At 63.0% G+C, this 57671-nt stretch carries 46 protein-coding genes and 1 tRNA gene (1 of these 47 running past the window's edge); 13 read left to right on the top strand and 34 right to left on the bottom strand.

The features are described 5' to 3' along the window. The 11 genes from G3N95_RS22065 to G3N95_RS22015 form a co-directional block, all read right to left on the bottom strand. Window positions 1–185, bottom strand: the beginning of a protein-coding gene (locus G3N95_RS22065) for a YCF48-related protein (protein WP_205972192.1). Its footprint begins 955 nt before the window's first position; 185 of the gene's 1140 nt are visible here — the first part of the coding sequence; its start codon is at window positions 183–185; the stop codon falls past the left edge of the window. A 101-nt stretch (window positions 186–286) separates the two neighbouring features. Continuing rightward, a complete protein-coding gene (locus G3N95_RS22060; RefSeq protein WP_205972191.1) occupies window positions 287–1657 on the bottom strand; it encodes a DUF1329 domain-containing protein in 1371 nt (456 codons plus the stop codon). Between the two features lie 29 nt (window positions 1658–1686). Further along, window positions 1687–3372 carry a DUF1302 family protein gene (locus tag G3N95_RS22055; protein ID WP_205972190.1) on the bottom strand — a complete coding sequence of 562 codons (1686 nt, stop codon included), beginning with the start codon at window positions 3370–3372 and terminating at the stop codon, window positions 1687–1689. A gap of 666 nt (window positions 3373–4038) precedes the next feature. Next, window positions 4039–5304 (bottom strand): MFS transporter, encoded by a 1266-nt coding sequence (locus tag G3N95_RS22050; protein WP_205972189.1) that lies wholly within the window; start codon window positions 5302–5304, stop codon window positions 4039–4041. Between the two features lie 49 nt (window positions 5305–5353). Beyond that, window positions 5354–6922, bottom strand: a complete 1569-nt coding sequence (locus G3N95_RS22045; RefSeq protein WP_205972188.1) for an AMP-binding protein — start codon at window positions 6920–6922, stop codon at window positions 5354–5356. A gap of 207 nt (window positions 6923–7129) precedes the next feature. After that, window positions 7130–8041, bottom strand: coding sequence for an SDR family NAD(P)-dependent oxidoreductase (locus G3N95_RS22040; RefSeq protein ID WP_205972187.1), 912 nt, complete (start codon window positions 8039–8041; stop codon window positions 7130–7132). A 210-nt stretch (window positions 8042–8251) separates the two neighbouring features. Continuing rightward, the gene (locus G3N95_RS22035; RefSeq protein WP_205972186.1) at window positions 8252–9049 is read right to left on the bottom strand and encodes an enoyl-CoA hydratase/isomerase family protein; all 798 of its coding nucleotides are present in this window, start codon (window positions 9047–9049) and stop codon (window positions 8252–8254) included. Between the two features lie 11 nt (window positions 9050–9060). Beyond that, the gene (locus G3N95_RS22030) at window positions 9061–10212 is read right to left on the bottom strand and encodes a CaiB/BaiF CoA-transferase family protein (protein ID WP_205972185.1); all 1152 of its coding nucleotides are present in this window, start codon (window positions 10210–10212) and stop codon (window positions 9061–9063) included. Between the two features lie 31 nt (window positions 10213–10243). Continuing rightward, window positions 10244–11440: an acyl-CoA dehydrogenase family protein gene (locus G3N95_RS22025; protein ID WP_205972184.1), complete on the bottom strand. Its 1197-nt coding sequence runs from the start codon at window positions 11438–11440 to the stop codon at window positions 10244–10246. Between the two features lie 11 nt (window positions 11441–11451). Further along, window positions 11452–12633, bottom strand: coding sequence for a lipid-transfer protein (locus G3N95_RS22020; RefSeq protein WP_205972183.1), 1182 nt, complete (start codon window positions 12631–12633; stop codon window positions 11452–11454). A gap of 57 nt (window positions 12634–12690) precedes the next feature. Continuing rightward, window positions 12691–13488 carry an enoyl-CoA hydratase/isomerase family protein gene (locus G3N95_RS22015; protein WP_205972182.1) on the bottom strand — a complete coding sequence of 266 codons (798 nt, stop codon included), beginning with the start codon at window positions 13486–13488 and terminating at the stop codon, window positions 12691–12693. A 226-nt stretch (window positions 13489–13714) separates the two neighbouring features. Between G3N95_RS22015 and G3N95_RS22010 the strand changes: the two genes are divergently transcribed. Next, on the top strand, window positions 13715–14509 hold the full coding sequence (locus G3N95_RS22010) for an enoyl-CoA hydratase-related protein (protein ID WP_205972181.1): 795 nt from the start codon (window positions 13715–13717) through the stop codon (window positions 14507–14509). Window positions 14510–14531: 22 nt separating this feature from the next. Next, window positions 14532–15314, top strand: a complete 783-nt coding sequence (locus tag G3N95_RS22005) for an SDR family oxidoreductase (RefSeq protein ID WP_205972180.1) — start codon at window positions 14532–14534, stop codon at window positions 15312–15314. A gap of 87 nt (window positions 15315–15401) precedes the next feature. On the opposite strand, the gene G3N95_RS22000 is transcribed toward G3N95_RS22005, so the two are convergent. From G3N95_RS22000 to G3N95_RS21990, 3 genes are all read right to left on the bottom strand, one after another. Then, window positions 15402–16157 (bottom strand): glucose 1-dehydrogenase, encoded by a 756-nt coding sequence (locus G3N95_RS22000; protein ID WP_205972179.1) that lies wholly within the window; start codon window positions 16155–16157, stop codon window positions 15402–15404. A gap of 69 nt (window positions 16158–16226) precedes the next feature. Further along, entirely contained in the window at window positions 16227–17582 is a 1356-nt protein-coding gene (locus G3N95_RS21995) for an MFS transporter (RefSeq protein ID WP_205972178.1), read from the bottom strand. Between the two features lie 88 nt (window positions 17583–17670). Beyond that, entirely contained in the window at window positions 17671–18342 is a 672-nt protein-coding gene (locus G3N95_RS21990; RefSeq protein WP_205972177.1) for a TetR/AcrR family transcriptional regulator, read from the bottom strand. A gap of 321 nt (window positions 18343–18663) precedes the next feature. Here G3N95_RS21990 and G3N95_RS21985 point away from each other — a divergent pair, with 321 nt between their 5' ends. From G3N95_RS21985 to G3N95_RS21975, 3 genes are all read left to right on the top strand, one after another. After that, window positions 18664–20100 (top strand): hypothetical protein, encoded by a 1437-nt coding sequence (locus G3N95_RS21985; RefSeq protein WP_241018809.1) that lies wholly within the window; start codon window positions 18664–18666, stop codon window positions 20098–20100. A 42-nt stretch (window positions 20101–20142) separates the two neighbouring features. Beyond that, window positions 20143–21606 (top strand): acyl-CoA reductase, encoded by a 1464-nt coding sequence (locus G3N95_RS21980; RefSeq protein ID WP_205972176.1) that lies wholly within the window; start codon window positions 20143–20145, stop codon window positions 21604–21606. A 70-nt stretch (window positions 21607–21676) separates the two neighbouring features. Beyond that, window positions 21677–22738 carry an NAD(P)-dependent alcohol dehydrogenase gene (locus G3N95_RS21975; RefSeq protein WP_205972175.1) on the top strand — a complete coding sequence of 354 codons (1062 nt, stop codon included), beginning with the start codon at window positions 21677–21679 and terminating at the stop codon, window positions 22736–22738. Window positions 22739–22832: 94 nt separating this feature from the next. Here G3N95_RS21975 and G3N95_RS21970 read toward each other — a convergent pair whose 3' ends face one another. Next, window positions 22833–24077 carry a thiolase family protein gene (locus G3N95_RS21970; protein ID WP_205972174.1) on the bottom strand — a complete coding sequence of 415 codons (1245 nt, stop codon included), beginning with the start codon at window positions 24075–24077 and terminating at the stop codon, window positions 22833–22835. Between the two features lie 62 nt (window positions 24078–24139). Next, on the bottom strand, window positions 24140–24916 hold the full coding sequence (locus tag G3N95_RS21965; protein ID WP_205972173.1) for an enoyl-CoA hydratase/isomerase family protein: 777 nt from the start codon (window positions 24914–24916) through the stop codon (window positions 24140–24142). A 273-nt stretch (window positions 24917–25189) separates the two neighbouring features. Here G3N95_RS21965 and G3N95_RS40890 point away from each other — a divergent pair, with 273 nt between their 5' ends. After that, window positions 25190–27919, top strand: coding sequence for a LuxR C-terminal-related transcriptional regulator (locus G3N95_RS40890; protein ID WP_205972172.1), 2730 nt, complete (start codon window positions 25190–25192; stop codon window positions 27917–27919). A gap of 59 nt (window positions 27920–27978) precedes the next feature. Here the strand turns inward: G3N95_RS40890 and G3N95_RS21955 are convergent, their stop codons facing one another. From G3N95_RS21955 to G3N95_RS21945, 3 genes are all read right to left on the bottom strand, one after another. Continuing rightward, window positions 27979–29133 (bottom strand): acyl-CoA dehydrogenase family protein, encoded by a 1155-nt coding sequence (locus tag G3N95_RS21955; RefSeq protein ID WP_241018807.1) that lies wholly within the window; start codon window positions 29131–29133, stop codon window positions 27979–27981. A 21-nt stretch (window positions 29134–29154) separates the two neighbouring features. Continuing rightward, window positions 29155–29610 carry a MaoC family dehydratase gene (locus G3N95_RS21950; protein ID WP_205972171.1) on the bottom strand — a complete coding sequence of 152 codons (456 nt, stop codon included), beginning with the start codon at window positions 29608–29610 and terminating at the stop codon, window positions 29155–29157. 70 nt (window positions 29611–29680) lie between these two features. Then, the gene (locus G3N95_RS21945; protein ID WP_205972170.1) at window positions 29681–30841 is read right to left on the bottom strand and encodes an acyl-CoA dehydrogenase family protein; all 1161 of its coding nucleotides are present in this window, start codon (window positions 30839–30841) and stop codon (window positions 29681–29683) included. 309 nt (window positions 30842–31150) lie between these two features. Here G3N95_RS21945 and G3N95_RS21940 point away from each other — a divergent pair, with 309 nt between their 5' ends. Then, a complete protein-coding gene (locus G3N95_RS21940; protein ID WP_205972169.1) occupies window positions 31151–31735 on the top strand; it encodes a DUF2889 domain-containing protein in 585 nt (194 codons plus the stop codon). A gap of 41 nt (window positions 31736–31776) precedes the next feature. Beyond that, complete coding sequence (phaC, locus tag G3N95_RS21935; protein ID WP_346778392.1) at window positions 31777–33438, top strand: class I poly(R)-hydroxyalkanoic acid synthase; 1662 nt, start codon at window positions 31777–31779, stop codon at window positions 33436–33438. A 42-nt stretch (window positions 33439–33480) separates the two neighbouring features. On the opposite strand, the gene G3N95_RS21930 is transcribed toward phaC, so the two are convergent. The 5 genes from G3N95_RS21930 to G3N95_RS21910 form a co-directional block, all read right to left on the bottom strand. After that, window positions 33481–33930, bottom strand: coding sequence for a thioesterase family protein (locus G3N95_RS21930; RefSeq protein ID WP_205972168.1), 450 nt, complete (start codon window positions 33928–33930; stop codon window positions 33481–33483). Between the two features lie 44 nt (window positions 33931–33974). Then, window positions 33975–35132, bottom strand: a complete 1158-nt coding sequence (locus G3N95_RS21925; protein WP_205972167.1) for an iron-containing alcohol dehydrogenase — start codon at window positions 35130–35132, stop codon at window positions 33975–33977. 324 nt (window positions 35133–35456) lie between these two features. After that, window positions 35457–37259, bottom strand: a complete 1803-nt coding sequence (locus tag G3N95_RS21920) for an acyl-CoA dehydrogenase (RefSeq protein WP_205972166.1) — start codon at window positions 37257–37259, stop codon at window positions 35457–35459. 246 nt (window positions 37260–37505) lie between these two features. Further along, the gene (locus G3N95_RS21915) at window positions 37506–38621 is read right to left on the bottom strand and encodes a porin (RefSeq protein WP_205972165.1); all 1116 of its coding nucleotides are present in this window, start codon (window positions 38619–38621) and stop codon (window positions 37506–37508) included. A gap of 186 nt (window positions 38622–38807) precedes the next feature. Then, complete coding sequence (locus G3N95_RS21910) at window positions 38808–40742, bottom strand: alkyl sulfatase dimerization domain-containing protein (protein WP_205972164.1); 1935 nt, start codon at window positions 40740–40742, stop codon at window positions 38808–38810. A 182-nt stretch (window positions 40743–40924) separates the two neighbouring features. On the opposite strand from G3N95_RS21910, the gene G3N95_RS21905 reads away from it, so the two are divergent. Beyond that, the gene (locus G3N95_RS21905; RefSeq protein ID WP_205972163.1) at window positions 40925–41839 is read left to right on the top strand and encodes a LysR family transcriptional regulator; all 915 of its coding nucleotides are present in this window, start codon (window positions 40925–40927) and stop codon (window positions 41837–41839) included. Window positions 41840–41889: 50 nt separating this feature from the next. On the opposite strand, the gene G3N95_RS21900 is transcribed toward G3N95_RS21905, so the two are convergent. Both G3N95_RS21900 and rpoD read right to left on the bottom strand, forming a co-directional pair. Beyond that, window positions 41890–41977, bottom strand: a tRNA-Ile gene (locus tag G3N95_RS21900). A gap of 191 nt (window positions 41978–42168) precedes the next feature. Continuing rightward, entirely contained in the window at window positions 42169–44214 is a 2046-nt protein-coding gene (gene rpoD / locus G3N95_RS21895; protein WP_346778391.1) for an RNA polymerase sigma factor RpoD, read from the bottom strand. Between the two features lie 61 nt (window positions 44215–44275). On the opposite strand from rpoD, the gene G3N95_RS41025 reads away from it, so the two are divergent. Then, window positions 44276–44620 (top strand): hypothetical protein, encoded by a 345-nt coding sequence (locus tag G3N95_RS41025; protein WP_346778390.1) that lies wholly within the window; start codon window positions 44276–44278, stop codon window positions 44618–44620. A gap of 31 nt (window positions 44621–44651) precedes the next feature. Here G3N95_RS41025 and dnaG read toward each other — a convergent pair whose 3' ends face one another. From dnaG to G3N95_RS21875, 4 genes are all read right to left on the bottom strand, one after another. Beyond that, on the bottom strand, window positions 44652–46544 hold the full coding sequence (dnaG, locus tag G3N95_RS21890) for a DNA primase (protein WP_205972161.1): 1893 nt from the start codon (window positions 46542–46544) through the stop codon (window positions 44652–44654). Between the two features lie 104 nt (window positions 46545–46648). Then, entirely contained in the window at window positions 46649–47095 is a 447-nt protein-coding gene (locus G3N95_RS21885; protein WP_205972160.1) for a GatB/YqeY domain-containing protein, read from the bottom strand. A gap of 296 nt (window positions 47096–47391) precedes the next feature. Continuing rightward, window positions 47392–47604: a 30S ribosomal protein S21 gene (gene rpsU / locus G3N95_RS21880; protein WP_012403240.1), complete on the bottom strand. Its 213-nt coding sequence runs from the start codon at window positions 47602–47604 to the stop codon at window positions 47392–47394. Between the two features lie 109 nt (window positions 47605–47713). After that, window positions 47714–48931: an NAD(P)/FAD-dependent oxidoreductase gene (locus tag G3N95_RS21875; RefSeq protein WP_205972159.1), complete on the bottom strand. Its 1218-nt coding sequence runs from the start codon at window positions 48929–48931 to the stop codon at window positions 47714–47716. 114 nt (window positions 48932–49045) lie between these two features. On the opposite strand from G3N95_RS21875, the gene tsaD reads away from it, so the two are divergent. Next, window positions 49046–50071, top strand: coding sequence for a tRNA (adenosine(37)-N6)-threonylcarbamoyltransferase complex transferase subunit TsaD (tsaD, locus tag G3N95_RS21870; protein ID WP_205972158.1), 1026 nt, complete (start codon window positions 49046–49048; stop codon window positions 50069–50071). 188 nt (window positions 50072–50259) lie between these two features. Further along, window positions 50260–51213, top strand: a complete 954-nt coding sequence (locus tag G3N95_RS21865) for an IS5 family transposase (RefSeq protein WP_205972157.1) — start codon at window positions 50260–50262, stop codon at window positions 51211–51213. Between the two features lie 729 nt (window positions 51214–51942). Here the strand turns inward: G3N95_RS21865 and folE2 are convergent. The 4 genes from folE2 to G3N95_RS21845 all read right to left on the bottom strand — a co-directional run bounded on the left by folE2 (window position 51943) and on the right by G3N95_RS21845 (window position 56099). Next, a complete protein-coding gene (gene folE2, locus G3N95_RS21860) occupies window positions 51943–52749 on the bottom strand; it encodes a GTP cyclohydrolase FolE2 (RefSeq protein ID WP_205972156.1) in 807 nt (268 codons plus the stop codon). A 147-nt stretch (window positions 52750–52896) separates the two neighbouring features. Further along, complete coding sequence (dxs, locus tag G3N95_RS21855) at window positions 52897–54795, bottom strand: 1-deoxy-D-xylulose-5-phosphate synthase (RefSeq protein ID WP_205972155.1); 1899 nt, start codon at window positions 54793–54795, stop codon at window positions 52897–52899. 96 nt (window positions 54796–54891) lie between these two features. Then, window positions 54892–55785: a polyprenyl synthetase family protein gene (locus G3N95_RS21850; protein WP_205972154.1), complete on the bottom strand. Its 894-nt coding sequence runs from the start codon at window positions 55783–55785 to the stop codon at window positions 54892–54894. Beyond that, a complete protein-coding gene (locus G3N95_RS21845) occupies window positions 55782–56099 on the bottom strand; it encodes an exodeoxyribonuclease VII small subunit (protein WP_205972153.1) in 318 nt (105 codons plus the stop codon). The genes G3N95_RS21850 and G3N95_RS21845 overlap by 4 nt, the downstream gene beginning before the upstream one ends. Before the next feature lie 286 nt (window positions 56100–56385). On the opposite strand from G3N95_RS21845, the gene G3N95_RS21840 reads away from it, so the two are divergent. Beyond that, the gene (locus G3N95_RS21840) at window positions 56386–57492 is read left to right on the top strand and encodes an aromatic ring-hydroxylating dioxygenase subunit alpha (RefSeq protein ID WP_205972152.1); all 1107 of its coding nucleotides are present in this window, start codon (window positions 56386–56388) and stop codon (window positions 57490–57492) included. Window positions 57493–57671: the final 179 nt, after the last annotated feature.

The following is a 57671-nucleotide window of genomic DNA, read 5'->3' as shown; positions in this document are numbered from 1 at the left end:
TGCATGACGGCGGGCGAGTCGAGCGGATCGACGAAAGGATCCGTCGATGCGCGGCTCGCGGCGCTTGCACTTGGTTCCGTCTGACTGCCCTGTGCCTGCGCGTGCGCGGCCAGTCCCGCCGCGATGAACGCGAGCGATGCCAGACCGGCGCGCACGTGTCTCCGATAGTTTTTGTTTCGATGCATGTTCAAACCTCGATCCAGCAGTGCAAACGGGGCGCTCCGCCGCGCGCGGGCGAGGTACCGCGACGACAGACGCCCCGATCGTGGTGTGAAGGACTGCGTGCCTAGCGCAAGCCGGTTCCGGACATGCCCGCAGGCGTGAACAGATTGGGCTTCGTCAGGTGATCCGACACGCGCAGCAGCGGCGAGCCGTTTTCACCCGTGGTGTACGTCAGGAAGTAGTTGCCCTTCTCGAGGTCGTAGAAGCCATACGTGAAGGAGAACACGCCGCCTCCGTCGTAAAGCGGGAACAGATAGTTGAGGCCGACGCGCCAGAGCTTGCCGTCGTGCCCATAGCCGTCCGCCTCGACGATGTTCCAGCTGTCCTCGTCGATGTACAGCGTGCGCTTCGAGTACGCATGGCGCGCATCGGCCTTCAACGTGGCCTCGACCACCCAGACGCGATGGCGTTCGAAACGCACTGCGTCAGGTTTGATGTGCTTCGGACCGAACACGTCGTCCACCGGAAGCTGCGACAGACGATAGTTGTCGTACGGAACGATCATCTCCTTCTTGCCGATCAGCTTGAAGTCGAAGCGATCCATGCGTCCCTGGAACATGTTGCCTTCGTCCCAGAACAGCACGCCGCCATAACTCGCCGCCGGCGTGTCGTACTTGTAGTCCGGCGCCATGCGGGTGCGTCGCTGCGACGGGAAATACGCCCAGCTCACCTGATCGGTATCGGTGTAGTTGATCGAGTAATCCACCAGCGCGGTCTGGCCGGCGAGCGTCGGCGGCGTCTGGATCTGGATCCAGGCGCGGTCATAGGCGCCCTTCAGGTTGTCCTTGTACTTCGGGTCGTAGTACGGCCGATATTCGATGGCGTTCAGAATGGGAAGCGCCGTACGCCCACCCGAGGAATCGACGAGATGGCCGGCCATGTTCGTGACCGAGAATTCCGCCCGCCGATAGTTCAGGAGCGCATTCCACACCACTTCATAGCCGTTCTTCGGCACGGGGAACGGCAGCCCGCCGAACGCGCCCGCCACGCCGTCGCCCTCGATCTTGCCGACGAGCTTCGCGCTGGTCGCGTTTTTCAGCGTGTTGTCGAGCACCCATTGCGGATAGAACACCGACCGGTGCGTCGGATAGACGTCGAGACGATATTCGGGGAAACGCTTCAGCAACGCCTGCGTGCCCGGCGTCAGCTGCTCCGCGTATTGGCCCATGTTCGCAGCCGTCACCTTGAACAGCGGCTTCTCAGCTTTGTACGGGTCCGGCCACTTGCCGCTGTTCGCGACATAGTCCGACGGCGGGGTCGACATGCCGCCCGAGTAAGCGGGGATGGCGCCGTCTGCACTGGCGGCCTTTTCCGCGCCGAATTCGGTCAGGCTCGTACCGAGCTGCTTCGTTTCGTCAGCCGAGACGGCTGCCATTGCACCAGCGCCGAAGAGCGCCAATGTCCCGGCTACGGCGACGTGAATCAAGGTCTTCATGTATATCTCCATATTGCTTCTAACGCACGTCAAAACGACGATTGCACAGTCAGCGAAACCCAGGGACGGTCGTTGAGGCCGTACACGCCGGATCCGGCGTTGTAGTACTGCAAGCCGCCCGGAAGCACCCCCGTCCCATTGGGCTTCGCGTGATACCCGTTGTAGGCGAGCGTCACAGTCGCCCGCTGGCGGATCAAGGCCTGAAGGCCGATCGAGAAGTTGAAGACGCCCTGCGCGCCGCCGGCGGAACCCGGATTGATCGGGTTGACGCCATAGATGCCGCCCGTGATCGAACTCGGCATGGAGATGTCCACGCCCGGGAACACCTGCAGCCATTGCGGCGAGAAGAGGAAGCCGAAGCCGACGTAGTCGCGCGTCGAACATCCGTTCCACTTGTTGCCGTTGGCTCCGCACGCGTAACCCGAACCGATGCCGTTGAAGATCGACGGGTTCTGCGTGACGGAAAGCAGGTGCGTATAGCCGATTTCGGCGGTGACCGAACCCGTATCCCAGAACGGCGTACGCGAAAGCGGCACGATCGCGTTCGTCACGATGTTCATGATGTTGCCGGTGGCGCCTTCCTTCGACGGCGCCAGCACTGTGGTGTTGAGCGCGGTGTTATGACGATACGACGCTTCGAAGCCGACGCTCACGTTGCCCAGCGTGGTATCGAGGCTGTAGCCCACGAGGTCCGTGCCGCGGTTGTATCCCAGGAAGTACTGACCTTGTTTGGGATTCGAGAGGACCCAGGGCTGGGTCTCGTCGAGACGGCGGAAATAGAATCCCATGCTGCCTTCCATGAAGTGCGGCGTCCAGCCGACCTTCACCCCGAAGTTGTTGTCGATGTTCGGCGGCGTTCCGGCTGGGCCTTGACGCAGCCCGCCCGGACCGATGGACGGCCCTTGCGCGATAAAGTCCGCCGACTCGAGATACGTGCCGCCCGTCGGCAAGCGGTTGTATGTCCAGCCGAGGTAGTAGATGCCTGACACCGACACATCCGGCAGCACCTGAGCCGTCAGGCTTACCTGCGGCCGCGGCAGCAGCAATTCCTTCGTGGTCGTACCCGGCGAGTTGAAGGCCTTGATGACGTCGCTCGCACCTTGGGCGAACGAAATGCCCTGGCTCGGCGAGAGCAGCGAGTTACCCCAATACTCGGTGAACTGACCCAGCTTGAAATAGACGGCGTGGCCCGCGACCTGCGTGTTGTAGAACCCGAAGGCGTCGAGCAGCTGGGCGCCCTGTATATAGTAGCGGTTCGTGAAAGGAGTGTAGACGCCGTTCGGATACGACGGGGTATAGATCTTCGGGTTGGCGGGATTCGTCACGTCACCGCTGCCGTATGCAAAGTCCTTCCACGCGGAGCCTGACACGCGCACACCCACAAAGCCCTGATACGCGGCCGTGAATTCGGAAAGGATGGAGACGCGGTTGGTGACGATGTCGCCCGCGTGACGGAACTTGTAGTCGCCCTCGTCGAGCACCGGGCTATTCCCGATCAGCGGATTGATACCCTGGGTCCGCATGCCCAGGTTATAGCTAAGGGTGTTATCCCAATTGACGTCCCAATCGGGCCCCGTCGTGAACTTGAACGCATAGGCATGAAGCGGTACTACGCCAGCGAGCAGGCTCGCCAGTAACGTCAGGCGTGGCAGGCGGGAAGCGCCTCGGCCTTTCGGGTTGTTACGGAACATCTCCTTGTCTCCTGTTTTTTTCATCGCCGCACTCTGTTGAGCCAGAGCGTCAAGCAGGCTGCCGGTGTGCGATCTTGGCCTGAGACAAACCTCACCGCGTCCGAAGACGGGTTGGGTGCGCAGACCGTCGCCTCCCCTGGATTCAGCCACCGCGCTTCTACTGAATCGACCACGTGCGCCAACCGGATAACAAGCCGCTTATTGACCACCGAGCTGCCAGTCCCGAAGACATCGCGAAGCCGAGTCCAAGGTACACGCCGCGATTTGTTTCCTCCCCTGCATAAAGGGGAGGGGGAGGGGGAACGGACTGTAGTGCGGTCATGAGCGGAGAACGGCCTCGCGATCATGCAAGGCAGCGCCGCAGTGCACGTATCGATTCGACGCGCGTACGCGCCCGTGGGCGACAGGCTGGATGTGGAAGCAGGGCGTGAGTCAATCCCGCGCAGCGATACACGGGGATTGGCCATGAACGTAACGGAAGAAGCGAGTTGTTCCGAAGCAGGCCAGACGGGGGGGCGTACCTGCTGTTATCGAGAGCTTATCTGGACGAGCGGGTGATCGCTCTTGCGAACGGATTCGCCGAATCATAAGGTGTCCAAAGGTCAACGCCAACGAACGTTGATGACAGAGGAAGCACTCATCAGAAGCACAGCGGCCGCGGCGATGCCGCAAGCCGCTTTCCAGCAGACGTCAGTCCAATGCAGCAGTCACAGCCGCCTGGCGACGTATCGAACGCTCAGGATTCACAAAGGTCGCGCCGATCACGCTACCGACGATCAGCATCGCCCCTCCCATGAAGAAACCCAGTTCGTAACCATGCGCGCCGACGTTGGCCTGAATGAGCCGTCCCGTCAGGAACGGCGAAACGATGCCCGCGATCGAAGCGATCGAGGTGCTCAGTGCGAGCACCGCACTACGTTGCGAGGGCGGCGCGATCTCGCCGAGAATCGCCGGACAGATTGCATAGCTGATCGCACCCAGCGCCGAACCGATGGTTATCATGATTTCGCGCGTAACGAGCGAGAGATCCGGAATCATGAGGCAGATGAACATCACACCCGCCAGCACCTGACATCCGGCGGTAAACCAGCCGCGTGCGATCCGTGACGACGTCCCGCGTGCAAGCAGCTTTTGCACGAGAAACGCAGTGGCGAGTGCCAGCGGTATCTGCGCCGCGATCGTCACCGCATAGAGACGGCCCGACGTCACGGCATCGCAGCCAAGTCCTTTCTGGAAGTAGGCTGGCAGCCAGGTAAAGGCCATAGCAATCCCCCAGTACGAGACGAATTGCATCGAAATCGCGGCGAACACGGAAGGGTCGCCTAGCAGACGGCCGTATGGAATCGGACGACGCGCCATTGCCTGCGACGGCGTATCGTCGAGCTTTCCTTCCCTGCCGAACGCGAGCCACGCCACAGCCCACAGCAGCGTGAACGCACACAGGACGACGAAGTTCGTGCGCCAGCCCCAGCGCTGCGTCACGAGCGGGACGAGCATGCCCGCGACCAGCAAGCCCAGACCAGCGCCCGTGCCGAACAGCGCGACGGGCAAGATGCGTTTGTTGGGCGGAAACCATTTGTACACGGCATGAACCGCGGTCGGATACGCCGGCCCTTCCGTCAGTCCCAGCGCCACGCGCGCCACGACGAACATCGCCAGGGATGACGACAGGATCAGCGGAATCTGACAGAGCGACCAAGCGACGGCCATTACCAATAACAGCCATCGCGTGGCGACCCGATTCGCGATGAAGCCCCCGGCAATACCGCCGACGGCGAACAGCCAGAAAAAGCTGCTGCCGATCACGCCGAACTGCGCGGGCGTAAGCTTGAGTTCGTTCATGATGGGCACGGCCAGCAGTCCGACGACGATCTTGTCGAAGAAGTTGGCCATCATGAACACGAGCAGCAGTGCCGCGGTACGCCATGCGCCACGGGAATCGTATCGGTCTGTCATTTCATTTCCTCATCCAGGGTACGCAGACGTCCCTGCTGCCAGGCAGCGCTCACGAAATGTGGCGATCTTTGTCTTGCCAGTACTTGTCGCGCACCTGACGGCGCAACACCTTGCCGACGGCGCTGATCGGCAACGCGTCGACGAACGTCACGGTCTTCGGCCCTTTGAAGCGTCCGAGCTTTCCCTTGACGAACTCGATCAGCGCTTCCTCGCTGACGTACTCGCCTTCCTTGAGCTTCACTTCGGCGTGCACGGCCTCGCCCCACTCCTCGCTCGGAACGCCGACCGCCGCCGACATCGATACGGCCGGATGCGCGTTGAGCGCCGCTTCCACTTCGACCGCATAGACGTTGAAGCCGCCCGTGATGATCATGTCCTTTCTGCGATCGACCAGATAGATGAAACCCTCGTCATCGATGTAGCCCAGATCGCCCGATTTCCAGAAGCCGTTTTCGAACTCGGCCGCCGTCGCCTCGGGATTCAAGTAGTAACCCGAAATGACGCCGCGGCTGCGCGCCCAGATTTCGCCGACCTCGCCAGGCACCACTTCTTTCCCTTCGCGATCGACGATCATGATCTCGACACCGGACTGAATGCGCCCCGCAGAGCCGAGCTGCTTTTCGGTCGCCGTCAGATGATCGGCCTTGCCGAGGATGCCGACCGATTGCAGGCTTTCCGTTGCGCCATAAAACTGCACGAAGATATTGCCGAAACGCTCCTGCGCCAGTCGCAGCTTCGCGGGGCTCATCGGTGCGCCGCCGTAGGCGATCGTGCGCAGCGTCGACAGATCGTGATGGGAGGCTTCCGGCATTTCGAGCAGACGATAGATCAGCGTCGGCAGGAGCAAGGTCATCGTGATCCGCTCGGCTTCGATGTTTTTGCACATCAGCGCCAGGTCGGGCAGATTCTGCGTGACGGTGCAGCCGCCGCGGAACAATGTGGCCAGCACCCCGAAGCCGGAGCCGTGGCTGATCGGCGCCATGTGCAGCATGCGCGTGTCGGGAAGCTGGAACTGGTCCGGCTCCATGAACATCGTGTCGCGGCAGGCCAGCCAGTTATCCATCGAATACTGGGCGCACTTGCCTGCGCCGGTGGTGCCGCCCGTGAAGCGATAGACGAGGATGTCCTTTTGCGTATCGCTTTCGATGCCCGGATCATGGTCCGGCACGCCTTCGAGCAACTCCCAGAAATTGAGCAAGCCGTCGCGCTTCACTGGCGCGTCGTCCATGCAAACGACTGTCGCACCCAGCGCATGCAGCATGTCGTAGTAGCGATCGACGAGTGCGGTTTCGATGAACACGACTTTCGGCCGGATATATTCGGCCTGTCGGCAATGTTCGTCGAAAGAGTCGCGGAAATTCGTATACGCCGCCGCGGCCTCGCCCTTGAGCGCGGTCCAGAAATGGAGCAACGACATGTTGTCGTTCTCGAGCAGGCAAAGATAGATATCGCCGCGTCGAAGCTGCAGCCGCTCGCGCATCATGTTCACGATGCGATTGGTCAACGCATGGAATTCGCGGTATGTGTACCGGCGATTGCGCTCGATATTGACCAGGCTCTCCTTGTCCCCGAATCGCCTCACGAGATTCGCAAACAGGCGAGCGAAGTTGGTCTTCATCTTTGTCTCCTGGAGTCATGCCTGCCGGTCGGCCCGCTTGCGGGCATCACGGTATATCGCCGACTGGCAGACTCTTTTAAGTCTCGCACCGGGGACGAGGCGGCTGGTCGCGGCGACTCCTCCGACGCATGCCCCGGTGTTCGATGCTTCAATGCCGCCTCAATGCCATGCTCCCGTCGCGTCCTCAGCGGCGACCGGGCGCCGCGCTTATGCGTGGGCGCCTTGCATGGTGGTCACGAAGGCATGAACCTGCTGGTTGGCGTCGTCGCGATGAACGGACGTGCTCCAGTCGGTGATGCGTTCGAACTGCTTCTGCACCGCGTCCGCCGACAGATCCTTGCTCGAAATGTACACCGGTGCCGTTTCGACGAGACGAATGGCCGAGAATACGCCGCCGCTTGCACCGAGGACCACCTTGTTCGGCGCATTTTCGCTCACGAGGAAGAGCGCGCCCGGCGTCACCTGCTCCGGGCCCGTCGCCTTGAGAATGGCTTCCGGCAGGATGTCTTCCGTCATGCGAGTTGCCGCCATCGGCGCCAGCGTGTTGATGCGGATGTCGTTCTTTTTGCCTTCGATGCCCAGCATGTTCATCAGACCGACCACGGCCATCTTGGCCGCGCCGTAGTTCGCCTGACCGAAGTTGCCGAACAGCCCGGCCGCCGACGTCGTCATCAGGATACGACCATAGTTCTGTTCGCGCATGGTTTCCCATACCGCTTTCGTGCAATAGGCCGAGCCCATCAGATGCACGTCGACGACGGCGCGGAAATCCGCCATTTCCATCTTGGCGAAAGTCTTGTCGCGCAGGATGCCGGCGTTGTTGATCAGGATGTCGATGCGGCCGAACTCGGCCTTGGTCTGCTCGACCATCGCCGTGACCTGCTCGAAATCCGCGACGTTGGCGCCATTGGCAATGGCCTGGCCACCGGCCTTGCGAATCTCTTCGACCACGGCCAACGCCGCGTCCGACGACGCACCGCCCTTGCCGTCACGCGCACCGCCGAAGTCGTTGATCACCACTTTCGCACCGAGCTTCGCCAGCTCGAGCGCGTGTACGCGGCCCAGGCCGTTGCCAGCGCCCGTCACAATGGCCACCCGGCCGTCAAATCGAATCGTCATGATATTGCCCTGAAGTACTGGATGATGAAAGACGTGCGTGGTCGTGAGCCACGCACGACGGTTGTTGAATTCCCTGAAGAGACGGACTCTTGTGCGCTCACTGATTCGAGCGCGCCCGTCAGGCTGACGCCACGTTACGCCGGCCGCTCCCCCTCCTCACCTCCCCTTGTGGACGGCCGGAGCGTCGGCATGCGGACCGTGCGATGCCCTTCAGAACAGGCGTTCCACGCCCGCATACATCGGCGGCTCTTTTGCGAAAAAGCGCCGCACTGCCTCAGCGTTGTAGCTGCTGGCCGCGCAGATTCCCTGCACTGCCGTTTCCAGTTGCGTCATCGCGTGCCGGTCGGTCTCGAACGCGCGATTCATGATGCCCTTGGCCATGCCGAGCACGTGCGTCGGCGCATCGTCGAAACGGCGGGCATAGTCGATCGCGGTCTGCCGCAAGCGCTCGGCTGGCGCCACGGCCTGCACGAGACCGATCGACAGCGCCTCATCCGCCAGAACGTCGCGCGCGGAGAAGACGATCTCCTTGGCGCGTACGAGCCCGACGAGGCGCGGCAGGATATACATCAGCCCGAGGTCGGGGGCAAAACCGATGCGCGGAAAGTTGGACACCAGCCGCGCCCGGTCGCTGGCGATGATGAAGTCCGCCGCCAGCGCGAGCGACAGCCCCGCGCCGACCGCGAAGCCATCGATCGCCGAGATCACCGGCTTCTCCAGATCCATCAGCTCGGCATGCCAGCGATGGGCACCGAGCAGCGCGTCGCGCACGAGGAACGGCATCTCGCCTTCTTTCCCGTCACCGCCGAGGTCCGCGCCCGAGCAGAAGTGACCGCCCGCGCCCGTCAACACCACGGAGGCGATCGAAGCGTCTTCCCGCGCCGTTCTGATCGCGGCGGCGAGCAGTTGCTTGGATTCGTCATCGAGTGCATTTCTTCTGTGCGGACGGTTCAGCGTGATGACGGCTGTCTTGCCATCCTTCTCGAACAGCACTTTGCTGTCATTCATGTCTTGTCTCCTTAGCTGACGGTCGCCGGCTTGCTGGCGGCCGCGTTCGATCCCGCGTTGCACCAGCCGCTCAGCACGGACTCCGTGTCCTGGCCGCGCGCCGGTACCGCGCCGGGCCGTCCGAGCGGCGTACCCGAGAAGCGCGGCGCGGGATTGGCCTGCAGCACGCCGTCGATCATGCTGTACACACCGCGCGCCACCATGTGCGGATGCGCCGCGGCCTCGTCCGGATTCAGCACGGGCGCGAAGCACGCATCCGTACCTTCGAGCAGCGCGCACCATTCGTCGCGCGTCTTCGTGGCGAACACTTCGACGAAACGCTCGTGCAGTTGCGGCCACTGCCTGACGTCGTAGGCGCCCGCGTATGCGGGGTCGCCGGCGAGTCCGATTTTTTCCATCAGCAACTTGTTGAAGCGCGGCTCCGCCGACGCGATCGACACGAAATTGCCGTCGGCGCAGCGATAGGTGCGATACCAATGCGGCCCATCGAGCAGGCTGTGCCCGCGCTCGTTGACGAACTGACCGGCCGATTTGAGGCCCAGCAGCAGATTCATCATGTGAGCGCTGCCGTCGACGATCGCGGCATCGATCACCTGGCCTTTGCCCGTCGCACGCGCATTCATGATGCCGGCGAGCAGGCCCACCAGCAGATACATCGCGCCGCCGCCAATGTCACCGACGAGGCTCGGCGGCGGCATCGGGGCTTCGCCAGGCTGACCGGACCACCACAGCGCGCCCGACAGCGCGACATAGTTCAGATCGTGACCGGCAGCGTGCGCGAGCGGACCGTCCTGCCCCCAGCCCGTCATGCGGCCATAAACGAGCTTAGGATTGCGTGCGAGACACACGTCGGGACCAAGGCCGAGACGCTCCATCACACCCGGGCGCATGCCTTCGATCAACGCGTCGCAATGCGCGACGAGTTCGAGCACGGTATCGACACCTTCTTTCGTCTTCAGATCGACTGCGATCGAACGCTTGCCGCGATTCTGAATGGCGTGCTTGCCGATATCGAGATCTTCCGCGCCGGGCGCCATGCGGTCGACGAGCACCACGTCGGCGCCGAGGTCCGCCAGCGTCATGCCTGCGATCGGCGCCGGACCGAGGCCGGCGATTTCCAGAATGCGCAGCCCTTGCAGCGGGCCGCTTCCGTTTGAAGCCATGTTTTGTCTCTCTCCTGATAGGCGTGCCGAACTAGAGCCGGAACAGCAGCTTCGCGATGATCCCGCGCTGGACTTCGCTGGTTCCGCCATAGATCGTCGAAGCGCGGCGCAGAAACATATCGTTCGTGATGCCGCGCGCAAGGTCCTGCAGCGGATATGGCTGCGCCGGTGCCGGATCGTGCGGATGCGCGTACGCCACCGCGCCGTAGTCGCCCAGCGCCTCGACCTGAGCCTCGGTGATGCGTTGCTGCAACTCCGTGGCACGGAGCTTGAGTATCGAACCCAGCACATGCGACGCGGGGTCGTGCCGTATATCCAGTTCGGCGACGCGCTGCACCAGCATGCCAATCGCTTCATGCTCGGCGTCGAGGCGCGCCAGCTTCAGCGCGAACTCGGGGCAATCGATCAGACGTCCGGCACCCACCGGCAACGTCGTTGCGATGCGCATCAGCTCGCGCATGTAACGCCTGATGTCGGGCAGGTCAGCCGTCGTCGCATGTTCGTTGTTCAGCAAGAACTTCGTGACGCTCCATCCCGCTCCCTCTTCGCCGATCAGGTTCTTGACCGGCACGCGCACGTTGTCGAAGAACGTCTCGTTCAGATGGTGAGCGTCGTCGATACTGCGGATCGGCCGTACGGTGATGCCCGGCGTGCGCATGTCGACAAGCAGGAAGCTGATGCCCGCCTGCTTCTTGCCGCTGGCGTCCGTGCGCACCAGCAGAAAGATCCAGTCCGCGTGATGCGCATAGCTCGTCCAGATCTTCTGCCCGTTCACCACGTAGTGATCGCCGTCGCGCACGGCACGAGTGCGCAACGATGCCAGATCGGAACCGGACCCCGGCTCGGAGAACCCCTGGCACCACAGGCGCTCGCCTTCGAGCGCGGCAGGCAGGTGCTCGGCCTTCTGCTCGGGCGTGGCGAACGCGTTCAACACCGGCCCGAGCATCTTCTGCACGAAGCCGTCCTGGGTCGGGGTGCCCGCCACCGTGCATTCCTCGTCGAACACCAGCATCTGCGCGACCGACCAGCCGGTGCCGCCGTGCTCCGTAGGCCAGTAGGGCGCGCCCCAGCCGTGCGCGTTGAGAAGCTTCTGCCACTTGAGGATCTGGTCGCGCGGCGAGCGCGTGCAGCGCGCCAAACCCTTCAGTTCCGCCGGAACCTTGTCCCGCAGGAACTGACGGACCTCCTGGCGGAACACTTCCAACCCGGGATCAGCTTGAAAGTCCATGCCTGCCCCCGTCAGTCCTTGCGGTACATCGTGACGACAGCCGCGCCGCCAATGCCGACATTGTGTTGCAGCGCGATGCGCGCGCCCTCGACCTGGCGCTGTTCCGCGCGGCCGCGCAGTTGCTGGACCAGTTCCGTGCACTGCGCGAGACCCGTCGCGCCGATCGGATGCCCCTTCGACAGCAGGCCGCCCGACGGATTGACCACGTACCTGCCGCCGTAAGTGTTGTTGCCGTCGTCGACGAATTTCTCGGCGCCGCCTTCCGGACACAGCCCGAGCGCCTCATACGTCAACAGCTCGTTCTGTGCGAAGCAGTCGTGCAGTTCGATCACGTCGACGTCGTCGGCGCCGATGCCCGCCATTTCGTACACCTTGTTGGCCGCCGAGCGCGACATGCCGAAGCCGGCCAGATGGCGCATGTCGCCGGAATTGAAGGTCTCGGCACCGTCGGTGGTCAGAGCCTGGCCGGCGATCCACACGCTCGTATCGAGCCCGTGCTTCTTCGCATAGGCCTCGCTGCACAACACGGCCGCCGCCGCGCCGCAAGTCGGCGGACACGCCATCATCCGGGTCATCACGCCGGGCCACATCACCGGGTCGGCCAGCACCTCGTCAGCGGTGACGACCTTGCGGAAAACCGCCATCGGGTTGTTGAATGCGTGGCGGCTAGCTTTCGCGCGAATCTTCGCGAACGTCGAGAGCGGCGTGCCGAAGCGCTTCATGTGCTCCTGACCGGCGGCGCCGAACAGGCGCAGCGCGGGCGGCACGCCATCGGGCACCACATCGGCGCACTGCTGTTCGAAGAGTTCGAGAGGCGCGGGCCGGTCGGTGAAGATCGTGCCCAGCGCGCCAGCGTTCATCTGTTCGAAGCCAAAAGCGAGCACGATGTCTACTGTGCCGCTGGCAACAGCCTGATTCGCGAGAAACAGTGCAGTCGAACCGCTCGCGCAATTGTTGTGGACGTTGATCACAGGAATACCCGTCATGCCCACGTCGTACAGCACGCGCTGGCCGCCCGTCGAATCGCCGAATACATAACTCGCGTAGGCCTGCTGGATCGACTCATAGCCGACGCCTGCGTCCGCAAGTGCGAGCCGCACGGCCTGCGCGCCCATCACGGTATAAGGCTCGTTCTGGCCTGGCTTGCGGAACGGAATCATGCCGACACCGGCAACGACGACTTTCTGCGTCATGTGTTTCTCCTTGAATGGTTGATGCGGTAGATACGAACAGGTCTTCGCGCGGCCTCGTCAGAATGGACGCTGCGCTCCCGGGTAAAGCGCCGGCTCCTTGGCGAAGAAGCGCCGCATTGCCTCGGCGTTGTAGCGGCTGGCCGCGCACAGACCCTGCAAGGTGGCCTCGAGTTGCACGAGCGAATGCCGGTCGGTTTCGAAGGTACGGTTCATGATGCGTTTGGCCATGCCGAGCACGTGCGTGGGCGCGTCGTCGAAGCGCTGCGCGAATTCGAGCGCCGCGTCACGAAGGCTTGCGGCAGGCACGACGACTTCGGCAAGTCCAAGCGCGACTGCTTCGTCGGCGGGAATCTCGCGCGCGGAAAACGCGATCTCTTTGGCGCGCACGAGGCCGACGCGCCGCGGCAGGACATACAGCAGCGACAGATCGGGAATGAACCCGACGCGTGCGAAGCTGGATACGAAGCGCGCCCGGTCGCTGGCAATGACGAAGTCCGCAGCGAGCGCAACCGACAGACCGGCTCCCGTCGCAAAGCCGTCGACGGCGGAAATGACCGGCTTCTCGAGATCGCTCAACGCGGTGAACCAGCGGTCGTGGTCGAGCAGCAGGTCACGCACGAAGAAGCCCCGCTCACTTTGCCCCTCGCCGTCGCCCAGGTCCGCACCCGCGCAGAAATTCCCTCCCGCGCCGGTCAACACCACCGAACGCACGGACGAATCTTGCGCAATGGCATCGATGACGGCGGTCATGCCCGTCCTGATCGTCGAGTCGAGCGCATTCCTTCGCTGCGGCCGGTTCAGCGTGACGACAGCCGTCTTGCCGACTTTCTCCAGTAGTACCGTGTTTTCAGACATACAGATTTCCTCTCCGGCTAAGCTTCCTGGTTCGTACTTGTTAATCGATAGTAGAAAAGCGCGCGGGACGTCCGCCCCTCCCTTTTTTGCTGTCGGCGGATCGCGCGCGCATGCCCTTCCATAGGGAGAGGGGACGCATCGAAGACCGGATCGTTATCGTCGGCGGGAACAGGTATGGCCTTCCAATGGCTCGATCACAACGCCTCGATCACAACTCGGAGACACCATGAATTTCAACGACTATCAGCACATCAAATTCGCGCGACGCGGCCGCGTGCTGGAAATCATCCTCAACCGCCCCGAACAGCTGAATGCGTTCAACGCCGGCCTGCATGCGGAAATGGCCCAGGTTTTCATCGATGCGGACAACGACCCGGAATCGGAAGTCCTCGTTCTGACGGGCGCAGGCCGCGCGTTTTCCGCAGGCGGCGATCTGGAGGCAGTGAAGGCGTCGTTCGACGATCCCGCCGTGTTCCGCGTCACGGCGCGCGAAGCCAAGCAGATCGTCTTTTCGCAACTCGATTGCGAGAAGCCGATCATCGCCAAGGTGAACGGCCCGGCCGTCGGACTCGGGGCGAGCATCGCGCTGTTCTGCGACGTGATCTTCGCCGCCGATACCGCGAAGATCGTCGATCCGCATGTGAACGTGGGCCTCGTGGCCGGGGACGGCGGCGCCGTGATCTGGCCGCAGCTGATCGGCTACGCGCGCGCGAAGGAATTTCTGCTGACGGGCGATCCGCTGACGGCCACGGAAGCCGCCCGTCTAGGCCTCATCAACCACGCCGTGCCCGCCGCCGAACTCGACGCGCGCGTCGATCAGTTCGCGGACCGGCTGGCCGCGGGTGCCACGAACGCAATCCGCTGGACCAAGATCTCCGTGAATATCGGCCTCAAGCAGCTCGCCCATTCGATCATGGATACCTGCATCTCGTACGAATGGCTCGCGAGCAAGACGGACGATCACCGCGAAGCAGTCAATGCGCTGCTCGAGAAGCGTAAGCCGGTCTTCACGGGCAAGTGACCTGCCATTGCGGGAGACAAACATGGTGAGCAACCCTGACGGCAATCGCCGCATCGACTTCAACGGCAAGCGGGTTCTCGTCACCGGCGGCGCCAGCGGAATCGGTGCTGCCGTGGTGCAGTTCTTCGTTCAGGCCGGTGCGGTGGTGTGCGCATCGGACCTGAACGTCGTCGCCGATTTTCCTGGGTTGAAGATGCTGCAGGGCGATGTGTCGTCCGAAACCGATGTCGAGCGCATCGCGGAAGAGGCCGTCGCCTGCATGGGTGGAATCGATATCCTCGTCAACAACGCCGGCGTGCTCGAACCTGCCGAACGTACGGTGCAGCAAGCGCTCGCGACCTGGCAACGTACGCTCGACATCAATCTGACTGGCACGTGGCTGATGTCGAAGGCGGTGGGCAGGCAGATGCTCGCGCAGGGTAGCGGAGCCATCGTCAATATCGCGTCGATCTATGGACTCGGCGGCGGCCCCGGCATCAATGCCTATACGGCATCCAAGGCCGGCGTCGTGATGTTGACGCGCTCGATGGCGTGCGAATGGGCGCAAAAGGGCATTCGCGTCAACGGCGTCGCGCCCGCGATCATCCGCACGCCGCCGCTCGATGCAATGACAGCAAGCGGCCGGCTCGACGCCACGACGCTCGAACGCCGGACGCCCATGGGCCGGCTCGGCTATCCCGCAGAAGTCGCTCAGGCAGTCGCATTTCTCGCGTCGGACTGGGCGTCATACGTGACGGGCGTGACGTTGCCCGTCGACGGCGGATGGACCGCTTTTGGCGCCGCCGGCAATGCGTCGAAAGGCTGAGCAACTGGCGTCCGTATCGTCCGCATTCTCACGGCGCCGCACTCTGCACTCGGCGCCAGACGGGTCGATCCCGTCTGGCGCCGCCCGCTACGCGATCAAGCCCCCATCGACGAGGTAGTGTGCGCCCGTCACGAACGACGCCTTGTCCGAACTCAGCCACAAAACGAGTTCGGCGACCTCGCCTGGTTCAGCCGCACGGCGCAGCGCGGACGCGGCAAGCAGTGCATCCGAACTGCCGGGCGCCGAACTGGCGGCGATTTCGTCGGCCATCGCGGTCTGGATGTAGCCTGGGCATACGGCATTGATGCGGATGCCGTACTTGCCGTACTCCCTCGCCGCGGAACGCGTCAAACCGATCACGCCGTGCTTGGAGGCGGAGTACGCGGCACTGTACGGCGCCCCTTTCACACCCGCCACCGACGCCGTATTGATGATCGCGCCGCCGTGCGCCTTCATGGCGCGCAACTCGTGAACCATGCACTGAAACACGCCCGTCAGATTGACCCCGATGACCTTGTGCCAGTTGTCGAGACCCTGATCGTCGGTCCGGGCGATGCGACCCGACACGCCGGCGTTGTTGAACGCGATGTCGAGTCGTCCGAAATGGCGCAGCGTGGCGTCGACCATGGCCGAACAGTCTTCGTCGCGGCTCACGTCGACGCGCTGCCATAGCGCTTCGCCGCCCTCGCGCTCGATTGCTTCGACGACCTCACGGCCTGCCGCTTCGCTCCAGTCCGCGACGACGACCTGCGCGCCGGCTCTTGCGAACAGTAGCGCGGTGGCGCGACCGATTCCGGCCGCGCCGCCCGTGACGATGGCGACCTTGCCCTGCATGTCTTTCATGACGATATCCTCAACGACATCCGATGCTCAAAAGGTGGAACGTGCCCGCCTCCACGCGCACGACGGCGGCTACGCCGACTCCGTTTGCAGTTCGCCGGCCGTGGCCCGCCTGGCTGCCGCGCGTTTGATCATCAGCGCGGCAGCCGACAACAGCACGAACGCCATCACCACGGTAAAGACCGTTCGAAAGCTATAGTCCGCCCGAAGCATCGCGGCGCCTGCCATCGGGCCCATGAAGCCGCCCAGGCGACCGACACCGTGCATCCAGGCGATTCCTGTCGAACGGCCGCCGGCCGGATAGAACGCTGCTGCGAGAAAACTCATCGACAGCAGAGCGCCGCTCAAACCGATGCCCGCGATGAAGACCCACGACGCAATCCATCCGAGATTGCCCGCCTGCCGTCCGATCAGCCACACGCCCGCGCCGCCGAACGCATAGGCTGCTGCGATCACTGCGTTTTTTTCGAAGCGATCCATGAACCGGCCGAGCAGAAGCGTGCCGATGATGCCTCCCAGCGTCAGCAAGACCGTGATCAGCGATGAATCCCGCAAGGTGGCGCCCGTGCCCTGGATAAGCGTCGGCAACCAGCCCAGCAAAAGGTAGTAGGCAAAGGTGCTGAAGAAGTACGCGCTCCACAGCATCACGGTGCCCATTCTGAACGGACGGGACAACACCATGCGTACGCCCGCCTGACGTTGCGGTATTGCTTCCTGCAATACGAATCTGACGACATCGAGCTGGACGTCGGGCGCAATGCGCCTCAGCACCGCGGCGATACGGGGTTGAGGGAAGCCGCGCTGGATCATGAAGTGCAACGGCTGCGGCGTAACGATCACCATGACCATCGCCAGCGCGAGCGGCAGCACGCCGCCGATCAGGAAGAGACTCTGCCAGCCGTACGCCGGGACCGCCACTGCCGCGATCAATCCGCACATCGACGCGCCGATCAAAGCGCCGCAACCGATCGCGTTCACGAGAAACGCGCTCATGCGGGCGGGCGCATACTCGTACATCAGCGTCGCCGCACCCGGCGCGGCCGCGCCTACACCCACTCCAGTGAAGAAACGCCATGCACCGAGCGATGCGACCGAATCGGCCGACATGGTGCCAATACTGCACATCCCGTAGACGACCATCGCGCCGACGATCACCGTCTTAGGACTCGTACGGTCGAACAGCGGCCCGGCGATCAACGCTCCCGTCGCCAGCCCCAGAATCCCGGCGCTCATCACCGTACCGAAGGCCGCCTTGCTCGAGCTCCACGCATGCGCGAGCACGGGGACGACGAATCCGATCGTCACGCTGTCATAAGTATCGATGGCGACGAGCAGGAAGCAGACAACCAGAATGCCCCATTGATACCGCGAAAATGGCCGTTCATCGATGAACTGCCGCACGTCGAGTATTGGCGACGGACTCTTCATGGCATCTCCGTGGTGAGGGTCGTTCAGAACGATACGCATCGCTTCCGCGCTGTTCTCCCCCATTTTTGGGAGGGAGCGCAGCGATCGCTCAGTCGCGGGTGGTGAGCAGCGCGTGCAGCATGCGGGCCAACAGCACCTGCGTATCCGCCTCGGCGAGATACTCCGGGTGCATCAGCGCCATCGCGCGCGGCAGTGCGAGGATCGTATGAAAGGCGACGAAGCGCGCCTTGGCGCGATCGCGCACGACCACCTCGTCGGGAAACCGCTCCATCAACGCATCCGTCGCGATCGAGGTCCAGTATTGCGTCGGTTTCACAAGATCGAGACGAACCAGTTCGTCGTAGTGTGATGACTTCACGAACACGTCGCGGTCGAGTTGCACCCACTTGTGCAGCATCGGAATGCCAATGCGCAGCAGCAACGTGATGCCTTCGAACAACGTGGTGTTCGAAGGCAACACGCGAAGCTCTTCGACAAGCCGGGAACGTGCCTGTGCGCGGAAATCGTCGAAGATCGCGACGACGAGTGATTCGATCGTCGGGAAATACTCGTAGATCGAACTGACGGCCACGCCGGAACGCATCGACAGACGTTCCAGCGAAAGCGCGTCGCGCCCTTCCTTTTCGAGAATCTCCCAGCCGGTCTTCTTGAGCGCGTCGACCAGCATGACCGAGCGTTCTTGCCGTGGACGCTTGCGCGGCCTCGGTGGAAGCTCGATCTGCAAGATCTCGGAATTGCCGGCAGGCGTGCGTGTTGACATGGCGGGTTATCCCTGGCGAAACGCGGAGTCGAACGGGATGCGCCGATCCGTCACCGGCCACCGTCGACGGAGACAGCGTGCACGAACATCGGCAGCTTTGTCCCTCCCTTGTCGGACGGCGAGCAAATCCGCCCAGCGCTCGCCACGACGCTCGCGCAAACACAGAGCCAGCTGCGCCGCTCATCGATATTTCTCTTTCGAATCAGAAACGTAACGGCCAAATGCCATCTTAGGAATCCGGAGAAAAAAACGCTTTTCCCGCTCCTATACTGATTAGTCGACAACCACCAGCGCCGCGAGATCGCAACGCGGTGTTCATCCATGCTCCTCACAGAAATGTCCCTGAAAAAAAAGACCGAACTGCTGCTGAACGACCCCGCCGCTTTAGCGAATCATGATGCTCATGCCTGGCAATATCTGTCGCGCGCAGACATCGATGCAATCCAGTTCGAAGCATTGCAGCAGCGTTTTGCGCAGTTGCGCGACCGCGTGCCCGTACTCAAGAAGCTCGCCGACGCGGAAGGCGTGACTCGCATCGATGCACTCGACGACGCGGTGCCGCTGCTGTTCGAGCACACCGTCTTCAAGTCTTACCCGCCGTCCCTGCTCGAAAAGAAACAGTTTTCGCAGATCAACCGATGGCTCGGCAAGCTCGTCACGACGGAGATGGCCGAGCGCATCGCAGCCGCCGACGTCAGCGGCTGCCGCAGCCTCGACGAATGGTTCGCGAAGATGGATGAAGCCGTGCCGGAATTGCGCGTGAGCCACACTTCCGGCACGTCCGGCACGATCTCGTTTTTGCCCACCAGCGTGCGCGAGTGGGAAAAGGCCTGCGACGTCCGCAAGCTGTACATCTGGAACCAGGCGGGACCCGACATGCCGGACCCGAACCTGCACACGGTCTTCCCCTACTTCCGCAAGGGCTACCTGAGCCATGTGCGCGCCAACGAATTTTTCATTCGCGCACTGCTGCCCAGTGAGGAAAACTTCCACGCCGCCTATCCCGCGACGCTCTCGACCGACGTGCTGCACCTGGGCGCCAGGCTGCGCGCGGCTCATGCCAAAGGCACGCTGGACCGCCTGGAGATCAGCCCCGAACTGATCGAGAAAAAGAAGGCATTCGACACATTGCAGGCCGAGATGCCCGCGCACCTCTCGGCCTTTTTCGAAGCCATGGCAACGAAGCTGCGCGGCAAACGCGTGTATATCGGCGCGACGTGGAACCTGCTGCACGGGATGGCGAAGGCGGGTCTCGAACGCGGTCTCGAAGGTGTGTTCCATCCCGACTCCTTTGTCTCGACCACGGGCGGCGCCAAGGGTGTGGTGCAGCCGGAAGGCTGGCGCGACGACGTGCTCCGCTTCACCGGCGCGACGCGGCTGAACGAGACCTACGCGATGTCGGAACTCCTCAGCGGCTCGGCTCCGCGTTGCGAGCACGGCAATTTTCACTTCGCGCATACCGTGATTCCGTTCCTGCTCGATCCCGAAACCAGCAAGCCGTTGCCGCGCACGGGCCGCGTCACGGGCCGCGCCGCGTTCTATGACCTCGGCGCCGACGTCCACTGGGGCGGCTTCATCAGCGGCGACGAAGTCACTGTCGAGTGGGACAAGCCGTGCACGTGCGGCCGTCCGAGCCGCTACGTCACGGGGACCATTCAGCGCTACAGCGAGATGAACGGCGGCGACGACAAGATCACCTGCGCCGCGACGGAAAGCTCGCATCGCGAGGCGATGGATTTTCTCAACACGGTCGAGTGACACATAACGATCGTTCCAACTCGAATACCAAGGCTCGACACCATGACTCTTCCCATCGCACCGATGGTCATCCGCGGCAATGTGATTGCTGACAACCTCGTCGAAGTCGGCGGACGCGGCGGCGACCTGACCTTCCTGACGCCGAACGCCCATCACTATCTCGACAAGCTGCCGCTCGGCAATCCGGCCCGTCTGGCCGATCTCTACGAGCTGAGCTTCGACGACATCCTGGACTACGCGGAAGCCCTCGGCGAACGCCTCGACTTCGCCACCAATCCCTACCTGCAGGAAGCCTGCGAGCTGTCCTACCGGACCTCCCCCGTTACGCCGACGATGGTCAAGGGCAGCTACATGGGACTGCGCAACATGCTGTCGCGCGCGGCGATCACCGAAGCCGTCGACAGCACAGTCGGCATCCGGTTTCTGGAAGGCTGGGTCAGGCAGAAGCTGATCGACGGCACCGATCTCGAAGTGCGCTGCTTCGGCGCGCGCACGCTGCACATCGTTGCCGGCAACGCGACGGGGCTGTCGCTGCTGACGATCATCCGCAACATGGTGCTGCGCAGCGACGCGATCATCAAGGCGCCCTCGAACGATCCGTTCACCGCACTCGCGATTGCCCGCACGATGATCGACATGGCGCCGGACCATCCGTTGACGCGCCATCTGAGCGTGGCGTACTGGAAAGGCGGTGACAAGGCGTTCGAGGAACGCCTGTATCAGCCGCAAAACCTCGAGAAGATTGTCGCGTGGGGCGGCTATGCGTCGATGAAGCACGTCACGCAGTACATCCAGCCCGGCCTCGAATTGATTTCGCTCGATCCCAAGCGCAGCGCGAGCATCATCGGCCGCGACACGTTCGCGAGCGAGGCCACGATGCGCGAAGCGGCGCTCAGGCTGGCGAGCGACATCGGCGCGTTGAACCAGAAAGGCTGCGTATGCGCCCGCGTGATCTATGTGCAGAGCGGCACTGACGAACCCGGCCTGGAAAAACTGAATGCCTTCGGCCGCCTCGTCTACGACGCGATGCTGGGTCTGCCGAACACGCTCTCCACAGCGCCGAAACGCTACGACCCGAAGCTGAAGGCCGAGGTCGATGCGCTTCGGCTCGATGACGAGTGGTATCGCGTGATCGGCGGCAAAGACGGCGAAGGCGCAATCATCTGTTCGCAGATTCCCGAGCCGGTTTCGTTCGCAACGTTGCTCGACGACCGCACGGCCAATCTCGTACCCGTCGATTCACTCGAAGAAGTCATGGCCGCCGTCGACGCCTACACGCAAACCGTCGGCATCTATCCGGAACAGATCAAGGACGAACTGAAAGACAAACTGCCGCTTTACGGCGCACAACGCATCGTCTCGCTGGGTTACGCCGCGTCCATGAAGTGGCCGGCTCCGCAGGATGCCATTGAGCCGCTGCGTCGGATGGGCAAATGGATCTCGAACCAGATTGCCACACCGGAGACATCGGCGGCGCCGTGGATGCGGCCATCGATCGAACCTTGAGCATCACTCACTCGCGAGTGCCCGTCACACGTACGCGACGGGTATTCGTTCACTCTCTGATGGATCTGCAATGACACGCTACAAAGCCTTCTGCGCGTGCGAAGCGCACGCCGAACTAACACCCACGCGCATCGAGCGCCGCAACCTTCGCGCCGACGATGTCGCGATCGCCATCGACTACTGCGGCATCTGCCATTCGGATGCGCATACCGTCAACAACGACTGGGGCTCGACGGTTTATCCCTGTGTCCCCGGACATGAGATCGTCGGCCATGTCGCGGCCATCGGCTCGGACGTCACACGCTACAAGGTGGGGGACCGTGTGGCCGTCGGCTGCCTGGTCGATAGCTGCCAGGACTGCCCATCGTGCGACAGCGGCAACGAGCAGAACTGCACGAAAGGCCCTACTGCGACGTACAACGGCAAAGACCGCCACACGGGTGAAACCACCTTGGGCGGCTACTCGGAGCACATCGTCGTACGCGAAAAGTTCGTGCTGCGCGTTCCCGCTGCGCTCGACATGAAGTACGCCGGCCCGCTGCTGTGCGCCGGCATCACCGTCTGGACGCCACTGCGGCGTCACGGCGTCGGTAAAGGATCGAAGGTCGCGGTGGTGGGTCTGGGCGGGCTCGGCCACATGGCCGTGAAGCTCGCGGTAGCGCTCGGCGCCGAGGTGACGGTCATCACCACGTCCGCCGGCAAGGCCGATGACGCCCGCGCGCTCGGTGCCGCCGACGTACTGCTGTCGAAGGAACCCAAGGCGATGCAGGGGTCCGCCAACCGTTTCGATTTCATCCTCGACACAATTCCGACGAAGCACAACGTCAACCCTTATCTGACCTTGCTGGGTCGCAACGGCGTACTGGTGCTGGTTGGCGCGCTGGAGCCGCTCGAGGCGATCCACGGCGCGCTGCTGGTGCTGAACAACCGCTCGATCTCCGGGTCGCTGATCGGCGGCCTGCCGGCCACGCAGGAACTGCTGGACTTCTGTGCCGAGCACAACGTGTTGCCCACCTGCGAAATGGTGGACGTGCGCGATATCAACAGCGCGTTCAAGCGGATGCAGGCGAACGACGTGAAGTACCGCTTCGTCATCGATATGGCGTCGCTGCGCAACGTCGAGATCGACTGAACTTCGCCGGCGGCAGATGTTAACGAACAAGGGGATGTGGTATCGCCACATCCCCTTGTTTCACCATCTACGCTCTACGCGTATCGCTGCGATTTCAGGCCAGCCCGAAAATGCCCACGTGCTCGGTCGATTCTTCGACGCGCCACAAGCCGCCGCCGTTACCTTGCAGCGCAATCCTCGCGCCCTCGACCTGGCGCTTGCCGCAATTGCTACGCAACTGCTCCACCAGTTCGAAGATCTGGCCGAGGCCGGTCGCGCCAATCGGATGCCCCTTCGATTCGAGACCGCCCGACGGATTGACGGGCAGCTTGCCGCCCAGCGAAGTCTCGCCGCGCTCGGCCATCACGCCGCTCGCGCCCGGTTCGCACAGCCCCAGCGACTCGATCGACAGCAATTCGCCGATTGCGGTTGCGTCGTGGATTTCGGCCACATCGACGTCCTTCGGCGAGATGCCTGCCTGTTCGAATGCCGCCTTGCCGGCCAGATGCGTACAGCCCTTGTCGAACTCATGCGCCGCGCGCGCCGAAGCCGAGCGCACCACGCTCGCCAGCACCCGCACCGCGCGCTTGCGATCGAAGCCGTACTTCTTCAGCGCCGAGCCGGTACAGACGATGGCGGCCGCCGCGCCGTCGGAGATCGGCGAGCACATCGGCAGCGTGATCGGATAGGTGATGGGCGGCGCGGCCAGCACCTCTTCGATCGTCATCGGGTTGCGATACTGCGAGCGCTCATTGTGAACCGAATGGCCGTGATTCTTGGACGCCACCGCCGCGAGCTGACGCTGCGTAATGCCGAAGCGCTCGATCAGGCCGCCTCGGCCCAGCGCCGCGTAGACGTCCATGAACGGGCTATACGGCTTCTCCGACTGCGAACCCGGCGGCACCTCGACGTTCTTGCCCATCTGCGAGAGGTAGTTCTTGTTCTCCTCGAACGTTTCGATATCCCAGGCAGATTCGAAGGCCGAGAACATCTTCGCCTTGTCGCTGTAGAACATCTTTTCGGCGCCCACGGCGAGGACCACGTCGGCTGCACCGGCACGCAGCTGCGTCACGGCAAGATTGAACGCATGACTCGACGACGCGCAGGCGCCTTCGAGGTTGAAGATCGGAATGCTGTCGAAGCCGAGCGGCAGCAGCGCCACCTGGCCACGGATCATATGCTGTCCGTCGAAATGGCCTTGCGTGCAGTTGCCGAAGAAAGCGGCCTGCACCCATTTGCGGTCGCAACCGGAGTCCTTCAGTGCGTCTTCCACTGCCCACGCGGTAAGTTGCTTGACGGATTTGTCAGCGTGGCGGCCGAACGGCGTCATGCCCACGCCGACGATGTAGATGTCTTCCATGTCGTTATTCCAGATTCAATGCAAAGGGAGGTGAGCGCGAGGTACAAACACTCGCGCCCGGATCAGTAGCCCTTGAACTCGGGCGTGCGCTTCTCGGCGAATGCGCGCAGGCCTTCGGCGATGTCGTACGAACGCTGGTGGTTGCGCAGCTCCAGCAGCTCATGGCGCAGCGCATCGGCCACCGGCTTGTCCGCGGTCTGGTCGGCCACCTGCTTCATGCGGCGCAACACCAGCGGGCTCTTCTTCGACAGCTTGTCGCCGATCGCCTGGACGCGCGCAACCAGCTCGGCGTCGGCGACCACTTCGCTGACCAGACCGTAGGTCTTCATGTCCTCGGCCGGCAACGAATCGCCGGTAAAGAGCAGATACTTCGCGACGTTTTGCGGCACCTTGCGCGGCAGCACGGCCGCGCCGCCGCCGCCGGGGAACACGCCGAAATTCGAGTGGGCGTCGCCGAAACGCGCGCTCTGCGCGGCGATCACGAAGTCGCAAGCCAGCACCGTCTCAAGACCACCCGCGACGGCGAGGCCGTTGACGGCTGCAATCACAGGCTTCGGAAACGAACGCAGCAGGTCGAAGAAAACGACCAGCGTGTCGAGAAAATCCATTTCCCCCGGCTGTGCCGGATTGCCTGCCGTCTTCAGATCGGCACCTGCGCAAAAGGCCGGGCCCGTGCCCGTCAGCGCCACGACGCGTACGGCATCGTCTTCTTTCCAGGCGCGTAGCTGCGCTGTCATCGACAGAACCATGTCGCGGCTCAACGCATTTCTCGCTTCCGGGCGCGTCAACGTGATCCAGCCGACCTGGCCGTTCACCTCAAATGAAACCGATTCGCTCATCTCCTCTCCTTAGTCCCGAATCGACACGCACGGAGCGTGTCTGTCGGCAGCCAAGGTACGTCAGGCGATCCCATAATTGCCCCTCCCCTTGCGGACGCGCAACGGTCCGCAATCAAAAGCGCGGGTCACGAGAAGCCGACATGCCATACGGGCTTTCCGCGGCTTCCAAAGCGCAAATCGAAACGCGATAATGTGCCGTCAAGTCCCCGCCCGATGCGGCATAGCGCCCGCATTGCCAGGCCACGGGACAGTCCGAACAGGCAAGCCTCCGCCATGAACTCCGACAATCTCCTGGTGGCGACGAAGTTCTCGCCGCCACGCATCGGCCCCCGTCATATCCTGCGTCAGCATCTGCTGGCCCGTCTGGAAGAGACGAAGTACTGCGCCGCCACGCTGATCACGGGCGGCGCCGGTTTCGGCAAGACCATCCTGCTCGCGCAATGGCGTCAGGCGCTGATCAAGTCCGGCATCGACGTCGCCTGGCTCTCGCTGAGCCATGGCGACCGCGACTTCTCGCGCTTCTGCACCTACCTGCTGGAAGCGTTCCAGCGCCTCGGCATGCCGTCCGAGAGCATCGTGCCGCATGCCACCGGCAGCGAGCAGTCGATCGATACGGTGGCGGCCGTCGTCACCAGTGCAATGGAAGAGATCGATCGCGAGCTGTATCTGCTGATCGACGACTACCATCACGAGGAAGCACCCGCCGCCCACCGGCTGATGCAGAAACTGCTCGACCACTGTCCTGCGAACCTGCATATCGTCATCGCGTCTCGGACCATTCCGCCGCTCAGCCTCGGGCGGTTGCGCATGCAGGGCCAGGTCTCGGAAATCGACTTCGGCGAGCTGCCCTTCGATCTGGAGGAAACGCGCGCCTTCTTCGAACAGAACCTGAGTACGCTGAAGCTCACGGCCGACGAAGTGCGCCTGATCCACGATCTGACGACCGGTTGGCCAGCGAGCCTGCAACCCGTCGCGACGATGCTGCGCATCCGGCCGGCCAAGCGCGCGAACCTGCGCGCGCTGCTGTGGAAATCGGCTGATTTGCAGTCCTATCTGGCCGAGGACGTGGTGGCCTACCTGCCGCCGGAACTGATTTCGTTCATGGAAAAAACGGCGGTCTTGCGGCGCTTCAACGCCGAGCTGGCCGGATACGTCACCGAAGATCCCTCCGCCGCCGAACTGATCAAGCGCGCCGAGGATGAAAACCTGCTGATCTACCGCGTCGACTCCGACGATCGCTCGCCGTGGTATCGCTTCCATCCGCTGTTCGGCGAATTCCTCGCGCAGCGGCTCGCCCAGCAGGGCCAGCCGACCGTCGACGCGCTGCACCGGCGCGCCAGCCGCTGGTTCGCGGAGCAGGGGCTGCTGGTCGAATCGGTGCGGCACGCGAACCTCGGCGGCGATCTCGAATTTGCCGCCGGCGTGATGGAGCAGGCAGCCGCCAGATCGACATGGAACATGACCTATATCGGTCCCATGTTGCATCTGCTCGACCACCTGCCGCAGGAGACGCTGTTCTCTCATCCACGCCTGTTCTTTCTCGGCTGCCTGACCTACGCGCTCACGGGCCGGCCCGACAAGGCCGAACGCTGGCTCGAACAGATTCGCCGCACCGATGCCGCAAAAATCCCGGCGATCTCGTCGAAGTTCGTCATCACGGATTCGTCGATCGCCGTGCAGCGCGACGACATGCAGCGCGTCATCGAGCTTCTCGAACCGGCCTGCAATATGCCGATCGAGAACCCGTCGCTGCGCTACATCTGCCTCGCGGGGCTCGCCGCCGCGTACCTCGCGGTCGGTCGCCATGCCGACGTGCACCGCTTGCTAGACGACAATCCCGTCGCGCCGGAAGACCGGGCCAATGACATGGCGATGGTCTTCGAAAGCTTTCGCGCGCAGGCGTGCCTCGTCGCCGGCGACGTCACCCAAGCCGAACGCCTCGGCACCAGCATCCTTGCTCGCGCCGAAGCCGCGTTTGGCCGTGGCTCCGTCGCCGCCAACCTGTGCGCTGCAACGCTCGCCGATGCGTGGTACGAACTGGACCGCACCGACGACGCTCGCGAGGTGCTCGCCAACCGCACGGGTATCGTGCAGTCCTCATGGCCGGACGTGATGACGCGCGCGTCGCTGTGCCGCGCGCGACTCGACTTCCTGCAGGACGCACCGGAAACGGCGCTCGCGTTCCTCGAAGCGCAGGCATCGCATTTCCATCTGCTCGGACTGGATCGCGCGCTTGCGCACATGCTCGCTGAACAGGTCAACATGCTGCTCGCCGTCGGCGAGCGCCGACGCGCGTCGGAACTGGTCACCCGCCTCGAAGTACTGCGCGAGCGCTATGCGGACGCGACGGGCGTGTTCGTCGAGATTCCGGCCATTGCCGCAGCCGCAAGCGCGCAACTGGCATTGGCGGACAGCAACCCCGGCGTCGCGTTGCGAGCGCTGGTCGACGTGCTGCGCTTCGGAGAGGGGCATGGACAAGAGCGCGTGGTGGTCCGCGCGAACCTGCTTGCCGCCGTGGCGCACCACAGCCAGCAGCAGGACGCGGAGGCGACGCGCTGCCTGACGCAGGCGCTGACGCTGGGTTCGAAGCTTGGGCTGGTTCGCACGCTGCTCGACATGAAGGCACAGATCGGCAATCTGCTGGCCGCGATGAAGGGTGACGCCAGCCTGCCGCCGCCCGTCGCACGCTATCTCGACGACCTGCTCACCCGAATGACACCGGGCGCGGCCGCGGCAGCGGAACATGTTCACGCGGGCGGTGCTACGAGCCCGGGCGCGGGCAGCAGAGGCAACGCGGATCCGCACCGGGTCTCGCTGACTCCACGCGAACTGGAAATCCTGACACTGATCGCAGAAGCCATGTCGAACAAACGCATCGCGTTGACGCTGAACATCACGTTCGGCACGGTGAAGTGGAATGTGAAGAACATTCTCGCCAAGCTGGGTGTGTCGAGCCGCTACGATGCGATTTCGCTGGCGCGGCAGCGTGGCATGTTGAAGTAGGTTACTGCGCTGAAGACGGGGGCGCGCGAAGAACGCGCGCCCCGCAGATAAGGCGCTGCTCAGCGCGAACCGAGATTGCGCGCGATGATGACCTTCTGGATATGGCTCGTGCCTTCGTAGATCTTGGTCACGCGGGCATCGCGGTAATAGCGTTCGACGGGGAAGTCGGTCAGATAGCCGTAGCCGCCATGAATCTGGATCGCCTCCGAGCACACTTTTTCCGCGATCTCGCTTGCAAACAGCTTCGCCATCGACGCCTCTTTCGCACAAGGCACACCAGCGGCGTGCAGGCGGGCCGCATGCAGCATGTAGTGATAGGCGACGTCGACCTGCGTGGCCATGTCGGCGAGATCGAAGGCCACGCCTTGTAGCTTGATGATCGGCGCGCCGTACGCTTCGCGCTCTTGCGCGTACTTCACTGCGGCTTCCAGCGCGGCTCGCGCGACGCCGCAAGCCACGGCGGCAATGCCGATGCGTCCTTCGGAGAGCATGCCCATCACGCGCTTGTATCCGCCGCCTTCCTCACCCACCAGGTTTTCCGCCGGCACGCGATGGTCGTCGAGCTGAATCGCCGCGACATGGGCCGATCGCTGGCCCAGTTTTTCCTCGACGCGGGTCACGTTGTAGCCTGGCGCACGCGGATCGACGATGAAGAGACTCGGCCCCTTCTTTCCTTCCGGTGTCTCGGTGATGGCCGCGATCGCGAGACCCACGCCGGCCTCGTTGCCGTTCGAGATGAACTGCTTGCTGCCGTTCAGCACGTAATGATCGCCTTCGCGGCGGGCGGTCGTGCGGAACGCGGCGGTGTCCGAGCCGGCCTGCGGTTCGGTCAGAAGGCCGGCCACGATGGTCTTGCCGGAAGCCATGTCCGGCAGGTATTTGCGCTTTTGCGCTTCGGTGCCGCCTTGCGCGACTGCGCCGGCCAGTCCGTTGTGGACGTGCACGATGGTTGCGAAGCCGGCGTCAGCGGCAGCGAACTCCTCGATCGCGAGGCAGTACTCCGGAAAGGTCGCGGCCGAGCCGCCGTATTCCTCGGGGACGTGCATACCGAGAAAGCCCATCTCTCCGGCAGCCTTCAGTTCGTTGCGCGGCCACGCGCTGGTGCGGTCGCGTTCGGCGGCTGTCGCGGCGACGATGTCCTGTGCCACCCTGCGGGCCGCATCGCGGATCATGACTTCCTGTTCGTTCAGGAGCACTGCGGATGTATCGCTCATTGTTTTCCTCGGTTGTCTCTATCAGTCGAACAGGCGCACGATCGACTCGGCCACGCACACCGGCTTGCCGCCGTTTTCCGTTTCGACTGTCATTTCATAGGTGAGCTGCGAACCCTGCGGCTCGATCGGCTCGAAGCTCAACAGCTTGAAACAGGCGCGCACGCGGCTGTTGACGGGCACAGGCCGCAGAAAGCGCACGCGGTTGAGCCCATAGTTCACGCCCATCTTGACGCTGCGGATCGCGAACGCCGTCTCCAGGAACACGGGCAGCAGGCTCAGCGTCAGGAAGCCATGCGCAATGGGCGCGCCGAACGGGCCTTTCGCGGCACGCTCGGGATCGACGTGAATCCACTGGTGGTCGCCTGTCGCATCTGCGAACGTGTTGATGCGCTGCTGTTCGATAACGACCCAGTTGCTGGTCCCAACGATCTCGCCGACCAGCGATTGCATCTGGCTCAAGGTTTCGTAAGTCTTCATGTTGTCTCGCTCTTCGCGGGTTGATGGTTGAGCAGCAACGCGGCTGCATCGCAGGCACGCGGTGCACGCCTCAGTCGACGTTGCCCTGCACGCCAGACTGCGCCGAGGCTTGCAGAGCCGCTGCACACGCGGCTTCGCAGCGGTCGCTGCTGCCCAGCAGAAGGTCCGCCACGACGGCGCGCTTGTAGTAGTGGCCGACCTCGTACTCTTCCGTCATGCCGATGCCGCCGTGCAACTGGATACCCTGACCACAGACGAACTTTGCCGCCCGTCCGATCAGCATCTTCGCGGCGGCGATCTGCCGTTCGCGCGTGGGGGCGTCGTCATTCGCCAGCGACGCCAGCGCAACGTGAAGCATCGAACGCGCGACCTCCATTTCGGCGGCCATGTCGGCCATGCGGTGCTGCAATACCTGGAAAGAGCCGAGCGGCACACCGAACTGCTGGCGGGTCTTCAGGTATTCGGCGGTGATCTCGATAGTCTTCTCCATCACGCCGATCAGTTCCGCGCAGAGCGCCACCGTGCCCGCCGCGAGGCCGGCTTGCAGTGCGGGCAGCCCGTGCCCCGGCTCGCCCATCACCGCGTCCTCACGGACCCGCGCGCCGTCGAAGGTCAATTCCTCGACCCACGTGCCGTCATGCAGCGGCAACGCCTGACGGCTCAAGCCCAGGGTATCGGCGTCGACCAGCAGCAATGTGACGCCGTCGACACCGGGAACCTGCGCCGAAACGATGAATGCGTGTGCCCCGCTCGCGCCGAGCACGAGTGACTTGCGCCCGCGTAGGACGTAGCCGTCGCTGGTGCGCTCGGCGACCAGCGACACGGGCTGAGGCATGCCGCGCGAGCCCGGTTCGCTATAGGCGAGCGCGATGCGCTGCGTGCCGACGGCGAGCCGGGGAAGCAGGCCGTTACACTGCTCCGGCGTGCCCCCCGCCACCAGCGTCTGGGCCGCGAGTACCGCACAGCCCAGATAAGGTTCGACGACGAGTCCGCGCCCCAGCTCCTGCGCGATCAGCGCGGTATCCAGCAGCGTGCCGCCGAGGCCGCCATACTCCTCGGGTATGGCAGCCATCAGCCAGCCGTTGTCGGCAAACGTCCCCCAGTTGGCTTCACTGCCGTTTTTCCCTTGTTTCAGCAGGGTCGTGCGCGCTTCGAACCCGTACGTCTTGTCGACGAAGCGGCGGACGCTGTCCTGCAACATGTTTTGTTCCGAGGTCAGATCGAAATCCATGCGTTGTCCTACTCACAGATGTGGAGCATCGCCCGCCTGACGGTGGCGTGCTGGGCCTTGCCCGGTTTCCTGATTGCTTCGCGAGAGCCCATCTTAGGGAGACGACTGCTGTGTCATCCCCTCCCTTTCTTGCAGGGGCGGGGCATCCGACGCGGTGAAGCGTGCGGTCATGAGGTGCGACACGTTGCCCTCCCGTCCGGAGAGGGGACGCACCACACACCCCGCCCTAATCTGCGACAGTCGCCTCACACCGCACAGCGCATCGAGCGTTCGTGAACGCAGAGGCTCCATCTCTTTCGACGCCCCGACATGACTGAGTCCAACATCCGGCGCCGCCCCTTGCATACGCGCCACATCACCTGTCTCGCTTACGAGCGGGACGACGGCTGGATCGACATCGAAGGCGAAATGCAAGATGTCACGCCCGACGGCACCGATCTCTTCTTCAGGCAAATCGACGCGGGCGCCTTCATTCATCGGATGAAGATCACGATGACCGTCGATCGCGAACTGGTGATCCGAAGCATCACCGCGCACATTCACGACGGCGCAACGCCGAATTGCCACGAGACCGAATCGGCCTATCGCGCGCTGGAAGGACTGAAGATCGGGCCGGGGTTCCGCAAGCAGATACAGGCAAGGGTCGGCGGCAGGCTTGGCTGCACGCATCTGACTGAGCTGCTGCTGGGCCCGATGGCGACGACGGCCGTTCAGTCGCGCTTCGCGATGCTGCGCGCGTCGCCGATCTGGCGCGAGCGCCTCTACGGCAATACCGAGGTGCAGCCGCCCGCGATTCTCGACACCTGTCACGCGTACCGGGTCGACGGCGAAGCAATCAAACAGGTCTGGCCCGTGCATCGGCGCCCCGGAAACGGCGCGCCTCGCTCGCAGTAACGCTCATCGCCATCGATTCATCTGCTTGCAATGGAGCCGTCGTGAACAGCAAAGATTCGAACAAGCCGGACGCCGGCGCACATCAACGCGGCACGAACGCGCCTGCAAACGATGACGCACCCGCCGCCCTCGTCGCCAGGCAGTACTGGGACGCGCAATGGACGTTGTGGCAGTCGCTCATGGGCGCCGCTTCGGCATCCGAGCCACTGCCCAAAGTTGTCCAGCCGGCTCAGGGGGATCGCCGTTTCGATGCGCCGGAATGGCATCGGCATCCGTGGTACGCCGCGCTGATGCAGTCCTATCTGCTCAACGCCGACCTGCTCAAAGGGATGATGGAAGCGGCCGACGTCGAGCCGAAGACGCGACAGCAACTGCGCTTTCTGACGCGTCAGTTCATCGATGCATCGAGCCCTGCCAACTTCATGCTGACGAACCCCGAGGCCATGCGCGTCGCCGTCGAATCGGCTGGGGCGAGCCTGCAAACCGGTCTTCACAACTGGCTCGCCGATACGACGCGTGGCCAGATCGCCATCACCGACGAGCGTGCATTCGAGGTCGGACGCAATGTTGCCGTCTCCGAAGGCGCGGTGGTCTTCGAGTGCGAACTGATGCAGCTGATCCAGTACGCGCCGCTAACGAAGAAAGTCGCACGCCGCCCGCTGCTGATCGTGCCGCCATGCGTCAACAAGTTCTATATCCTCGATCTTCAGCCGCACAACTCCTTCGTTCGATTCGCGGCTGAGCAGGGCTACACGGTGTTTCTGGTGTCGTGGCGCAATCCCGTCGACGAGTTGCAGCGCGCGACGTGGGACGACTACCTGGAGCAAGGCGTCATGCAGGCGATCGATGTCGCGCTGGCCATCAGCGGCGCCGACAAGGTCAATGCGCTCGGCTGGTGTGTCGGCGGCACGATGCTGGCTTCCGCGCTGGCGGTGTTGGGCGCGCGTGGCAAGCAGCCCGCGGCCAGCATGACGCTGCTCACGACCCTGCTCGACTTCGCGGAGCCCGGTGAACTGGGGACCTTCATCGATGAGCGTGTCGTCGCTCACGCCGAGCAGATGCTGGCGGACGGCGGCCTGTTCAACGGCAAGGCGCTCGCGTTCGTGTTCCAGTCACTGCGTGCGAACGAACTGGTCTGGCCGTATGTCGTCGGCAACTATCTAAAGGGCGAAACGCCCGAGGCATTCGATCTGTTGTACTGGAACAGCGACGCGACCAACCTGCCGGGCCCGATGTACGCCTGGCTGCTGCGTCACGGCTATCACCAGAACGAGCTGCGCTTGCCGGGCAAACTCGAGGTGTGCGGCATCCCGTTCGATCTGGGCAAGGCAACAGTTCCGACGTATGTGCTCGCGAGCGAGCGCGATCATCTCGTGCCATGGCGCTCCGCCTGGCAGGCGACGCAACTGCTCGGCGGCAGCACGCAGTTCGTGCTGGCCGCAAGCGGACATATCGCGGGCGTGATCAATCCGCCCGCGGCGAACAAGCGAAGCTATTGGGCGGGCAGCGAACAGCCGGCGGCAGACGCCGACGACTGGCTCGCAAACGCTAACAGTCATGCCGGCAGCTGGTGGACGCACTGGAGCGCATGGCTGCGCCCCAATGCCGGCAAAAACGTCGCTGCGCCGGAAGCGCCAGGCAACGACGTGTACCAGCCGATCGAACCGGCACCTGGCCGGTATGTGAAAGTGCGCCTCGCATGACGCACGGCGAACCGCAAGACTGAAGTGTGAGTGGCGGCGGCGTCAGTCTGCGTCGTCGGCCACGAGGAGTGGTATGAGTGCGGCCTTTAGCGACGCGTCGAGCGGCTTAGGTTTCCGCGTGACACGATCGACGTAGACGTGAACGAAGTGGCCCTGTGCCGCCGGAACCGTTTCGTGTTCGGCGAACAGCCCGATCTCGTAGCGCACGCTGGTCGTCCCAAGCCGCGCCACGCGAAGCCCCGCCATCAGCCGGTCCGGAAAAGCGACAGAATCGAAGTAATCGCATTGCGTCTGCACCACGAGCCCGATCGATTCGCTTCGTTCGATATCCAGCACGCGATGGCGCAACAGATACTCGTTCACCACCGTATCGAAATAGCTGTAATAGACGACGTTGTTGACGTGGCCGTATGCGTCGTTGTCCATCCAGCGCGTCTGGATCGGAAGCAGATGAGGATAGGCGTCGCGCTCGCGGATAAGCGGTTTGTTCATGACTGTTCTACTCGATTGATGCGTTGCGCGACATTGCAGCGCGATCAGAACGCCGCGCTGTAGATCGCCAGCGCGTCCTTTTCCGTGACAGGCCGTGGATTGTTGACGAGCAGCCGCGTCTGCAGCATGGCATCGCTCGCCATACGCGCCAGATCTTCTTGACGCACGCCGACTTCGCGCAAGGTCCGCGGAATGCCAGTCGCCTCGATCAATCGCTCCATGTGCGCGATCAACGCGAGTGTCTTGTCCTCATCGCCGCCCGTCGCCTCCGGCACGACGATCTCCGCGAGCCGCGCATACCAGTGAGACGCGGACGGCGCGTTGAAGCGCAGCACATGCGGCAGCACCAGCGCATTCGACAGCCCATGTGGAACATGAAAAATGCCTCCGACGGGATACGCAAGCGCATGCACGGCGGCAACGGGCGCGTTCGCAAATGCCTGCCCGGCCAGCATCGCGCCAAGCAGCATCGCCTCGCGCGCTTCGAGGTCGCTGCCGTCGTCGCACGCGCGCAGCAGATTGCGCGACAGCAGCTTGAGCGCCCGCTCTGCGAGCATGTCGGAGAGCGGGTTCTTCGCGCGGATCGACGTGTAGGCCTCGATCGCGTGAACCATCGCATCGATTCCCGTCGCGGCCGTCGCATGACGTGGCAGTCCGACCGTGAGTCCGGCATCCAGGATGGCCATGTCGGCGATCAATTGCGGCGCCACGACGCCCGTCTTGGTCGTCTCGCCAGTCGTGACGATCGACACCGCCGTGACTTCGGAGCCCGTACCCGCAGTCGTCGGCACCTGCACCAGCGGCAGACGATGGCCCGTGACCTTTTGCACGCCGTAGATATCCGCCAGTGACTGCTTGCCGGGTGCAAGTACCGCGATGAGTTTGGCCACGTCCATCGACGACCCGCCGCCAAGCCCGATCACCACTTCCGCACCGCTCGCGCGCGCCCGTTCGGTTGCTTCGAGCACCACGCGCTCGGGTGGATCGGCAACGACATCGTCGATGACGGTGACTTGCCAGCCGTGCTTGCGCAGATCGGCGAGCGCCGGATCGATGAGTCCGCCTTCGTGCAGAAAGCGGTCGGTGACGATGCACAGACGCGAGTGATCCGGATACCGGGTTCGCAGTACCGCGCCGAGACGGCCCGATATGCCGCGCTCGACAAGGATGGACGGAACGGTCGTGAACTGAAATGCGGACATGTCGAGTTATGGTTTGAACGTGAAGATGTGCTGCTTGCCGTGTCGTGTATTAATCTGGGACGCACATGGCGGGGCGTTTCCTGCCAGGCGGAAACACGCGCCATATGCCGTCTTCGTGACGAAAGAAGAACATGGCTATCGGCCGTTCCGTCCTGAACGTCTCGATGCGTACGTAGCGTTCGCGTCGGCCTCGTCTGTTTCTGAACTGCGTGACTCTGACCGGCTTCGCCGGGTCCGGCGCGAGCCAGTGCTCGACCATCGCGCGCAGCGACCTTTCCCCACTAGCCATCCGTTTCTCCATTCAGCCGGAACCGGCACCTTCGATCAGAACGCGTCCTCGTGCAGCCCGAGTACACCTTCGCCGCCTTGCGCGCCGACGATCGAGGCCTCGAATGCCGCCGCCTGCGGCAGCACGTAGTTCGCGTAGCAATGCGCGGTGGCAATCTTGGCGCCGTGAAATAGCGGATCCTCGTGCATGAGCCGCTGCGAAGCGAGCAGTGCCCGCGCCATCTGCCAGCCGCCGAGCACGATGCCGACGAGCTTCAGATACGCCACGCCTCCGGCATACGCCGCATTCGGATCTTTTTTGGCGTGCTCGAGCATGAACGCGACGGCATTCGCAAACGACTGACTGCCCGCGGCGAGATGCCGGTGCATCGCCTTGAACGCGGCGTTGTCCGCGAACGCCGGGCTCGTCTCCAGGGCCTGCACGACCTCGCCTATTTCGCCGATGAGCGACTTCGCGACCACACCGCCGTCACGCACGGTCTTGCGGCCGATGAGGTCGTTGCCCTGTATCGCCGTGGTGCCTTCGTAGATCGGCAGGATGCGCGCGTCGCGATAGAACTGCGCGGCGCCTGTTTCCTCGATGAAGCCCATGCCACCGTGAATCTGCACACCGAGGCTCGCCACGTCCACCGACATCTCCGTGCTCCAGCCCTTCACGATCGGCACCATGAACTCGTACAAGCCGTGATGCACGGCCCGCGACTGCGCATCGGGATGGCGTTGCGCGTGGTCGGAGTGCGCAGCTGCAACGTATGCCAGCGCGCGCGACGCCTCCGTGAGCGCGCGCATGGTGCCGAGCATCCGGCGCACATCCGGATGGTTGATGATCGTCACCGATTGCTGCGCGGAACCATCGACGGGACGGCTCTGCACGCGCTCCTTCGCATAGCTGCGCGCCTTCTGATAGGCGCGCTCGGCGATAGCGATTCCCTGCGTGCCCACGGCAAAGCGCGCCGCGACCATCATCACGAACATGTACTCGAGTCCGCGATTTTCCTCGCCGATCAGCTCGCCGATCGCGCCACCCTGGTCGCCGTATTGCAATACGGCAGTCGGGCTTCCCGTGAGTCCCATCTTGTGTTCGATCGACACGCAATTGACGTCATTGCGCGCGCCCGCCTCGCCGTTTTCGTCGACGAGATACTTAGGCACGAGAAAGAGCGAGATGCCCTTGACGCCGGGCGGCGCGTCGGGCGTGCGCGCGAGCACCAGATGCACGATGTTGCGGCTCATCTCGTGTTCGCCCCACGAAATGAAGATCTTGGTGCCGAAGATCCGGTAGGAGCCGTCCTGCTGACGTTCGGCGCGCGTACGCAGCAAACCGAGATCGGAGCCGGCCTGCGGCTCGGTGAGATTCATCGTGCCTGACCATTCGCCGGACACGAGATGCGGCAGATAGCGCCGCTTCTGTGCGTCGCTGCCCGCCATCAACAATGCTTCGATTGCGCCATCGGTCAACGAAGGGCAGGTCGCGAGCGACAGGTTCGCCGCGCACTGCATTTCGATGCAGGCGGCGCCGACGAGCTTCGGAAGGCCTTGTCCGCCGTATTCGGAAGGATGCGCGACACCTTGCCAGCCGCCGTCGACGAAGTGCCGGAAGGCCTGCTCGAATCCCGGCGACGCGCTCACCCGGCCATCGCGCCATTGCGCCGGCTGCCGGTCACCTACCGCGTTCAGAGGCGCCCAGATTTCGCCGCACAGCTTGCCGGCCTCCTCGAGCACGGATTGCACGGTGGCAGCCGTGGCGTCCGCGTAGCCCGGCAAGCGGGTCACGTTATCGAGACCCGCCAGTTGCTGCATGACAAACAACATGTCCTTGATGGGCGCGCGATAGCTCATCCTGTTCTTCTCCAGTAATGCTCACATTAGGGGCGGTCACGGATCGTTGGCTTGCAGGGATTGATCCGGCGAGCGGGGCCTTCTCACGTGCACACATGCCCCGGACAAACCGTTGCCGATTAAATCAGCTACCGCGATTCGCTACCCCTATCCTGAAGGTAGGGCGACGCATGCTCACGAGCGTGACGTATCGCGATGCTGTATTCACTGGACAACGAATGGAGGTCGACTCGGCACTTCCTCGCGTCAGAAGCGATGCGTCATGCCGAAGGCCACGAGTCGCTGCGAACTACCCGCTTCCGTCACGGCCACGCCAGGCCAGCTCATCATCGAGCTGCCGTGGTTCCTGATGTACCCGGCGCGCGCGTATAGCGTGGTGCGCTTCGAGATGTTGTGATCGTAGCCAAGCTCGATGCCCTCGGCGCTGTCATGGACGCCGCGCGCGCTGCGCTCGACGCCGGCGATTTCGACTGTGTCGACTGCCGTCGCCTGGATCGTCGCGCCCACCTCCGCGAAGCTGTACGAGTGCGATGCCCCCAGCAGCGCGGCCATCGAGCCCTTGGGCGCATCCTTCGAACGGTTATAGGAGTAGTTCGCCTGCAGATTCACGATACCGATGCGGTAGGCGATGCCGCCCGTGAAGCGCTCCGTACCGAGCATGTTCAGCGCAGCGGGCATACCTGGAAGCGCCTCCGACCCGGCGTGCTGGTTCTGGTATCCAAGGCCGACATATAACGCGGATCCCGTGTACGAAATCGCAATGTCGAACAGATTGCCGATGTTCTGCGCGACGGGCTGCGTCGCAGTCGAGGCGAACGCATACATCGTATAGAGCTTCAGCCCGCCGACGACCGGCGACTGGTACTCGATGGAGTTGCTGGTTCGTCCCGACGCGGCCTGTGTCGCGATCGTATTGCGATCGACTGCAACTGCGACGGCAGCGAGGGGCGAAAGCACTTCGTCGCCACGGAACGGGTCGGTGTAGTAGATCGCCCAGAAGGTCGGCTGATACTGGCGCCCGGCCGTCAGCGACCCGTAGTCCGTGTGCGTCATTCCAACCCAGGACTGACGATAGAACAGCGACGAACTGTCGACGAAAAATCCGCCGTTGTTGAGCGTGTAGCCGCTCTCGAGGACGAACTTCGCTTTGAGGCCGCCGCCCAGATCTTCCTCGCCTTTCAAGCCGATATTCGAGCCGCTATTGCCGCCGCTGCGCTCGGAAAACGAGTGTGTCGAGCCATTGCCCAGGTACTGCACGAAACCGTCGGCGACACCGTACAACGTCACCGTCGACTGCGCCCACGCGCCCTGCGCTGCCAACAACAGCGCAACAGCGCTCATGCCTTGCTTGATGAAACACATGCCAACTCCTCCGGATACGCCTCGTGCGTTCACGAGGCGTCGGCGACTCTTTCACTCTTTCCCTGCGAAAACGGGAAGACGAAGGTCGCTCTTCTTATCCTTTTTCAACAACGACGGCGTTTTGATACGCTTGATTCGGTCCTGCTTCGCGCCGGCTCTTGAGCCGGCGAGACACTCAAAAAATGATCAGGGCTCCACAACGTTGAAGCGGTCGCTGAATGTGTCCAGCGTGCCGAGCATCGCCATGAAGCGCTGCGGCTCGCCGGTCAGGCAGATCTCTTTTTGCGCGATCGCATTGCCGAAGCCGGTCTCGCCGGTCAGGATTCGATTGAGCGTCGCCCGTGTCATCTGGACGCTCACATGCGAAGCGTTGCGGTGCTCGCCTTGCCAGTGGGTGAGTGCGCCGTTCTGGAGATTCAACGCGTAGCGTTTGCCCGTATCCTTGAATTGCCAGTCGATCCGCACTTCCAGCGCTTGTGCTTTCAGTCCGTCGATACGCACGGCCAGATAGTCGAAGAACATCTCGTCGCTCATCGCGCACGCCATATCGGCGCTACGCTTGACCATCGTGGTTTGCGTATCGACGCCTTCACGAAGCTCGCGCGCGCCGAGCAGGAACGCGTTGCGCCACGTCGCTGATTCCGCCTGGAAACCCATCTGTTCGAGCGCGGCTGCGCCGAGTTCGCGTGCCTCGCGCAGCGTAGGCTGGGCAAACACCAGGTGGTTCATCACCTGCGCGACCCAGCGGTATTCGCCGCGCTCGAAGTCTCGTCGCGCGCGTTCGAGCATCGCCTCGGCACCACCCATGTATTCGACGTAACGAGCCCCCGCCTGCTCGGGCGGCAATGCGTGGAGATGGCTCGGGTTGCCGTCGTACCAGCTGAGGTAGTGCTGGTAAATCGCCTTCACGTTGTGCGAGACGGTGCCGTAGTAGCCGTGGGTGTGCCATTGCGCAGCGAGGCTCTCGGGCAGTCGCATGCATTCCGCGATCTCCAGCGCGGTCATGCCGTGATTCATCATGCGCACGGTCTGATCGTGCAGGAACTTGTAGAGGTCGCGCTGCTGTTCGAGAAAGCTCGTGATGCGCGCACTGCCCCAGGTCGGCCAATGATGCTGGGCGAACACGACGTCGGCGTGCGGCACATAGCGCTCGAGCGAACGCGATAGATAGCGTGACCACAGTTGCGCGTTGCGAACCTGCGCGCCGCGCAGCGGACACAGATTGTGCAACGTGCGCGTGCCGTTCTCCGCGAGATTGAGCGCACGCAGTTGCGGGAAGAAGAAGTGCATCTCCGCCGGCGCCTCGCTATCGGGCGTCAACTGAAACACGATCTCGATTCCGTCGATCACATGCGTCTCGCTTTCGTCGCGAATCAGCATGGTCGGCTCGATCAGCGTCAGCGTGCCGCGCGGTACGTTCTTGCCGAGCCCCGAATCGATCTGGCAGCAGGCGCTGCGCGCGAGCGTCTGGCCGAACTGGAACTGGCTGCGGCGCCCCATCGCATTGCCCGCGAGGACGTTCTCGGACAGGGCTTCCTCCATGAAGCCGTTCGGCGCGATGATCGCCACCTTGCCGTCCCGCACTTCCGCGTCCGTGACCACGCCCTTCACACCGCCGAAATGGTCGAGGTGGCTGTGACTGTAGATCACGGCCACGACCGGTTTCGCAGGACGATGTGCGAGGTACAGCTCAAGCGACGCTTTCGCCGTCTCCAGGGACGAAAGCGGGTCGATGATGATGAGCCCCGTATCGCCTTCGATGATCGTCATGTTCGACAGGTCGAAGCCGCGCACCTGATAGATGCGCTCCGTCACCTCGAACAGCCCGTGGAACGCATTCAGACGAGCCTGGCGCCACAGCGCGGGATGCGCAGTCGAAGGTGCATCCGGGTCGCTCAGAAATTCGTAGTCGGCCATGCTCCAGATGAGACGGTCGTAGGCGTCTCGCACTTCGGCGTCGGGAATCGTCCCGATGAAACCTCGGCGTGCTTCCTCTTCGTCGAGGTGGTCTTCGAGCGGCAACTCGCGCAGTGCCTGCTGTTGTGCGGCAATGGTAGCGACGGTGGCGAAACCCGGCACGATCGACGGCTTGGAAGCCTCGGTTTCTGGAAGCGACGACATGATGAATTCCCGAAAGGTGATAGCGATTGGCCGGCTGCATGGCGCGCCATTCACGAGCAAGTGCGGGAGGCAGCGGAAAGTGCTCGACGGATGCGCCAGATCAGATTGATGCTATTTGATCCCTGGAATGCATATAATTCAATTGCAAGTTTTTTATCTCATCTCTGCATTTCACGCATACCTTGAATCTGAAACGGCTCGAACATCTGATCGCAGTGGCGGAAGCGGGATCGCTCGCCGCGGCGGCACGGCGCGTCTTTCTCTCCCAGCCTGCATTGACGCGAAGCATTCAGGCGCTGGAAGCCGAGGCCGGTTTCCCGCTGTGCGAGCGGGGCGCACGGGGCGTGACGCTCACACCCGCCGGTCTGATGGTGGCCGAGCGCGCGCGCAGGATTCTGTTTGAAACGAGCTGCCTCGCCCGGGATCTCGTGCTTCTGCAGCAGCATGAGATGGGCAGCGTCGAATTCGGAATCGGTCCGCTGCCGGCGGCGATCATGCTGCCCGGTGTGCTTTGCGCACTCAATCGCGATTGGCCGCGGCTTCGCGTCCGCGCGGAAGTCAACGAAGGTCAGTTTCTGATCAAGGCGCTGCGCGACGAGCAGCTGGAGTTCGTCGTAGTCGAGCAGCGTTACGTCCCGCTCACGGCGGAACTGAAAGTCCAGCGTCTGCGCGGCGAACCGGCCGGCTGTTTCGTACGGCCGCAGCACCCGCTGCTAACCGGCGAGGTGACGATCGAGCGCCTTCGGCATGCCCCTTTCGCGAGCGTACCCGGCCCGGCCGTTGCAAGGGAGCGCTTGCGGGAACTGTTCGGTTGTCTGCCCGGCGAGAGCTTGAACATTCAAATCGTCACGAACGATTTCCATGCGCTGATACAGCTGACGAGCGGGTCCGATCTCGTTCTGATGGCGCCCGTACGGGCAGTGAAGGGCGCGCTGGAATCGGGCGCGCTGATCCAGCTGACGATCCCGGAAGGCTTCAATCTGTCGACGAAGTCGGCGATCGTCAATCTGGCTCAGCGTAGCTTGTCACCTTCTGCGCAGCGCGCGATTGCGGCAATCGAGGCAGCCAACGGACCGGCGAATGACGCGTCGGGCTAGTGTCGTCCCGGAGTTGCCTCGAACGAAAGTGCGGAATGCTTATGGGGGATTGGTGGGCCGGGTGGGATTCGAACCCACGATGTCCTTTCGGAGGCGGATTATGAGTCCGCTGCCTGCAACCAGCACGGCGTCCGGCCCAACGATGCTTCGCGACGGAAGCGCCACGGGAACTACGAGGAAGACCAACAAAAAGACCCGGTCTGAAGGCCGGGCCTAGTTCGTCGATTGGCCGACATACTACACGAAAAAAGAGGCTTCCGGGATCGCTTCGCTGAGCAAAACGATCGGGAAGCCTCGTTGTAGCGCTATGAACCGATGCGCAAGTTCGATCAGTTCCCTTCGAGGAACGACTTCAGTTTGTCCGAACGGCTCGGGTGACGCAGCTTGCGCAGCGCCTTCGCCTCGATCTGACGGATACGCTCACGCGTCACGTCGAACTGCTTGCCGACTTCTTCGAGCGTGTGATCCGTGCTCATTTCGATGCCGAAACGCATGCGCAGCACCTTCGCTTCGCGCGGCGTCAGCGAGTCGAGCACGTCCTTCACGACGTCGCGCATGCTCGCATGCAGCGCAGCGTCCGACGGCGCAACCGTGTTCGTGTCCTCGATGAAGTCGCCGAGATGCGAATCGTCGTCGTCACCGATGGGCGTTTCCATCGAGATCGGCTCCTTCGCGATCTTCATGATCTTGCGGATCTTGTCTTCCGGCATTTCCATCTTCTCGGCCAGCGTTGCCGGATCCGGTTCGAGGCCCGTTTCCTGCAGAATCTGACGCGAGATGCGGTTCATCTTGTTGATCGTTTCGATCATGTGAACCGGGATGCGGATGGTGCGCGCCTGGTCAGCGATCGAGCGCGTGATGGCCTGACGGATCCACCACGTCGCGTACGTCGAGAACTTGTAGCCACGACGATATTCGAACTTGTCCACGGCCTTCATCAGGCCGATGTTGCCTTCCTGGATCAGGTCGAGGAACTGCAGGCCACGGTTCGTGTACTTCTTCGCGATCGAGATCACGAGACGCAGGTTCGCCTCCGTCATTTCACGCTTCGCCTGACGCGCTTTCAGCTCGCCCGCCGCCATCTGACGGTTGGTTTCCTTCAGATCCTTCAGCGGCAGCACGACGCGCGCCTGCAGATCCAGCAGACGCTGCTGCTGTTCGCGGATGGCGGGCACGTTACGTGACAGGATGGCGCTGTACGCATGACTCTCGGTGACGATCTTGTCGGCCCATTCGAGGTCCGTCTCGTTGCCCGGGAAGCGTGCGATGAACTCGGCGCGCGGCATGCCGCACTTGTCGACGACCGTATGCAGGATCTGACGCTCGACCTGACGCACTTCGTCCACCTGCGCGCGCAGCGTGTCGCACAGACGCTCCACCGTACGCGCGGTGAAACGGATCATCATCAACTCTTCCTGAATCGTTTCCTGCGCCTTCAGGTAGGACTTCGACTTGTAGCCTTCCTTTTCGAACGCGCGGCGCATCTTGTCGAACCATTCGCTGATCAGCGCGAATTTTTCGAGCGACAGGCGTTTGAGTTCTTCGAGCTGGGCGGCGTTGGCCGTCGCTTGCGCGGCGCCGTCGTCGTCTTCCTCTTCTTCCTCGTCAGCCTCTTCCTCTTCTTCGTCTTCGCTTTCGATCGCTTCGGCTTCCTGTTCGGAGAAGCCGTCGGTATCTTCCGCGTTCGAGTCGATCAGGCCGTCGACAAGTTCGTCGATGCGAATTTCTTCGTTCGCCACGCGCTCAGCCATCGCGAGGATGTCGGCGATCGTGGTCGGGCACGCGGAGATGGCCATCACCATGTGCTTCAGGCCGTCTTCGATGCGCTTCGCGATTTCGATTTCGCCTTCGCGCGTGAGCAGTTCGACCGTACCCATTTCGCGCATGTACATACGCACCGGGTCGGTCGTGCGGCCGAATTCGGAATCGACAGTGGAGAGGGCGACTTCGGCTTCCTCTTCCACTTCGTCGTCCGACGAAGCGTTGGGCGCGTTGTCGTTCAGCAGCAGTGTTTCGGCATCGGGCGCCTGCTCGTAGACGGCCACACCCATGTCGTTGAATGTGCTGATGATCCCTTCGATCGCCTCGGTTTCCGTGAAGTTGTCCGGGAGGTGGTCGTTGATCTCGCCGTAGGTCAGGAAGCCACGCTCCTTGCCGAGCTTGATCAGCGCGCGCAGCTTCGAGCGGCGCTCTTCAAGCTCCTCGACGGTGCCAGGCTGCGAAGACGCGAACGCGTCCTTGAGCAGCGCCTTCTCCTTAGCGCGGCGGTCGCGGGCCTTGGCCTTTTCGCCTTTGCCCGGAGCGGGGGTTGCTGCAGCTTCTTCGCTCTGGGATGCGTCGTCATCGACGGATACTTCGTTCAGCTTTTTCGTCATGGAGTTCGCCATACCGGCTGTAGTCTCGACTGCCGGCTGCTGGACAACAGCCGGTTGAACCGTGGATACCAAAGACTCGCGGGGAGCCGCATCGTCCTGCGCGACATCCGCTTCCCTTTCGCTACTGACTCCCTCCCGCTTCGAGACCGATGTCACCGACTTCGAGGTCACCGATGCCGCTTTCGCGGCCGAAGCGGTCGAAGCTCTTTTCCGGACAACTGGCGTGGCGGTTTCGGCTGACGCTTTACGGGCGGAAGAAGTGGATCTGGCTTCACTGACCCCGGAGGTCTTGTTCGGCTCCTCGGAGCCCTTGCCTGTCGCCATTTTTCCGCCTGTAGTCTTTACCATTGCAATCGCCTTTTATCGCCTTTGCCTGGAGAAAAACAAAACCGCTGAAATCCTTTAATTATAGCATTTGGGGTCTCAGCCCTTCCCGTTCACTGCCCCCGCTGACGCTTCATGTCGGCACGTGTCCTGTCCAGTTCCTGATACTCCTTCAGCTCCTCCGGAGTGAGGCTCGACTGGCGCGACAATTGAGTCAGCCGTTCGCTATATGCGTCATAGCGCATTTTCAGAATGGCCGCTTTCAATTCTTCCCCGGCAAGGCGCTCGTGCTCGCGTCGCTCTTCGGCAACCGTCGCGTCCTCAGGATTCTTCAACAGCAGATCCCGGACGTTTTCATCATAGTCCAGAATTTCCCGGAAGATTTCCTCGAAGGTGGGGGCGTTAGCCCCGTTTCGCAACAGGTCCGACAGCAACTGGAATTCGGCCGTGTCGCCGAGTCCGCGGGCATGCGTCGTCACTTCCTCGAACAGTTCGCCGTGCCGCGTAACGGCCAGCAGCGCCCGCTCTTCCTCTTCGTCCAGCACCGCGACGATGCGCGGATGCATGACGAGATTGCGCAGCGCCCGCTGCTCGAGACCCGTCACGCTGCGCCGGTCTTTTCGAGCAGGCGCGCTGCGTGCTACAGCGGCGATCCGCGCGTCGACTTCGCATAACGCGGCGACTTCCTCGAACGGTACATCGAGCCGGTCAGCGAACATGTGCATGATCTGTGCGCGCAACGCGTTGGCGGGCAGCATCTGCAGCAGCGGCTTCGCGTCGAACAGCGCGCGTGCGCGGCCTTCCGGCTGGTCGAGTTCCTTGCCCGCCAGCACTTCGTTCAGCAGGAACTGTGACAGCGGCATCGCGCGGCGCACCTGTTCCGCAAACGCTTGCGTGCCGAATTCGCGGACGTAGCTGTCGGGGTCGTGCTCGGCCGGCAGGAACAGGAAGCGGATGGTGCGATTGTCGGCGGCGTGCGGCAGGCACGCGTCGAGCGCGCGCCGCGCCGCGCGCCGGCCCGCCGAGTCGCCGTCGAAGCTGAACACCACCGTGTCCGTCTGCCGCATCAGTTTCTGCACATGAATCGGCGTGCACGCGGTGCCGAGCGTCGCAACTGCGTTCTCGAAGCCCAACTGCGCCAGTGCAACCACATCCATATACCCTTCGACGACCAGCACGTACTTCTGCTCGCGGATCGCGAGACGCGCCTCGAACAGGCCGTACAGTTCGCTGCCTTTGTTAAATAAAGGCGTTTCGGGCGAATTCAAATACTTGGGCTCGCCGCCGTCCAGCACGCGCCCGCCAAAGCCGATTACCTGGCCTTTCACGTTGCGAATCGGGAACATGACGCGCTCGCGGAAGCGGTCGTAACGGCGGTTCTGACCCTGCGCGTCGGACTTCTCGCTGACGATCACGAGTCCCGACTCGACGAGTGCATCGTCCCGATAGTTGGGGAATGCGGCTTCGAGGTTTTGCCAGCCGTCGGGCGCGTAACCGAGGCCGAAGCGTTTCGCGATTTCGCCCGTGAGTCCGCGCTTTTTCAGGTATTGGATCGCGTTCGGCGCGCCGCGCAACTGCGCCTTGTAGAAGTCGCCGGCTGTCTGCATGACGTCGGACAGCGCCGTCGTGACGGCCTTCGACACGGCAGGTGCATAACCTTCGCCGCCCGCGCCATAACCCGCGCCGCCCGAACCGCCGCCGCGCATCGGCGAAGGCTCCTGCGGCACGGTCAAACCGACGGATTGCGCCAGATCGTTGACGGCTTCGGGAAACGACAGCCCCGCGTGCTCCATCAGAAAGCCGATGGCGGTGCCATGCGCGCCACAGCCGAAACAATGATAGAACTGCTTAGTCGGACTAACGGTGAACGAAGGACTCTTCTCGTTGTGGAACGGGCAGAGCCCCATGAAGTTCGCGCCGCCCTTTTTCAACTGCACGTACTTGCCGACCACGTCGACGATATCGACGCGGTTCAGCAGGTCTTGCAGGAAGGAATGCGGAATCACAGTGCAGACGCGGCCTTATAAGGGATGACGCATGGGTGCGAAACGCACCCGGCCGCGCGCAACGCCGGAACCGGACGCGCGCGCGGAGAAAAACGATAACCGGCTTATTTCGACAGCGCGGCCTTGACCTGCGCGGACACGGCCGTCATGTCGGCCTTCCCCGCGAGTTTCGGCTTGAGTACGCCCATCACCTTGCCCATGTCTTGCGGACCGGCGGCACCGACCTGCGCGACAGCGGCCTGCACTTCGGCGGCGATTTCCGCGTCCGACAGCTGTTCGGGCATGTACGCGCTCAGCACGTCGAGTTCGGCCTTTTCCTTGTCGACGAGATCCGTGCGGCCAGCCGCTTCGAACTGGGCGATCGAATCCTTGCGCTGCTTGATCATCTTGTCGACGACAGCCGTGACGCCGGCGTCGTCCAGTTCCACGCGATCGTCGACTTCACGCTGCTTGATGGCAGCGAGCAGCAGACGGATCGTGCCGAGCCGCTCGGTTTCGCGCGCGCGCATCGCTGCTTTCATATCGTCGTTGATTCGGACCTTGAGACTCATCGTTCACCTGAATGCGTGGAGGTTTGAAAAACGGGTGACGACGCGGCGCAGAGCGCAAAAACCCGCTTGGGATGAGTCCTCAAGCGGGTTCGTGCCAAATACGCGGTGAACCGTGCATCTGGATGCGGCCTTGCGGAGCTTTGACCGAAGCGCCCATTGCATCCTCGGGGCGCATCCTGGCGTTCTGGACGCCATGGGCCGATACCGCAAGTGCCGGCCAGCTCCCGCGCCGTCACCTTGTGTGAGCCGCTGCTTTCGCTGGAGACACTGTGCGAGAGCCACGACTTCACGTTGAATCAGTAAAACTTCTTGGGCAGTTGCTGACTGCGCAGGCGCTTGAAATGGCGCTTGACCGCCGCTGCCTTCTTTCGTTTTCGCTCGGACGTCGGCTTCTCGTAAAACTCGCGGGCACGCAGTTCGGTCAACAGACCATTCTTTTCAATCGTGCGTTTGAAGCGGCGCATCGCGACTTCAAAAGGCTCGTTTTCTTTTACGCGGATCGTCGTCATCTTTCAATAACGGAGCTTGGCGAAGATTGGAAAGTATAGCAGTTGTTTCGCACAATCACATGGCACTGTCAAGCCCCCAATTCCCGGCCGTGCGGCCCTGCTCACACAGCTACGCGTGGCCCGCGAATTCAGCCGCCGCCTGCCCCGCAGCGACGCCGGATGCCCACGCCCACTGGAAGTTGTAGCCGCCCAGCCAGCCCGTCACATCGACCGCCTCGCCGATGAAATACAGGCCAGGCACGCGTGCGCTCATCATCGTCGCCGACGACAGCTCGCGCGTATCCACGCCGCCGCGCGTCACCTCTGCCTTCTTGTAGCCTTCGGTGCCGTTCGGCGTGAGGGTCCAGCGCGACAGCGCGTCGCCGACCCGGCGCAGCGCCTTGTCGGGAAGATCGGCCAGACGCGCATCGGCGGACACGCCGTGCGTCTGCAGCCAGACGTGCGCGAGGCGCGTCGGCACCCATTCGGCGAGCAGGCTGCCGATCTGCCGTTTAGTCGCGCCCTTTGCATCCAGCAAGGCCGCGACGGCGTCCTGCTCAGGCAGCAGATTGATGTGCACCGGCTCGCCTGGTTGCCAGTAACTCGAGATCTGCAGCACACCGGGGCCTGACAGCCCGCGATGCGTCAGCAGCAGGTCTTCGACGAACTCGCCGCCCGTCTTCTTCGCACCCGTCGCCAGATGGACTTCCAGCGATACGCCCGACAGCTCCGAAAACGGCTGCCAGTCGGCGGACGCGAACGTCAGCGGCACGAGCGCGGGACGCGTGTCGATGAGCTTGTGTCCGAACTGTTTGGCGATGCGGTACGCGAAATCGGTCGCGCCGATTTTCGGAATCGACAGGCCGCCCGTCGCGATCACGAGTGCGCGGGCGCGGATCGGACCGGACTGGGTATCGAGCACGAAGCCATCGGGATCGCTGTGCCGAACCTGCTCGACGGCGAGCGGCCGGCGCCACGCGATGTTGCCCGCATCGCACTCGCTCTTGAGCACGTCGATGACGGCATCGCTCGACTGGTCGCAGAACAGCTGACCCTTGTGCTTCTCGTGCCACGTCACGCGATACTGCTTGAGCAGCGCCATGAAATCGCGCGGCGTGTAGCGCGCCAGCGCGGAACGGCAAAAATGCGGATTCGCCGACAGGTAATTGGCGGGCCCCGCGTACAGATTCGTGAAGTTGCAGCGGCCGCCGCCCGAGATGCGGATTTTCTCGGCGAGCCGCGCCGCGTGGTCGATCAGCACGACACGCCGGCCGAGCTGTCCCGCCACCGATGCGCACATCATACCCGCCGCGCCCGCGCCGATTACGGCGATATCGAAGGATTCCATGGGGCTGCATTGTAACCGGCGCGTCCGGCGGCGCTTTGCCCGCGCTGCTATACTTTCAGGTTCCTTTTTGATGATTCGGGCGGCGTTTTCCGCTCCCGATCGGCGGTCGAAATCATGCTCGTTCTCGGCATAGAAAGCTCCTGCGACGAAACCGGCCTCGCGCTCTACGACACAGAGCGCGGCCTGCTGGCGCACGCGCTGCATTCGCAGATCGCGATGCATCGCGAGTACGGCGGTGTCGTGCCGGAGCTGGCGTCGCGCGACCATATCCGGCGCGCGCTGCCGCTGCTCGAAGAAGTGCTGGAGCGCTCTGGCACGGCGCGCGGCGACATCGACGCGATCGCGTACACGCAGGGTCCGGGTCTCGCGGGCGCGCTGCTGGTGGGCGCGAGCATTGCCAATGCGCTGGCGATGGCGTGGAACAAGCCGACCATCGGCATTCATCACCTGGAAGGGCATTTGCTGTCGCCGTTGCTCGTTGATGAGCCGCCGCCGTTTCCGTTCGTCGCGCTGCTGGTATCGGGGGGTCATACGCAGTTGATGCGCGTCACGGATGTCGGCGTCTACGAGACGCTCGGCGAGACGCTCGACGATGCCGCCGGCGAAGCGTTCGACAAGACTGCGAAGCTGCTCGGGCTGGGCTATCCGGGCGGGCCGGAAGTCTCGCGTCTCGCGGAGTTCGGTACGCCGGGCGCGGTCGTGCTGCCGCGGCCGATGCTGCATTCCGGCGACCTCGATTTCAGTTTCAGCGGGCTCAAGACGGCTGTGCTGACGCATGTGAAAAAGCTCGGCGGCAATGTATGTGAACAGGCCAAGGCCGATCTTGCGCGCGGTTTCGTCGATGCTGCCGTCGAGGTGCTGGCTGCCAAGTCTTTGGCAGCGCTCAAGAAGACCAGGCTCAAGCGGCTCGTGGTGGCGGGCGGCGTCGGGGCGAACCGGCAGTTGCGGGAAGCGTTGTCTTCGGCCGCTAAGAAGCGCGGGTTCGATGTGCACTATCCGGATTTGTCGTTGTGCACGGACAATGGGGCAATGATTGCGCTTGCAGGCGCGCTTCGGATGCAGCGCTGGCCCGCGCAGGCTACTGATGATTATGCTTTCACCGTGAAGCCTCGATGGGATTTGGGGTCGCTGGGCGCTTGAGGTTTTGCGCTGGTTGCTGGTTGCGCTGGCATCCGCGTTGGGTTTTTGGTTTGCTGGCGTTGCCCCTGTGCGGGGCGGCACTTACTTTCTTTGCCGCCGCAAAGAAAGTAAGGGAATCTCTGCAAAAGTCCTGGCGTTAGCGCGCGCGTGGAGTATCCTGGGATCAGGCGAATTCAAGGAGTGGCGCGATGACACAGCTCGGTCTTGGTCTGGATCTGTCAACGAAGCGCACGCGCAAGCGCGAGTTTCTCGATGAGATGAACCGCGTGGTGCCGTGGCGAGAACTGATGGCGCTCATCGAGCCGCACTACCCCAAAGGCAAGACCGGGCGCCCGCCGTTTCCAGTCGCCACGATGTTGCGCATTCACTTCATGCAACAGTGGTTCAGCCTCTCGGACCCGGCGATGGAGGAGGCGCTGCACGATATCCCGCTGTACCGGGAGTTCGCGCTGCTGGGCACGGGCATGACGCGGCTGCCTGACGAGAGCACGATCCTGCGATTCCGGCACCTGCTTGAAGCGCATGAGCTGTCGGCCCAGATACTGGCGACGGTCAACAGGATCCTGCAGGCCAAGGGCTTGACGCTCAAGGTGGGCTCGGCGGTCGACGCGACGCTGATCTCGGCGCCCAGTTCGACGAAGAAGGCCGGCACGCGAGACCCGGAGATGCGCCAGACGCAAAAAGGCGGCAGCTGGTACTTCGGCATGAAGGCGCACATCGGAGTCGATGTGGAGTCGGGGCTGGTGCACACCGTGAAGTGCACGCCGGCGAACGTCCATGACATCACGGTGGCGCATGAGTTGTTGCACGGCGATGAGACGGTTGCGTTTGCCGATGCGGGCTATGTCGGCATCGAGAAACGGGAGGAAGCGGGCGCGGTTCAGTGGCATGTCGCGATGAGGCCCAGCAAGCGCAGAAAGCTGGATAAAAGCAAACGGCTTGACAGGATCTACGACAAGATCGAGCGGCTCAAGGCGGGCGTGAGAGCGAAGGTGGAGCACCCGTTCCGGGTGCTCAAATGTCAGTTTGGATATCTGAAGGCGAGGTATCGGGGGTTGGCGAAGAACACGGCTCAGATCGAAACGCAGTTCGCCCTGGTCAATCTCTGGCTGGCTCGCCGGGCGCTTGGTAAAGCGAAATGAAGGGCGAAGACGCATCGCGTATGGGCGCAGCGCCCGTTGCGCAAGACGCGACCGGCGCTGGTCCAACGCGCAGCAGATGGTGACGCGACCTTCATTGAGTGCGCCACTTAGATATCCAAAGCAGAAAAAGGGTTGTTCAGACCTTCCTAAGCAAAGAAAGCGGGCTCACACCGCCAGTGCTAGTGATTGCCTGCGGGCCCCCAACAGTTCTTACGCTCCACGCGGCAACGCGCTGATTTGCGCTCGTTGCCAGCGTGCTAACTCAAGCATCACCCGCTTCACACTCTCGCGTCACGGGCCGCGTTACCAGGAAGTCGACCGCCGCCCAGGTGGCAAACTGTGTGCAGGCTGTCGCGACGGAAGTCCACCACTCCGGACTGAAAAGCGCGATCGGTGTCGTAGAAGCGCGAACGTATATGGCGCGACTACCTACACACAGTTTGCCACCTGGGCGGCGCGGACGATTCGCTGCCGCTGGCTGCCTGCGGGTGACTGGAGCGGGTGATGCGCCGGTTCAAGGCGCTGGCAACGGGCGGAAGAAAGTGCATTGCGGTTTGAAGTGCTGGACCAGTGGGGGGGCCCGCAGGCAAGCACAAGAGCTAGCGGTGTGAGCGGCTTTCTTTTGCCTACTTTTCTTTGCCGCTGCAAAGAAAAGTAGGTGCCGCCCCGCACAGGGGCAACGCCAGCAAACCAGAGACAAAACGCGGATGCCAGCGCAGCAAAAAACCCTCACCCCAACCGCTTGTCGCTTTCAACAACAGCATAAGCGCTGTGATTATGAATCGACTCGAAGTTCTCAGCTTCGAGCACATACGCAACGATGCGCTGATCGTCATTCAACCGCTGCGCGACATCGCGCACCAGATCCTCGACGAACTTCGGATTCTCATACGCGCGCTCGGTCACGAACTTCTCATCCGGACGCTTGAGCAGCCCCCACAATTCACACGAAGCCTCTTCCTCCGCGATGCGGATGAGATCCTCGACAGGCACGTCATCGATCAACTCGGCGTTGATCGTCACATGCGAGCGCTGGTTGTGCGCGCCATACTGCGAAATCTTCTTCGAACACGGGCACAGACTCGTGACCGGCACCAGCACCTTCAAAAACAGACGCGTCGCGCCATCGCGCGAATCCGCCATCAAAGTCACTTCGTAGTCCAGCAGGCTTTGCACGCCGGACACAGGCGCCGTCTTGTTGACGAAATACGGAAACGACACTTCGATACGGCCAGCCGGCGCTTCGAGCTTCTCCAGCATCGACGCCAGCATCGCGCGGAACGCCGATGAATCCAGCGCCGCCTTGTTCTCTTCGAGCAGCGCAACGAAACGCGACATGTGCGTGCCCTTCACTTCGGCGGGTAGATGGACGTCGAGATTCCACGTACCGACCGTCGGCTGCACATTGCCGTCCGGCGTGCGGACCGTCAATGGATGACGCACCGCCTTCACGCCGACCCGCTGAATCGGAATCTGGCGAGTGTCGACCGTGCTCTGCACGTCGGGCATCACGAAGGCGGGGTTCATCTGGTTCATGTTCTTGTCCTCAACTTGCAGCGCGAATCGACGCGCAAAATGACAACCGCCGGCTTGCGCCGGCGGAGCCCGGCGGGTACGCGACCCGCCGATTCATATTGGAGTAGATGCAACGAGCCGCTGTTCCGTTCCCGGTGGCCCGTTATGTTAGGCGACGCGTTTCACCGACTTGCCGCTTGCGTGCTCCACAAATCGCTCACGAATGGACTTCGCGATGCCCGCTGCGTCGAGACCGCACGACGCCAGCAGCTTGGCAGGATCTCCGTGATCGATGAAGCGATCGGGAAGGCCCAATTGTAGTACGGGTCGGATAACCCCACTCTCCATCATGGCTTCCACGCACGCCGAACCGGCGCCGCCCATCACGCAGCCCTCTTCCACAGTGACGATCGCGTCGTGCGTTTCAGCCAGTTCGCGCACCAGATCGGCGTCGATCGGCTTCACGAAGCGCATGTTGGCGACGGTTGCATCCAGCTGCTCCGCTGCTGCGAGCGACGGCGCGACCATCGTGCCGAACGCGAGAATCGCGATGCGCTTGCCCGCCGGCTGCGTCGACTGGCGGCGAACTTCGCCCTTGCCGAGCGGAAGCGCGGCCATCTGCTTGACGGTCGCCACGCCCGTGCCCGCGCCACGCGGATAGCGAACGGCCGTCGGGTTCGGCTGTTGCAGCGCCGTGTACAGCATCTGGCGGCATTCGTTTTCGTCCGACGCGGCCATGATCGTCATGTTCGGAATACAGCGCATGAACGCGAGATCGTAGGCGCCTGCGTGCGTCGCACCGTCCGCACCGACGAGGCCGGCACGATCGATTGCGAATACAACGGGTAGATTCTGCAGCGCGACGTCGTGGATCAGCTGGTCGTACCCGCGTTGCAGGAACGTCGAGTAGATCGCGACGACGGGCTTCATGCCTTCCGTCGCCAGACCGCCCGCGAACGTCACAGCGTGCTGCTCGGCGATGCCGACGTCGTAATAGCGATCCGGGAAGCGCTTTTCGAACTCGACCATGCCCGAGCCTTCACGCATTGCCGGTGTGATGCCGACCACACGCGAGTCGAGCTCGGCCGCGTCGCACAGCCATTCGCCGAACACTTGCGTGTAGGTCTTCTTGGCGGGAGTAGTCGACGGCTTGATACCTTCGGCCGGGTTGAACTTGCCGGGGCCGTGATACAGCACGGGGTCGGCCTCGGCCAGCTTGTAGCCCTGGCCCTTCTTCGTCACGACGTGCAGGAATTGCGGACCGCGCAGTTCCTTGATGTTCTGCAGCGTCGGGATCAGCGAATCGAGATCGTGACCGTCGATCGGTCCGATGTAGTTGAAGCCGAACTCTTCGAACAGCGTGGCCGGCACGATCATGCCCTTCGCGTGCTCTTCGAGCTTGCGCGCGAGGTCGAGTACGGGCGGCGCATGACGCAGCACGCGTTCGACGCCGGCGCGTGCAGCAGCATAGAAGCGGCCCGACATCAGACGCGCGAGATGGCGATTCAGCGCGCCCACGGGCGGCGAGATCGACATGTCGTTGTCGTTCAGGATAACCAGCAGCGGCACGTCGTCTTCGACGCCGGCGTTGTTCATCGCCTCGAAAGCCATGCCCGCCGTCATCGCGCCGTCGCCGATCACGGCGATCGCGAAGCGGTCGTCGCCGCGCAGCTTGCTGCCGATCGCCATGCCGAGCGCAGCCGAAATCGACGTGCTCGAGTGCGCGGTGCCGAACGTGTCGTACGGCGACTCGTCGCGCTTCGGAAAGCCCGAGATGCCGCCGAGCTGGCGCAGCGTCGACATCTGGTCGCGGCGGCCCGTCAGAATCTTGTGAGGATAGGTCTGGTGACCCACGTCCCAGACGATGCGGTCGCGCGGCGTTTCGAACACGTAGTGCAGCGCGATCGTCAGTTCGACCGTGCCGAGGTTGGACGACAGGTGGCCGCCCGTCTGCGAGACGCTGTCGAGCACGAAGGCACGCAGCTCGTCGGCAAGCGGTTGCAACTGGCGGCGATCGAGGCGGCGCAGGTCCGCGGGGTCGTCAATGGTTTTCAGCAAGTCGTACATCGTCGTTCCATTGTAGGAAAACTTACGCGCCCGCACTTCATTCGCGCACACCCGAAGAGTCTTGTGCGGGCGGCGGGCTTTCGCGTTACAGCTACATCAGCTGACCCGGTTCACCACGAGGTCAGCCAGTTCGGCGAGCCGCTGCGCGCGGGCGCCAAAGGGTGCGAGGGCATCGTGCGCGTCGCTGCGCAGTTGCGCAGCCAGCGTGCGCGAAGCGTCGAGCCCGATGATCGACACGTAGGTCGGCTTGCCGTCCTTCGCGTCCTTTCCAGCCGTTTTGCCGAGCGTCGCGGAATCGGTCGTGACGTCGAGAATGTCGTCGACCACCTGAAACGCGAGACCCACGGCAGCAGAATAGGCGTCCAGCGCCTGCAGCGCCTTCGCATCCGGTCCGCCGTTGTCCAATTGGCCCGTCAGCGCGCCCATGCGCACGGCCGCGCGCAGCAGCGCGCCGGTCTTCAGGCGGTGCATCGTTTCGAGCTGCGGACGCGTCAGCGTATGGCCGACGCTCGCCAGATCGATCGCCTGGCCGCCCGCCATGCCGATCGAACCGCTCGCGAGCGCCAGTTCGCGCACCAGCGCGGCCTGCTGCGCGGGCGTGAACACATCCGATGTCAGCGCAACGAAAGCCTGCGACTGCAATGCGTCGCCGACGAGCAGCGCCGTCGCTTCGTCATATTTGACGTGTACCGTGGGCTTGCCGCGGCGCAGATCGTCGTCGTCCATGCAGGGCATGTCGTCGTGCACGAGCGAATAGACGTGGATCATCTCCAGCGCCGCCGATGCTGCATCGAGGCATTCGGCCTTCGCGCCCGTCAGTTCGCCTGCAGCGTGACAGAGCAACGGGCGGACCCGCTTGCCGCCACCGAGCACGGCGTAACGCATCGCTTCATGCAGCTTCGCAGGCTCGATCGATTCGGCCGGCAGGTATTGTTCAAGTGCGCCCTCTACCCGGTCCAGCACCGAGCGCATCCATTGTTCGAAGGTCATAGATCGTCTCCGCTGTCGGCAGCGGTTGTACCTGCTGTGTTCACGGGAAGCGGCTTGAGCGTCTCGCCATCGAGGACGCGCACCTGCTGCTCCACTTTCTCGAGCTGTTGCTGGCAGAACGCCACGAGCACGGCGCCGCGCCGGTAAGCCGACAGCGACTCTTCCAGGTTGAGGCTGCCGCCCTCCATGCGCCCGACGAGCCCTTCCAGTTCCGCCAGCGCCGCCTCGTAGCTCTCGGGCAGCGGTGAGTTGTCGGAACCTTCCAAGCTATTGGGGGACAAACCAGCCGTATCGGTGGAAGCCGTCTTCGCCATGAATCATCGCAAAATTAAAACAAGTCGGACATTCTACGGCAAAAGCAACATTTCCGACCTGTAAGCGCACCAGGGCCCGCTGGCGCGACGCTTGCGCAACACTTCGGACAATAGAAAAAAATCCAACGTTTGCGCGTCGAAATCGCGAACTTCCGCGACATTTTTAACCCAAATCAGGCACTTAGTCGCCCCAAGGAGGGGGAAACAGGTATAATCGCGGGCTCCCTAAATCGAATCTTCGATGGTTGGGTTGTTCACTGCTTTCACGTCTTCATCGGGAGTGGGAATGTCCAATCTGAGCAATGCATTGCAGCTGAAGGCTATCCACAGCCAGCTGCCAGTCACGGCTTACTTTGACCAGGCGCTTCACCAGCGCGAACTCGAAACCCTTTTCAAGAAAGGTCCTCGCTACGTCGGGCACGAACTCATGGTGCCCGAAGCGGGTAACTATTTCGCTTTACCCAGCGAGAGCGAAGGGCGCGTGCTCGTTCGCAACCAGCAGTCCCAGATCGAATTGCTGTCGAACGTGTGCCGCCACCGCCAGGCGATCATGCTGAACGGCCGCGGGCAGACGGAGAACATCGTCTGTCCTTTGCACCGCTGGACGTACGACCTGAACGGCCAGCTGCTCGGCGCGCCGCATTTCGCCGACAACCCTTGCCTGAACCTCGGCGCGACCCAGTTGCAAAGCTGGAACGGCCTGCTGTTCGAGTCGCAGGGACGCGACGTCGCGAAAGATCTCGCGCGCCTCGGCACGGCGCAGCATTTCGACTTCGCGGACTACATGTTCGATCACGTCGAAGTGCACGAGTGCAACTACAACTGGAAGACCTTCATCGAGGTCTATCTGGAGGACTATCACGTCGTACCGTTCCATCCGGGCCTCGGCAGCTTCGTCAATTGCGACGATCTGAAGTGGGAGTTCGGCGACTGGTACAGCGTGCAGACGGTCGGCGTGCACAACGAGCTCGCGCGTCCTGGCAGTCCGACATATCGCAAGTGGCACGACGAAGTGCTGCGTTACCGCGAAGGCAAGATGCCGGAGTTCGGCGCGATTTGGATGGTGTACTACCCCGGCATCATGATCGAGTGGTATCCGCACGTGCTCGTCGTATCGTGGCTGATTCCGCGCGGCCCGCAGCACACCACCAACATCGTCGAGTTCTATTACCCTGAAGAAATCGCGCTGTTCGAGCGTGACTTCGTCGAAGCAGAACGTGCCGCGTACATGGAAACGGCGCGCGAAGACGACGAGATCGCCGAGCGCATGGACGCAGGCCGCCGCGCGCTGCTGGATCGCGGCGAATCGCAGGTCGGTCCATACCAGAGCCCGATGGAAGACGGCATGCAGCACTTCCACGAGTTCCTGCGCCGCGAGCTCGGCACGATCTGACGCGCACACTGCGAACGGCTGTCGCACTGAACGAGGAAAGACGGGCTTCGGCCCTAATGCCGTTCAGTTAAGGTCTCTTTTGAGGACTCGAACGGTATAACGAAACGGTCTGGACTTGACGGCCCGAGCGCAAGAGCGCCCGGGCCGTTTTTCGTTGATAAGTTGCTTGAGCCGCTCAC

The organism is Paraburkholderia sp. Tr-20389 (assembly GCF_017104565.1).
In the GTDB taxonomy this organism is placed as follows: Bacteria; Pseudomonadota; Gammaproteobacteria; order Burkholderiales; family Burkholderiaceae; genus Paraburkholderia.
This window is presented reverse-complemented; position numbering and strand designations above follow the sequence as displayed.

Coding starts and splice junctions, on each gene's coding strand:
- dxs (WP_205972155.1), bottom strand. CDS start 54,795: ATGTACGACTTGCTGAAAACCATTGACGACCCCGCGGACCTGCGCCGC.
- G3N95_RS21990 (WP_205972177.1), bottom strand. CDS start 18,342: ATGTCAACACGCACGCCTGCCGGCAATTCCGAGATCTTGCAGATCGAG.
- G3N95_RS21950 (WP_205972171.1), bottom strand. CDS start 29,610: ATGAAGACTTACGAAACCTTGAGCCAGATGCAATCGCTGGTCGGCGAG.
- G3N95_RS21845 (WP_205972153.1), bottom strand. CDS start 56,099: ATGGCGAAGACGGCTTCCACCGATACGGCTGGTTTGTCCCCCAATAGC.
- G3N95_RS22045 (WP_205972188.1), bottom strand. CDS start 6,922: ATGAAGACCAACTTCGCTCGCCTGTTTGCGAATCTCGTGAGGCGATTC.
- tsaD (WP_205972158.1), top strand. CDS start 49,046: ATGCTCGTTCTCGGCATAGAAAGCTCCTGCGACGAAACCGGCCTCGCG.
- G3N95_RS21865 (WP_205972157.1), top strand. CDS start 50,260: ATGACACAGCTCGGTCTTGGTCTGGATCTGTCAACGAAGCGCACGCGC.
- G3N95_RS21975 (WP_205972175.1), top strand. CDS start 21,677: ATGACACGCTACAAAGCCTTCTGCGCGTGCGAAGCGCACGCCGAACTA.
- G3N95_RS22050 (WP_205972189.1), bottom strand. CDS start 5,304: ATGACAGACCGATACGATTCCCGTGGCGCATGGCGTACCGCGGCACTG.
- G3N95_RS21915 (WP_205972165.1), bottom strand. CDS start 38,621: ATGTGTTTCATCAAGCAAGGCATGAGCGCTGTTGCGCTGTTGTTGGCA.
- G3N95_RS21980 (WP_205972176.1), top strand. CDS start 20,143: ATGACTCTTCCCATCGCACCGATGGTCATCCGCGGCAATGTGATTGCT.
- G3N95_RS21970 (WP_205972174.1), bottom strand. CDS start 24,077: ATGGAAGACATCTACATCGTCGGCGTGGGCATGACGCCGTTCGGCCGC.
- G3N95_RS21875 (WP_205972159.1), bottom strand. CDS start 48,931: ATGGAATCCTTCGATATCGCCGTAATCGGCGCGGGCGCGGCGGGTATG.
- G3N95_RS22030 (WP_205972185.1), bottom strand. CDS start 10,212: ATGGCTTCAAACGGAAGCGGCCCGCTGCAAGGGCTGCGCATTCTGGAA.
- G3N95_RS21930 (WP_205972168.1), bottom strand. CDS start 33,930: ATGAACAAACCGCTTATCCGCGAGCGCGACGCCTATCCTCATCTGCTT.
- G3N95_RS21955 (WP_241018807.1), bottom strand. CDS start 29,133: ATGAGCGATACATCCGCAGTGCTCCTGAACGAACAGGAAGTCATGATC.
- G3N95_RS21995 (WP_205972178.1), bottom strand. CDS start 17,582: ATGAAGAGTCCGTCGCCAATACTCGACGTGCGGCAGTTCATCGATGAA.
- G3N95_RS22020 (WP_205972183.1), bottom strand. CDS start 12,633: ATGACGCAGAAAGTCGTCGTTGCCGGTGTCGGCATGATTCCGTTCCGC.
- G3N95_RS21840 (WP_205972152.1), top strand. CDS start 56,386: ATGTCCAATCTGAGCAATGCATTGCAGCTGAAGGCTATCCACAGCCAG.
- G3N95_RS22055 (WP_205972190.1), bottom strand. CDS start 3,372: ATGAAAAAAACAGGAGACAAGGAGATGTTCCGTAACAACCCGAAAGGC.
- G3N95_RS21945 (WP_205972170.1), bottom strand. CDS start 30,841: ATGGATTTCGATCTGACCTCGGAACAAAACATGTTGCAGGACAGCGTC.
- G3N95_RS40890 (WP_205972172.1), top strand. CDS start 25,190: ATGAACTCCGACAATCTCCTGGTGGCGACGAAGTTCTCGCCGCCACGC.
- G3N95_RS22040 (WP_205972187.1), bottom strand. CDS start 8,041: ATGACGATTCGATTTGACGGCCGGGTGGCCATTGTGACGGGCGCTGGC.
- rpoD (WP_346778391.1), bottom strand. CDS start 44,214: ATGACGAAAAAGCTGAACGAAGTATCCGTCGATGACGACGCATCCCAG.
- G3N95_RS22025 (WP_205972184.1), bottom strand. CDS start 11,440: ATGGACTTTCAAGCTGATCCCGGGTTGGAAGTGTTCCGCCAGGAGGTC.
- rpsU (WP_012403240.1), bottom strand. CDS start 47,604: ATGACGACGATCCGCGTAAAAGAAAACGAGCCTTTTGAAGTCGCGATG.
- G3N95_RS22015 (WP_205972182.1), bottom strand. CDS start 13,488: ATGTCTGAAAACACGGTACTACTGGAGAAAGTCGGCAAGACGGCTGTC.
- G3N95_RS22035 (WP_205972186.1), bottom strand. CDS start 9,049: ATGAATGACAGCAAAGTGCTGTTCGAGAAGGATGGCAAGACAGCCGTC.
- G3N95_RS21920 (WP_205972166.1), bottom strand. CDS start 37,259: ATGAGCTATCGCGCGCCCATCAAGGACATGTTGTTTGTCATGCAGCAA.
- G3N95_RS21940 (WP_205972169.1), top strand. CDS start 31,151: ATGACTGAGTCCAACATCCGGCGCCGCCCCTTGCATACGCGCCACATC.
- G3N95_RS22000 (WP_205972179.1), bottom strand. CDS start 16,157: ATGAAAGACATGCAGGGCAAGGTCGCCATCGTCACGGGCGGCGCGGCC.
- G3N95_RS21985 (WP_241018809.1), top strand. CDS start 18,664: ATGCTCCTCACAGAAATGTCCCTGAAAAAAAAGACCGAACTGCTGCTG.
- G3N95_RS22010 (WP_205972181.1), top strand. CDS start 13,715: ATGAATTTCAACGACTATCAGCACATCAAATTCGCGCGACGCGGCCGC.
- folE2 (WP_205972156.1), bottom strand. CDS start 52,749: ATGAACCAGATGAACCCCGCCTTCGTGATGCCCGACGTGCAGAGCACG.
- G3N95_RS22060 (WP_205972191.1), bottom strand. CDS start 1,657: ATGAAGACCTTGATTCACGTCGCCGTAGCCGGGACATTGGCGCTCTTC.
- G3N95_RS22005 (WP_205972180.1), top strand. CDS start 14,532: ATGGTGAGCAACCCTGACGGCAATCGCCGCATCGACTTCAACGGCAAG.
- G3N95_RS21965 (WP_205972173.1), bottom strand. CDS start 24,916: ATGAGCGAATCGGTTTCATTTGAGGTGAACGGCCAGGTCGGCTGGATC.
- G3N95_RS21850 (WP_205972154.1), bottom strand. CDS start 55,785: ATGACCTTCGAACAATGGATGCGCTCGGTGCTGGACCGGGTAGAGGGC.
- G3N95_RS21925 (WP_205972167.1), bottom strand. CDS start 35,132: ATGTCCGCATTTCAGTTCACGACCGTTCCGTCCATCCTTGTCGAGCGC.
- G3N95_RS21910 (WP_205972164.1), bottom strand. CDS start 40,742: ATGTCGTCGCTTCCAGAAACCGAGGCTTCCAAGCCGTCGATCGTGCCG.
- G3N95_RS21885 (WP_205972160.1), bottom strand. CDS start 47,095: ATGAGTCTCAAGGTCCGAATCAACGACGATATGAAAGCAGCGATGCGC.